The organism is Streptomyces sp. TLI_146 (genome assembly GCF_002846415.1).
Lineage (GTDB): Bacteria > Actinomycetota > Actinomycetes > Streptomycetales > Streptomycetaceae > Streptomyces.
On record NZ_PJMX01000001.1, the window covers coordinates 172,209 to 229,295 of the forward strand.

Below are 57,087 nucleotides of genomic sequence, written 5' to 3' on the forward strand. Positions count from 1 at the left end.
AAGGGCATGAGCCGTGCTCGACGGCAGGAGCATCGCGGACGTGCTGGCCGGTAACGCGGACGCCGTCGTCCAGGCAGCCGGGCGCAACCTGGTGACCGCGATCGACAGCCACGTCTGCGATTCCTGCCGTCCGGCCTAACGGCAGGACCGCCCTTCCTGCCCCGGGGCCACGACGCGGCTGAGAAGCGTCCGGGGCACCGGCCGCATGGTGGCTCTGCAGATCAACGCCGATTCCGAGAATTTCCCGAAAGCTACCTAATAGAGCGAATAGCCTGAAATGTTAGTCGGGAAATGGGCTTGTATCTGCGTAGCCTGGCGGTGGCGCAAGCCCGTCACCGGGCCGCAGCTCTGAGCCGCCGCATGCCAAAAGCCAAACCGGACCGCGTTCTACGGGGAGTCCACGTGACAGCTCCACAACACTCCTTATCCGCACACGCCGTCGCTGCTCGCACCCGAAGACAAGCCGCAGCAGTGGTCCTTGCCGGGAGCCTGCTGGTATTGGGCGGATGCACCGCCAGCAACTCCCCCGCATCGTCCAAGCCCAGCCATGCCCCCACGGCCCTTTCTCAGTCCCCCCGTTCCCCTACCGACGTCCGGGATGGCGCCGTCATCGCGGCATACACCAGTTCCTGGGACGCGCAGACCGAGGCCTACAGCAAGGCTTCCTCCGCGGGCACCAGCCTTCAGAAGAACACCACCTTCAAGGCGCTGGCCGACGTCGAGCGCGACCTGGCGGCCATGCGCAAGGCCGGGCAGGTGACCACCGGCAGGCCGGTGATCCGTCCGAGGGTCGTCACCGTGACCCACGGCAGTGTCCCCACGGCGACGGTCGTCGACTGTGTCGACACGACGAACTGGACGCTGGTCGACAAGGCCTCGAAGCGAAAGGTACCGCTGCCCACGACGCGGCTCATCACATACGTCAGCACGGCAACGCTGGAACAGTGGGGGACAATGTGGATGGTCACCAAGCTGACCGCTCAAGAGCAGGCCTGCTAGCCGGTCCTCTCGCCGCCGTCACCGGCGCGCTCGTCCTGGCTTCGGCTTCCGTCGCGCACGCCGACCACGATCCGGATGTGCAGGCCGGGACCTGCCAGTCCGTCAAGTTCTGTGTCGGTGTGGGCGTCGGTGGCGAGAGCGAGGGCGCTACGGGGCAGGCGGGTGGGTCGAGCGGCAGCAGTGCCAGCAGGCTGAAGTGCCAGTACACCAAGGTCGAGCCGGAGCCTCCTGCTGCGCATCCTGCCTGGGAGGGCAAGGACCCCGCGACGTTCGACATGTACTTCAGGTCGTGCTCGGACGGTGGCCTGGACAACCCCGACGGTTTCATCGTCGTGCCGCGAGGGCAGCCACCTGTACCGCAGGTCGATGCGCGGGAGCTGGCTCAGCGCGCGGTTGACTCTATGACGCTGCTGGGCCCGGACATTGCCAGCCCGAGGGCGGCCGGACGCTACACCGTGGGTGTCCCGATGTGGATGTGGGTCCAGCAGAGCGCCACCACTTACGGACCGAATTCGGCGTCGGCGTCGGCGGGCGGGGTCACCGTCACCGCGACCGCGAAGGTGTCGAAGATCGTGTGGGCGATGGGCGACGGCGCCATCGTGACCTGTACCGGGCCCGGCACCCCCTACACGTCCTCCGGTGCCATGGCGGTCTCTCCGACGTGCGGGCACCTCTACACCACCACGTCGGCTGATGCCCGCAGCGGCAGGTTCGCGGTGACCGCGACATCGACATGGGCGATCGCCTGGCAGGGCGGCGGACAGGCCGGCCAGCTCACGGCAGTGCGCCGCAGCGCCGTGCCCGTCGCGGTCGGGGAAGTCCAAGTCGTCCGATAACGCCGCCGGAAGGAGACAACGGTGAGCAAGACGCAACAACACCCCGGCACGGCCAGCGCGAACGGTACCCCCCAGCAGCAACACGTGGCCGGTCCGGTGGCTCCGCCCCGGGTCTCGGCACGCAGGCGGCGCCCCGGCGTCATCGCCCTGTCACTGGCGCTGATCGCCGCCGGAGGCGCCGGAGTTGCCGTCCTGCTGCTCCAGGCCGGCCACCGCACGCAGGTGGTGACCGTGGTCCGCGACGTCCAGGTCGGCCAGGTCCTGAGCGAGCACGACCTGGGCAGGGCGTCGCTCGCCCTGGACCCGGCCGTCAAGGCGGTGCGCGCCGACAACCTGGCGTCGGTGGTGGGCCAGCGGGCCGCCGTGGAGCTGAGGGCCGGCTCGCTGCTCGCCCCCACGCAGGTGACGAAGGACCTGCTGGTGAAACCCGGCGAGCAGCTGGTGCCAATCGGTTTGGAGCCCAAGCAGGTCCCCGCCACGGGGTTGGTGGCGGGCCAGAGGGTGCAGCTGGTGCACGTCCCGGCCCCGAGCACTGCCGATGCGGGCAAGGCGCCGGAGGCCTCGCCGAAGACCCTTGTGGGCCGGGTCGTGAAAGCCTCGCATCCGGCACCTGGCACGGGGATCGTGGTCGTGGACGTGGCCACCGCCGCGAGCGACGGCCCCACGGCCGCCGCGTGGGAGGCGGCCGGCACGCTGCGCCTGGTGTTGGCCGCTTCGGAGGGTCGGTGATGGCGGTGATCGCTCTCGCGGGCTGCAGCGGGGCGCCCGGCGTGACCACGACCGGCCTGGCCCTGCTGCTGGCGTGGCCGCTTACGGCGGGCCGGCGGATGATCCTGGCGGAGTGCGACCCGGACGGCGGCGCCGCGGCGCACGGCTTGCTGCAGGGCACGCTCGGCGACCGCTACGGGCTGCGCAACCTTTCGGTGGCCGCCCGCAAGGGAGAGTTCAGCGATGCCTTCTGGCGCCAGCTCATCGACCTGGGCCGGACAGAGGGCCAGCGGGAGTCGCCGCGCGAGAGGCTGCTGCTGCCCGGCATCACCGACCCCGCGCAGGCGGCGAGCCTGCAACCGGTGTGGGCGGTCCTGGCTGAGATGTTCCGCGGCATCGAGACCAACAGTGGCCACGACGTGCTCATCGACCTCGGCCGACGCGGCGCGTACGGGCCGAGCGGGGTGCTGGCTGAGCAGGCTGATGCCACGGTCGTGGTGGCCCGCAACACCCTGCGCGGTCTGCAGGCAGCCCAGGGCCGGGTGCGTGCGCTCCACGAACGCCTCGGTGATGTCAGCGTCTTGATGATCAACGAGGGGCCGTATCCGGTGGGTGAGGTGCGGCGCGTGCTGCAGGTGCCGGTGACCGCCACGCTGCCCTACGCGCCGGATACAGCCCGCGTGCTGTCCGAGGGCACCCAAGCGCCCCGCCGGTTCACCAGGACGGCGCTCATGAAGGCCGCCCGCACCACCAGCCAGGTACTCATCCAGCGGGCCGCCATGCGCCGGGAGCGCCTGCGTCCACGCGACCCGCGCGCAACGGACGGGGAGACACCCCATGCACGCTAGGCCCCTGCACCCCGACCCCACCGTGGCACCACTGCCCCACGAACACCCACACCAGACCAGCGGCACACCCAAGCTCACCGGCGCCGCCTCGATCCCCCGGCAGCCCGGAGCGGCGGCCGCTGTCACGGTCGACTACCGGGCGGTCCGGGACATCGGGTCCCAGGTGGCCAAGCAGCGCGAGGAACTCCTCAAGTCCCAGCCCGGCATGGACCGGGCCAGCGAGGAACAGCGCTGCCTGCAGTGGATCGCCGAGGCCGTCGCGCTGTGGTCGGACGCCCAGGCGATGACACCCCCGCAGGACGAAGCGCTGCGGCGCGCCGTGTATGACCTGCTCTTCCGCGCGGGGCGGCTGCAGCCGTATCTGGACGATGACCGGGTCGAGGACATCCTCATCCAGGGGCCCGGCGAGGTGTGGCTGGATTACGGCGACGGCGAGCGGCGCCGGGTGGGGCCGGTCGCGGACTCCGAGGAGGAACTGCTGGAGCTGTTGCGGGAGCTGGCCCGCAGCTGCGGGCACAGCGAGCGCACCATCTCCACCGCCAGCCCGACGCTGGCGCTGTCCCTCAAGGACGGCTCGCGTCTGCAGGCTATTACCGGGCTCGGGCCGATGACGTACGCGGTCATCCGCCGCCACCGCATCTCCCACGCGGATCTCGACGACCTGGTGCGCATGGGCACTATCGATGCGGTCCTGCGCACCTTCCTCGGCGCCGCCGTACGGGCCGGGAAAAATTTGATGATCGCGGGGAGGCAGAAGTCCGGGAAGACGACATTGCTGCGGGCTCTGCTCAAGGAGTTCGACCCGCACTGCCGCTTCGCCACCATCCAGAGCGAGGACGAGCTGTTCGCCCACGCCAACGGCTTCCATACGCAGGTGGTGTCCCTGGTGGGCCGCGAGTCCAACGGGGAGAAGGACGCCAGCGGGCGCGGCGCCGGTGAGGTCACGCTGCTGGACTTGATGCATCCCGCTTTGCGGATGTCGCTGGAGCGGATCGTGGTCGGCGAGGTCCGCGGGCCGGAGATCGTCGCGATGATGCAGGCGCTGACGAACGGGTCGGGCGGCAACTTGTGCACCATCCACGCCCGGCGGCCCGACGGGGTCTTCGACCGGATCGCCGAGCTGTACGCGCTCGCCCAGGGCGCTCTCTCGGAGCAGCTCGCCTACCGGCAGACCGCCAACGGGCTGGATTTCGTGGTGTTCATCGACATGACGGACGAGACGCAGATCGGCGGGCGCCGTCACCGCTACGTCTCCCACGTCCTGGAGGTGACCGGGATCGGTGAGAGCGGGCGCCCGGCCACCAATGAGGTCTTCTCCCCCGGCCGCGAGTGGGGCGAGCTGCGGGCTGTGCCGCGGATGGCGCCGGCGTGTATCGACGACCTGTGCCGCGCCGGCTTCGACTCCGCTCTGCTGCAGCAGCCGTACGGAGCCTGGGCACAGCCGTTGCCCCTGATGATGGGGGCGGGCCGATGACCTTGTTGTCCGCGCTCCTCAGCGGCATGGCCCTCGTTGGCGGGCTGATCGGTGTCGTGGCGGGCGCGTTGGGCACCGCGGCGCCGCGCCGGGCCTCGCTGCGCCGGCGCTGGCATGCGGCGCTGTGTGGTGGGCGCCCTCAGGGCGCGGGTGCCCGGCTGCGCCGGCGCAGCGTGAGGGCCGCAGGGGGTGTGATGGGCGTGGCCGTGTGGCTGATCAGCGGGAACTTTGTCGGCGGTGCGCTGCTGGGCGCGGCCGTGATCGGCGTGCCCTGGCTGATCACCCCGGCACGGATGGCCAAGGAGCACATCGGCCGCCTCGAAGCCCTGAGCGAGTGGACCCAGCGCCTGGCCGGTCTGCTGCGGCTGGGCATGGGCCTGGAACAGGCGATGATCACCAGCCGTCAGGGGGCACCGGCCGAACTCGCCCCGCAGATCGTCACCCTGTCCGACCGGCTGCGGCTGAGCTGGCGGCCACAGGGAGCGCTGCGCGCGTTCGCCGATGAACTCGACGATGTCACCGCGGACAAAGTGGCCGCTGCGCTCATCCTGTCGGCGGGCGACCGCGGCCCGGGCCTGGCGCAGGCCCTGGAGGACCTGTCGGGAACCGTACGCGAGGAAGTCGCGAAGAAACGTTCCATCGAGGCGGACCGGTCCAAACCCCGCACCACCGTGCGGTGGATGACCCTCATCACCATCGCCATCGTGGTGGCCGGATTCTTCGTGCCGTCCTACACCCGCCCGTACTCCACCCTGCTGGGGCAGCTCGTCCTCGCCCTCCTGACCTGCGGCCTCGTCGGCGTGCTCGCCCTGATGCGCCAACTCGGCTCCTTCAGGCGCGTCCCCCGCTTCCTGGTCACCGACCCGGCCAGTACCGTCCGCCTGCCGATGCCCCGACCAGAGCTGCCGGTGACCGCCCGCACGCCGCAAGGAGCCGCCTGGTGAACCTGCTCCCCGTCGTGGTGACCGGCGCCACGGCCGGCACCGGCCTAGCCCTCTTCATCCGCGAGCTCCTCACGCCCCAGCCCTCGCTGGCCGCAGCCCTGGAACGCAGTGCCCCGGCGGGCCTGGCGGCGCCCGAGCCGGATCTGGACCGCGAGGAGAGGTGGGGCCGGTGGCTCCTGGCCCGACTGGAGCGCTTGCCGGGCGTGCGGGTGCCCACCACGGACCTGGCCCTGCTCGGACAGGGGCGGGGACAGTTCATGCTCAAGAAGACCGCCCTCGCCGCCTTCGGCCTGCTGGGCCCGGCGATCGCCTCGATTCCCTGGTTCATGGCGGGCGTGGCCCTGCCGTTCTACCTACCCGCAGGCGCCGGGCTTCTCGCCGCAGGCCTGCTGTTCCTCATCCCCGATCTCGCCGTACGCGACCAGGCCAAGCGGGCGCGCCAGGAGTTCGCCCACGCCCTGTCCGCCTACCTGGACCTGGTCGCGCTCAAGCGGGCCGCCGACGCCGGCCCCGCCGAAGCACTGGAGAAGGCCGCCCAGGTCGGTGAGGGCTGGCCCTTCCTGTATCTCCAAGGCGCGCTGCACCGGGCCCGGCTGGAGAAGATCCCGCCCTACCAAGCACTCGCGCAGCTGTCCGCCCGCTACGGCCTGCCCGTCCTGGACGACGCCGCCGACATCATGCGCGGCAGCGCCACCGACGGCGCCGCCGTCTACAAGGCGCTACGGGCACGCACGGCCGCCCTGAACGCCGAACTGCTGGCCGATCAGGCCGCTGAGGCGAACGCGGCCAGCGAATCGATGTCCGCGCCCGGAGCCCTGCTGGCCGTCCTGGTGATGCTGCTGATGGCCTTCCCCGCGGTGATCCGCATGCTGACCGTCTAAAACCATTCCACCTCGTCCACCACTCCAGAAGGGTACGCACCATGACGCACCTCGCAGCCCGCACCCGCACCCGCACCCGCACCCGCACCCGCCGTGCTGTGCTCTACCTGACCGCGCGCATGCGGGAAAGCCTTCGGGAGGCTGCCCGTCGGCCAGACCAGGGCGACATCTCCATCACCACCGCCATCATCTGGGGTTCCGCCATCCTCGGTGCCCTCCTGATCTCCGGGTCCATGGCCATCGTGATCGCCAAGTACAACGGTCATCTCCTCGGCCTGTGATGACTCCCCAGACGCGGCTGACCGACTGGTGTCAGAAGCGACGCTGGCGCGATGACCGCGGCGATGCCAGCATCCAGATGGCGATCATCTTCCCGTTCGTGCTGCTCGCCACGGTCGCCGTCATCCAGGCCTCCCTGTGGTTCTACGCCCGCCAGATCGCCCTGACCGCTGCCCGTGAGGGCCTCACCGCCGCCCGCACCTACCAGTCGAACCCCGCCGATGGAGCAGCCCGCGCACGCAACGTGCTGGGGCGCAGCGCCGGGGACAGCCTGCGCGCCTACAGCGTCGTCGCCAGCAGCGACGGGCAGCGGGTGCGGGTGCGGGTATCGGGCACGGCCCTGTCGATCCTGCCGGGTGTGCCGGGTCTGCGGGTGACGCAGTCGGCGTCCGGGCCCCTGGAACGCTGGGTGGCCAGACCGTGAAGCAGGGGCGATGCGCGGCCCGTTGGGCCCGCACAACGCGCAGCGATGAGGGCAGCGCCGCGATCGAGGCGGCCATCATCCTCCCGTCGCTGATCATGTTCTTGTGCCTGGCGCTCGCTGGCGGCCGGATCGTCACCTCGGCCGCGAAGATCGACGCGGCGGCCCAGGACGCGGCGCGCGAGGCCTCGATCCACCGCACAGCCACAGCGGCCCTGAGCGCCGCGCGGTCAGCGGCTGATGAGTCCCTTCAGGACCAGGGCATCCGGTGCGCATCGACCAGCGTCAGTATCGACACCGGCGGTCTGCGCGTGCCAGTCGGGCAGGTCGGCACCGTCACGGCCACCGTGACCTGCACGGTCCCCCTGGCCGACCTCCTGCTGCCGGGCGTACCCGGAGCCAAAACCCTCACCGCGACAGCGACCTCGGTGGTCGACCAGTTCCGGCAACGAGCTCTTGGGCTCGCGCGTTCTGACGTGCCGTGGAGTACGAACCGAAGTGCGGGTGGTCAGCAGTGAGCTCTCGAGGGTACGTGGGTTCACGCTCCGCGCGCCGAGCGTGCTCGAGCTCTTGCCTGGCAGGCGGACCGTGCTGTGAGCCAGACGTCCTCAAACTCTCTGACGGTGAGTTCCTGCGGATCGTGGGGGTCCCACTCGTGGACAGGAACCTCCGCCGTGCCACCGAAGGTCGCCTCGTAATCTGCGAGGGTCCCGGCCTGCTGGGCGGCTTCCCACTCGGTCAACGAGGCTGCGGCGATGGGCTTTTCGAGCGGTCCTTGGAGTTCAATCTGCCGGGTGACGCAGCCGTCAGCGTCGGCCTCGACGTAGAACCAGGTGTCCTCTTCAGCCCAGTGGCTGCGGAACCAGCGTGTCATGGCGTCATTGTCCCTGATGGCGCTGGGCCACACCGGAGGGAAAACCTCACCGAAGCCAGCGGGTCGATTCCGCCAAGCGCCCTGGGCTTCCCTCCTCCCGAGGTCACGGCGGCCGCCGGCGAACCCACGGCTCTTTCGACACGGGGTGCCTGATGCACTTCCCTCAGAGGAACCTGTGCCGCGCACGACGGGACGACCGGGGCGGCGTCAGTGTATTCGTCGCCGTGTGTGTCACCGCGCTGATCGGCATCATCGGCGTCGCCGTCGACGGCGGCAGCACGATGCGTGCCATCGAGCGCACGGACTACCTCGCGGGCGAGGCCGCACGCGCCGGCGGGCAAGCCCTGAGCCCCGCCGCTGCGATCAGCGGCACAGCGGCCGTCGTGGATCCGCAGGCTGCGCAGGCGGCAGCCCAGGCGTACCTGCGCTCCGCCGGTGCCACCGGGACGGTCAGCGTCTCCGACGGCGGCAGGACGCTCACCGTCACGATCACCGCCTCCTGCCCCACGAAATTCCTCGCCGCAGTGGGCATCGGCTCTCTGCCGGTGACCGGCCACGCCACGGCCACCCTCCTGCATGGCGTCACAGCCCCAGAAGGGCAAGGCCACTGATGCACACCACCGTCTCCCCGCACGCCGCATCCCCGGGCCGCACGCTGGCACAGGTCCTCACCGCCGCGCTGGGTCTGCTGGCCCTGGTGGCCACGGTCATCGGGCTGCCGCTCCTCCTGGCGTGGGCCACCCCCGCCATCTGGGCCGCTACCCACGACGACGTCGCACACCTGCTGGACCGGCAGGACACCGGCGCAGTGTTCCTTCTGCTGCTCGTCACGGCCGGCTGGGCCGGGTGGGGGCAGTTCACGTTCTGCGCCCTGCGGGAGCTCATCGCGCAGATGCGGGGCCGTGCCTGGCATGCCCCGCGGGGGATGGGCGCCTCGCAGCGAGCCGCGGCCCTACTGATCGGCAGCATCGTGGTGCTCCTGCCCACCGGCTCCGCCCTCGCCTCCACCACACCCACCGGGCAGGTGGCCACGGCGGCCCGCCAGCCCGGGCAGACCCCGCCGCCGCAGGCCACCCAGAGCGAACACGGTAGGCCGCCCGCAGCGGCCACGGCGGCAGCCGGCACGACGTACACCGTGCGCCAGACGCGGCCCGCGCAGAGCCTGTGGGGCATCGCCGAGCAGCAGTTGGGCGACGGCGAGCGGTGGCGGGAGATCGCCGAGCTCAACGAGGGCCGCACCATGGCCGACGGCACACCCTTCCGGACGAACGGCTTCCTGCAGCCCGGCTGGCAGCTGCGCATGCCACAGACCGGCACAGCGGCGAAAGGCGCCCGTACCCAGCGGGGGACAGCACCCCTGCTCATGTGCAGGGCGAGCGCCCGGTCACGGTCCACCCGGGCCAGTCCCTGTCGGGGATCGCGGCAGTAGAACTCGGCGACGGGAACCAGTGGCCTCGCCTGTTCGAAGCGAGCCGGGGCATCCCACAGCCCGGCGGCCTGCCCGCCATCACCCACCCGGACGTCATCTACCCGGGGCAGCAGGTGACCGTGCCCGGCGCCCAGCAGGCCCGACATCCCCAGGGCCACCCCCAAGGTGAGGACACCGGCCACCGGCCGACCGCTCCCCCAGCCACCCACCATCCCGAGGACGCACGGAAGCCGAGCCAGAGCCCAAGCGACGGTCCCGGCCGCGCACCGAGCCAGACCAATGCGCCTGCTCCCCACGCCTCGTCCGCCAGCCCGCCGCCCCATCGCCCAGCGCAGCCCGGGCGGGAGCAGGCATCGCCGTCCACCAACCCCTCCACCACGCCCCGGGCCAAAACACCGTCCCCGACCGCTACGCCGCTGCCGTCGGCGAAGCCGTCCAGCACCCCTACCTCCCCGCCCACCGCTCCCGGCCAAGGCACCCCGCGACGGCTTCCGCCAGCAACCCGCTAAACCAACGCACCGTGCTCGGCGCCGGCGCCCTGCTCGCAGCTGCTGTCACCGGCGCGCTCGCCCTGCGCCGCACCCTGCAGCGCCGCCGCCGCAAACCCGGCGAGACGATCGCCATCGCCCCTCAGACATCCACGGCCGAGGCCCAGTTGGCGGCGGCCGCCGACACCGGTAGCGCATCCCGCCTGGACGCGGCCCTGCGCACCCTCGCCCACCACCTGACCCAGCAGGACGACGACACCGCGCTGCCGCCACCGCTGCGGGCCGCCCGGATCGGGACCCGGACCATCGAGGTACTGCCCGACAACCAAGGCCAGGAACCGGTAGCACCCTTCACCGCCGGGCAGGACGGCTGGTGGGTCGTGCCCGCTGACGCCACCCTCCTGGACGAGGAGGCCGTCCGGGAGATACCGCCGCCCTATCCCGCACTGGTCACCATCGGCAGCACCACAGCGGGCGACCTGCTGCTCCTCAACCTCGCACAGCTGCCCGCCCTGCTGCTGGACGGCGCCCCGCTCCACATCACCGAGGTCTGTACCTCCCTCGCCCTCGAACTCGCCATGAGCCCCTGGGCCGCCACCACCGAGATTGTCATCGTCGGGTTCGGTGAGGAGCTACCGCAGCTGCTGCCCACCGCGCGGATCACCCACCTGCGCCAAGCCGCCCACGCGCTGCGCGACCTGAGTGAACAGCTGCTGGAAACACATCAGATACCCGACACAGCACATCATCCCTACGTGCTGCTGTGCGCATCCGCGCTGGACCCGGACATTTCTTGGCAGTTCGCCGACCTGATCGGCAGAGCTAGCTCCCTGTCCGTCACATTGATCGCCCCGGCGAGTACGACGTGCGGCCACTTCCCCCAGGCGCAAACCCTCAACGCCTCCCTCAACGAACCCCAGGCCCTCGACTGCACCGGCACAACGATCACCGTGCAGCGCCTGGAACAGGCCGCCTACCAGCAGATCACCACCGCCCTCAAAGCCTCCGCACAGCCACCCCACCCAGCCGAAGGAGCCTGGAAGGACGTCCCGGACGAGCCCGGCACCATCCAGCAGAGCAACCCGGCACCATCCCAGGAACCCCCTGTGCGCAAAGCCGCCACGCCCCCCACTCCGAAGCCGACAGCGGCCACGCAGGCCAGCAACGAGGTGTTCCCGGCCCTGCTCGCCGCCACCACCGCCCCCTCCGTAATCCGCCTCCAGACCACCCCCAGACCATCACCGCCACACGAAACTGAAGCCGGCCCCGGCACCCCAGCAGCCAGTCCCCGCACCCCCGCCTCCCCACCGCCCGCTCCTTCCCCCACCAGCCCACAGGCCGCGCAAGCCAACACCCCCGCAGCCCCCAGCCTGCAAGGGGGCCCCACCACGGCGGCTGAACACGCCGCACCCGGCCTGCACACCCCCGAGATCCGCGTCCTGGGCCCACTGGAAGTGACAGGCGTGGACAACACCGGCCACGGCCCGAAAATGAAACAACTCGCCGCCCTGCTCTACTTCCGGCCCGGACACAACGCCGATGTCCTGTGCGCCGACATGGACCCCGCCCACCCCTGGTCCACGCGCACCCTTAACGCACGACTCCAAGGCCTGCGCCACTGCCTGGGCAGCGACCCCTGCGGCACCCTCTACGTCCCCCGGCGCAAGACCGGCGAAGACCCCTACCGGCTTGACCCGAGCGTGCGCTGCGACTGGAGCCACTTCCTGCACCTCGCCGAACGCGCCATGCCACTGGGATTGGCAGGCCTCACCGACCTGGAAACGGCCCTGGCACTGGTACGGGGCACACCGTTCGGCGGCCGGCCGCTGCCCTGGGCCGAGCCCCTGCAGCAGGAGATGCTCACCCGGATCATCGACGTCGCCCACACCATCGCCGTCCACCGCACCGCACCCGGCCCCCACCACGATCTGAGCGCCGCACGCCACGCCATCATGACCGGACTCGACGCCGACGAATCGGCCGAAGTGCTCTACCGGGACTGGATCCGGCTGGAAGCAGCATGCGGCAACCGCACCGGCCTCCATACCGCCATCAACCGCATCCAAGAAGTCAACCAGACACTCGACTGCTCCCTGGAGACCGAGACGGAACAACTGATCCACGAACTCCTCAACACCCGGAAGGCCTCAGTGCCGTCTGAGGACTGTCCTTTATAAGCGCGTGAGCTGGGGCTTTGTCTGAGGGTACGGTCGCTGGGTGGAGTCGAAGCGGTGGAACGAGTGCCCGTTGCACGGGGCCGGTGTGCGTCCGGATTACCTGGTCGGGCGACGCCTTGAAGGAGTGCTGGCATCGTGGCACCTGTACGGTGGGCAGCAGCGGTCCGGTCCGCTGGATGTGTGGCTGATTGACAGCGCGGAGGCCGCCACCCACGTGACGACGGGCTCGGACTGGTGCCTGATCGTGGAGACATCGCTTCCTTTCAGGGGATACGACATGGCGGAGCTGGGCCGCATCGAAGTGGCGCCAGCTCACGGCGAGACCCCGTTCGCGAGCCACCTCGGCGAAAGAGTCCTGGCGGTACGCGAAGAAACGGACCCGGACCTCGGACGGCTCGCGCTGGAGATCACTTTCGGCTCCGGACGTGTCCGGTGTGACACCTGGTCCGGGGATCTGCGCCTGTCCAGTGAGTGATCAGCACGCCGGTACCAGCGGGAACCGTGTGAGGATCTCGCCATGTCTGAGGTGATCACGGCGTTGCAGGCGTCCTGGACTGCCCGTTCACCGGGCTGAGCCCGCACTGTTGCGTCAGTGGGTGAGGTTGCTTCCGACGTGAGGGGGGCAGTCCGCCGAGGCCAGCCGCGGAAGCAGAGGCTCCAGGACCGGCACTGGAGGCCCAGGGGGGCGCGGCGTACTGGCGCACCCACATGCGGCTGTGCCAGCTCGCCCTGTTCTTCGGCGTCTCCACGTCCGCGGCCGGCCGCAACATCAGCCCTCTCGGGTTTGCTCGCGCTCCGGCCCCGCAGGCGGTTTCACCGGGACACCGTGCTCATCGTGGACCCTGGTTGCCGCCTTCGACCACACGGCGGCCGAGTCTAACTACCGGCACTCGGATCGTTCGCGGTGGCCGGCCATCCCCTGCCCGCAATCCGCAATGACTGCACAGCAGGGGAGATGTCCGGCGCCGCGTTGGAGTCGCCCCGCCCGGTGACTGTGGACGCCAGGTGGGCACCGTTCGGTGCCCCGGCGACGAGAGGGGCGCGCATGCTGGTACGAGCCGTGGTGCACACATGGCAACCGGGCTGCGGCACATGGTGCAGGGGCGGAAACAAAACGCCGGCTCTCGTGCACAGGCGACAGACCAACCACCCCCGATGGTGCACCGGGACAATACCTCAGGCACCAGCGGGGCGCTTAGCGTTGCCGGGCATGACAGGCCAGTTGACCTGGACCCACACCCCAACAGAATCCGCAGACACAGCCCCGCACCCCCCGGCCCGGGACAGCGGGTTGACCCCTTCGCCCGAAGCCGCGACAGCCGCCCCGACCCGTGAACACCAGCGCCTGCGGCCCCCGCCCAGCCGGCCGGGACCGCTCAGCGCTCACCGGCATACCCGGCCCGCGGATCTGCTCGATGCGCTGGGCGCGTTGTCCCCGCGCATGCACCAGCTCCTGACCGAAGGCGACCGGCACGGCGCCTACACCAGCCCAACCCGGCAGCGCGGCGGCCACAACAGTGCAGCCTCCGACCACGCCTGGGCGCTCACACGCGCTGTGGCCGCAGGGGCGGTGCAGGCGGGCTGGAGCCGGGCCGCGTTCGTCCAAGTCCTCCTGGACGGCCCCTACCCGGCCGGAAAGCCCGCCCGCGCCCTCCAGCACCGACGCGGCTACGACACCGCTGTCACCTGGCTGCACCGCGCCTTCGACGGCGCCCACCACTACCTCCAGAATGGCCGTGACCCGCTGTGCGGCCGGCAGGACTTCCACGCCGCCCTCGCCGCCTACCGCACCCGCATCGAACGCACACCCTGGCCCGGCACCGCCGCCAAAACCGACCTGCGTAATCTCCTCGCCCGGCTGGACATCTGCGCCCGGTCAGGCGGATGGGACCACACCGTCTCCGAACGCGACCTCGCCGAACGCATGGGCTGCGCCCGCACCACCACCCACCGCTCCAACCAACGCCTCCAGCACGCACGGCTGTTACGCCAGCTCGACCACGGCTCCCCCACCCAAGGCGCCCGCTGGATGCTCCTCGCCCCCACCGGCACCGGCCCCCTCAATCTGTCGCACGATGAGTCCACCCCCCAACGGCCGCAGGCTGGGGGGGCCATGAGTGGACCCGCCATGAGACACACCCACCACCCCACGGGCGAACATGGCCACGGCGACAGTGACGCCGACCTCGACACCCACACCGCCGCACGACTCATGCCCCTCGACGCCTTCGCCCACCGCGGACTCAGCAGCAGCGGACTCGCCATCCTCGCCGCACTCGCCGAACACGACGGACAGACCCTGGCCGAACTCCAAGGATCCGCGTCCATCTCCCGCGCCACCGCCTACCGCCAAACCAACACGCTCACCCACCTCGGCCTCATCCAACGCGAAGGCGAACTCCTGCACTTGACTCCCGACGCTCTCGCCGGAACAGGCCAGCGCGGCCCCTACTGCGAACAGCCGGCCGCGGACTGGACCGACGTGGCAAAGCGCCTGGGCGTGCACGGCACCGCCCATCGCCGCCGACGACACCACAACGCCGAACGCGCCCGATGGCACAACCAACAAGCCCGATTCACAGACCGGGCCAGACAGACAACGCCAGTACCACCACGTAAACCGCCGGGCGAAGCCATCCAGCCCCACCGTCAAGGCACCTACAAGACCGCCGGCTCCCCCACCGAACAGCCGGGCAGGGAGGGTTGGAACACAGCTGAGTCAACCCCCGGTTACTCACCGGCATCCGCCATTCCAGTTGCCCCATCGTGGCAGACGGTTCCCTGCGTACCAGTCGAATCTGGCTCTCCTAGGCAGGGACCAAGTGGCCACTCTCGGGTGATGGACGGCAGGTGAGTCCGGGCGAACGTCCACCAAGCATCGGCTGGTTGCTTGCGCGTCACGGTCACTTCTCCCAGGTTGCGCGTGACGGGGGTGCAGGATCGAGGAGACGATGAACGCCGTGGTCTACCCAGCGTGCCGGGCCCGCAACGCCCCCGCCTGCAACACCCCCTCGCGCACCGCGGCTAACTTCCCCTCGCTCCAGATGACTTCCTGGAATGGAATGGCCGAAGAGCCTGATGGGCATGAGGCGGGTGCAAAGCCCGCCGACCGCCAAGGGAGACGACGATGAGCACAACAGTGCCGAGTGGGCCAGGGTCCGGGTCCGGGATCACCACGTCGGCGGGAGGACCGCCCCCACAACCGCCTGGAGGCCAGGCAGCCAACTCGTCACGGCGGGGAACTCTCTCGCATCTCAAGCTCAGCTTGATACTCGTCGGTGTCTTCGCCCTACTTCTGATGGTGATGTGGCGGGCACCTTGGTTCTTGGACCATGCCGAACTGGGCCACCTCAAAGAGGCGGGCCCTCAAGCGACGGTAGTGTCCGGGTTCCGAACCGCGCTGGCTGCGCTGCTGGTCGCTGCAGCGGGAGCGGTCAGCCTGGTATTCACCTCACGAACTCTGCGGGTGGCGCAGGATGCTCTGGAGCATAACCGTCAGCATGACAGCCGCCAGGAAGCGCTGGCCAGGGAAGCTCATCTGACGGATTACTTGGTCAAGGCTGTCAGTCTGCTCGCCGAGGGCGATCTGAATCTGCGACTGGGCGGTCTCTATGCCCTGGAGCGCATCATGAGGGATTCGGTAAAGGACCATGACACCGTGGTCCAGCTGCTGTCGGCCTACATCCGCGCGTACTCTCGCCAGCGGCCCGATGATGACGAGTGGCGTCTTCGCGACGACGTGCAAACGGCCCTGACCATCCTCGCCAGACGTCCCCCAGATCCCAGCGAGCGGGCCGAGATCGATCTCAGTTACACCGACCTCCGCGGTGCCCGGCTCCGCAACGCCCATCTGCCCGGCGCACAGTTCATCAAGTCCAACCTGGACAGGGCGGACTTCGATCATGTCGATCTGGCCGGATGCGATTTCACTGATGCCACTCTCGTCAGGGCAGACCTGGTGAGCAGCAGCCTTCGTGACGTTCGTCTCCAAGAGGCAGACTTGCAGCTGGCCAATCTCAAAGAGGCGGACATCAACGGCGCTCTCCTTCACCGCGCAAAGCTGGCCTGTGACGACACGAACCTCGCTACCGTAACCGTCCAGCAGCTCCTCACCGCCAGCGTCACGCATCAGACCGTCCTTGGCTCAGCACACAGCCAAGCCGAGGGTATGCAGGCACACATCAACGAGTGCACTCAAGCATTCATCGACGGAACAACACATGTAGGTGAGTGAGCGGAAGCTGATGCCGTCCTTCTCCACGACACGTTCGGCCCCAGCCAGCATGAGATGGCGCAGCTGGTCGGCACCGATGCGCCACAGCGGCGCGATGTCCTCCTGCCACGCCTGGAGCGGGGTCGGCCCGCCGAGCATCCGATGACGGTGGGCAGTGTTGTACCAGCGGGCCCAGTCGGCAAACCGCTTCACGAACCGCTCGATCCGTAACGGGCCGTCGCCGTCGGAGGCCGTCTCGGCGGCGCGCTGAGCGGCGACGGAGTCCTTGATCGGCCCGTACAGTTTCCCGCCTGCATCCCAAGGACTGCCCCGCACGAACCCGAGCGACGCGCGGCGCCGGCGCCAGTCGTGACCGCTGAGGACGCGCTCCTGGACGACGCCGAGTTCGCCGGGGACGAGGTCGAGTTCCTTCTGCGCGGCCCAGGCGGCGGCCTTGGCTTCGATCGACTCGGCGGCGTCGAAGTGGTGGCGCTGGGCGGCGATATGGCAGTCGCACTCATCGCACAGCCACTGGGGGCTTGACCTGGGCCGCTGACTCGCCTGAAGGCGATCGGGCATCAAGGGGGGAGGCAGTGCTGTCTCGTCAACTCTCCTGCGTGGAAGTGTCCGGTTCTTGTCCAGGCTGCGCGATCCAGATCTTGCGCCTAACCTATTAGGAAGGCAATTCCTACCGGGAGAAGCCATGGCCGTGGCGAGAAAGCTATTTCGGGGACAGAAGCAATGGACGCCAGGTATGCCAATTCTGGCGATGACAATGCGCGAATCGCGAGATCCCGAAAAGTGCACAGAACATGAGCTGGAAGAAATTGCTTGGGCGTTGAGACAAGTCGAAATCGACAGACGATCCAAGACGGCGAAGGATCGGCTGTTCAATCTACTACTTTCTTATCAGGACACCCGAACCCTCAGCCCTTACGTCTCCTTCGCGTCGACGAAGAGCGTCGCTCTTAATTTTGCACTTGAAGATGACACGCCCGGATATGTGATCGAGATTAATGATTGCGGCCTGGGTGACACGCTCGACTTCAACAGCGTTCGAAGAAAGTATGACTTGTGGGCAGACCAAAAGCCGTGGCTCAATGAGATCGGGGTGCCCCGTGCGGTCACCCCGGAACTGATCCGAAGGGTCTCTCTAGTAAAATACGACGATCTCCACAGGGTGACCGAGGAGGTGATCTACGGTGGAAGCACAACTGGCCGTCCAGTCTGAAGAGTTGGGCTACTTCGCATGGGGTCTCGGTGCAGTTCCCCGTCTGGGCGACCTCACTGAGTGGGCCAACCCTACCGACGTCGCGAAGATCATCGACGATGCGTTCACCTACGAAACAGCGCCCTCGGCCCCCCTGCGCGAGGAGCCTGATATTCGGTATGTGGACCTCGTTACTGAGCGCCCCAACTACCCAAACCTTTCCCTTTCGATGCCTGCCGAGATGCAATACAAGGCGGATGTCGAGTTGCTGAATACGCCCGAGAACGATGTTGCGGCTTACCGCCTAATGAGGGTCAGCTTCCTTGCCGCCCTAAGTGGGGTGCAGGACTCCCTGGGATGGCTAACGTTGCTAATGCTGCGTGGCTCATTGAATAGGCAAGCCTCGATTGCCAAGTTTCTGAATCTCGCTACAGCGGGACAAATAAGGGACATCACGCCCCCTCCCTCACGGGATGCAGTCCTGGGAATTGTGGCGAGCATGGAAAAGCATAGCCATCTCTACAAGATGCGCATCCCGTTTTCCGAAGTCATGACGGCATACAAGCAATCGCATTAGCGGAGGTCAGGTCGGTCACTCGCGGGTAGCGCGTGCCCGGCTGAGCGGGAGCTGGGGGACACCGGCCGAGCTGTTCGTGGTGTACTCGCGGAGGGCGGCGTTCTCCGCGAGCAGGGGCATGATGACCGTCGCGGCTGACGGCGACTTGGTCCTGACCCGGTGGCACTCCTCCCGACTCTTGGGGACTGTTGTCCTCCAGCAAGGCCCGATCAACCTCGGCCACATACCCGACCTGCCACACGGCGCGGTGGTTCGCGAAGTGCAGCTGCACAACTTCTCCGAGGTCTGGCGCCAGCCGCTCCGCAGATGAGACCGGCCCGCTACGGCGAACCACAATGTCGCGGCCACAAGAGCCCGTCTCCGAGCTTGGGACGCCGCGTCGTAACGGACCGCCCAGACTCCAAGATCAAGCCGTGGTGGATTTCTGGCGTATCGGGGGCATGCCGATCACGCCAGCCGCCGTGATTTTCTCGCTGGCACTGAGTCGACTCCAGGGGTGCCAGTCACCAGGTACTGCGTCGGTTCCAACGCTCCCCTGGTCATCTGGGCGTGCCACCACGAGGGGAGGCCCCCCGGCGGGAGTCATAAACACGCAGAGGCCATGGAAATCAAGGACCAGGCGGATCTCACAGGAACTCACGGGATGTCGCACAAGTGGATGCGGCCGGTCTCGCGGTGCTTCAGAGCCTGCCTGTGAACCCCCGTCGTCCGCCCGGAGGGGGGCGCGGGGGGGAGAGCGCGTGCGTGCCGGCCGCCGGGGCGCAGGCGACGGGTCAACGACAGGCTCTCAGCATCCACGGCCCGGGACTGGCCGCCGCCGTGCTCGGCAGGGACAACACGTCCCTGCGCACCGAAGTGGACGGCTGGCCGCCATTCAACGGGCACCGCGTCACCCGGGAGATGTGCGCAGCGATCCAGGCCAGGAGGCCCGAGCAAGCGCACGGCTTCGTGTACGAGAACGTCGCGGCGGTATCCAAAGCGATGGGGCAGACGGAGTGCTCAGGGCCGCTGTTCGGCAGGCCCTGGTGAGGAGATGACCAGACACTCCGAGAGGACCTATCGGCCGTCTCCCCTTTGTGGGTTCCTACGAAGTTTCAGAAGTGGATGTAAGTCCGGAGCGGATTCTGGCTTAGGGAGGTGTGCGGCGCTCGGAACGCGCTGCGGAGAAGAGGGAGCGCTTCATGGATCCGGTCACCGTCACTGCGGGCGTTGGCGCGGTTGCGTCGGTGTCCAGGGTGGGATACGTCTGGCTGAGTGCGCGGATGCATCGGCGCCGTGTCGAGCTGGAGGTCCGTCGCGAGCAGGAGCAGTACGCGGCACTGATTGCGACCATCGGTCTGCTGCCGCCCGGCAGCGAGATCACTGAGCAGCACCCCGACGGTCGGTGCGTCACCGTCAAACTGCCGTTGAGTGAGGCGGTCTCATGAGCGAAGCCCCGGTGCAGGCCGGGCAGGAAGAGTCCTTCCCGCGCCAGCAGGAGGGACGCTCCCTGCGGGAGCAGACCGTACGGCGCGATGATTTCCCTGCCTTCTATCGTGCGCAGAAGAAGCATCTGACAGCGTTTTTGGCGTACCTGGGGGCGGACCTGCACGACGCGGACGACTTGGCGCATGACTGCCTGCTCAAGTTGCTACCTCACCTGTGGAGGTCCATCGAGTTCCCCCATGCCTATCTGCGGACGGTCGCCTTTCATGCCTATCTGAGGCAGGGGGAACGGACTCGTGAGGTGCCGATGGATCAACTGCCGGTGCTGCCCGGCGGCCTTGACCCCGTGAGGTGCGTGGAGCTGTCCGAGATGACCGCGAGGATCAGGGAGGCGGTCGCGCAGCTGCCATCAGGCGAGCGCACCGTGATGGCGTTCGTGCTCAGCGACGCCGACGCGGGCGAGATCGCTGTGGCGCTCAATGTGGAACTCGGCACTGTCTACACGAGAGTCTCCCGTGCACGCGCACGTCTGAAGGTCGCGCTCGGCTGGGCGGAAGGAGAAGAGGATGCGTGACTTCACGCTCGACGAAAGCGCCCGAACCAAGGACGACGGCCGCCTCGACCAGTTGCTGGCCGCCGCTCACACCGAGTTCGTCGATGCCATTGAGGCGGCACAGAAACCAGACAGTGTCCGCCGTGTCCGCGAGGCGCTGGTCTGCATGATGGAGTCTGGCGACGAGACGACTGAGGAGCGCCAGGTGCCGATGCTCTCCACCGTGCCGGAGCCGGATGCCCTTGTCGGGCCTGCTCTTGCGGGGGCATTGAAGGCTCTCGCGGAGCTGAAGAGGTTGCTGAAGGAGACTGAGCAGTCCATCGAGGTGACTCCGAGGTTGAGGAAATGGGCGCGGCGAGGTGTCCGGCGCACGGAGAACCTCGTCGACATGCTGTTGCTGCGCAGGGCGGTCCGGCAGGAAGCCGACGCATTCTTCACGAAGATGAAGGCGGGCCTCCTGATCTTGAGGGCTCGGTCCACACGCGCGAACGACGAGAGGCATGCCCGAAAGCTGACGGCACAGCTCTCGGTAGCCCGTGCTGCGGTTGCCTACCTCTTCGATGACTCGGACAACCTCGAAGAGGCCAGAACCCGTCTTTGAACCCCCGTCGTCCGCCCGGAGGTCGGGCGCCGCTGATAGAGCGTGCGTGTAGGCCGCCGGGGCGCAGGCGGGGGTTCAAAGACAGGCCGCCTCAGCGGCGCGCACGTGCAGTTGAGCGAGGCCCGCACCGATCAGTCGGTACGGGCCTCGAACCATGTCTGAACACCCTGTCAGGGAGATGAAACAGCTCTCACTGAGGGGCATCGGCTGGGCAGCGCTGGAGACAGGACTGCCCAGCAGGGCTGATGCCTATCAGAGATCTACGGGTTCACGACCTTGCCGTTGCGGGTGTGGAAGAGGATGTTGCCGCTGCTTAAGCTCTTCCCGCAGGAGAGATCGTCTTCTACGGCGACGCGGGACGGGGTGCCGCCCCACGGGCTGGGAATGACGTGCACGTATGTGTACTTGAAGTCGAGCACCAGCGTGTTGCCCTGACGTGCCGACCCCTGGACGATGCGCTTGCCGGTGAGGATCGTGGAGATCGTCGGGTTGGTGCCCATCCCGTCACTCCCTTCCTCACAGTTGACCCAGTACTGGAGGCCGGTCGTGCCGCCCGCTGCTGCGGCTCTGGCGACAGTTCCGTTCGGGGAGCGAGAGGGCGAGGCGGTGGCCGTCGCAGTTGAGGCGAGCGCGGCCAGGGCTGTCATACCGAGCACGGCCCCCGCGAGCCTCGTTCTCCTGCGGGCGATGGACATAGTGATCTCCTTGTATCCCAGTGCTGTTCCCGGTCGGACCCGGGAGTCGGACAGGGACCATTTAAAGGATCACGACTCAATACCGGATCAACAGCACCTAAATGCGGCGATCATGCCTTCCTCCGCGTATCCCAACGACATCAGCGAGCTGCGGCTGCCGATCGCCAGGCGGAGTGCATGCTGCACCAGTTCAGCGCCGTAGATCCGCTCAGCGGCCGCTCGTCCGTACACGTCGACCATGGAGGTGACTAGGGTCGCGCCACGCATGAAATCGCCCCAGGGCTCTGCCCACGTCGACCGTCGAGAGGGCCATCAACAAGCTGAAGAACTACCGCGCCGTCGCGACCCGTTACGACAAAGCGCGGATACGTCTTCCTCAGCACCCGCCCTGGTCATCTGTCGGCGACGCTCGAAAAGTCGCCGACAGCACATTTCTGGAGGCTGGAGAGAGGCCGAAGCAAATCAGGCCTCTGGCTGGGGAGTTGTCTGTCAGTCTGTCGGTGCAGATCACTCCGGACGGGGAATGGACATGCGATGGCCGCTAGGCGCCTCACCTCCACGCAGTATCGACGTGTGGAGTGGAAGGTCCTCGACCGGGCCTTGGCGCGTTTTTCGACCGAGTCACTCATCGTCCTGCTTCAGGCAGCGCTCGCCTCACCGGGCGCCATCCGCTTTCATGATCATCTCTTGTTGCTGTTTTCTCGCGTTCTGCGCTCCCCCGCCCGAGGCGGTGTTCCAGCTGGTGCTGGCGACCTGTCGTTGCTGATGGAAGCCGCTGGGCGCGCGGCGCCTGGACGCGGTGTGGTGACCGAGCGGGATCCCAGTGACGTTCGCGGCCGAGTACGGTTCTCGATGGGTGAGGATCGTCTGCTGGTGCACCCGGGGCAGCTTGCTCACCCGTTGCTGTTCCTGCGCTCGTTGAAGCTGACTGCGGGGGCTGTGGACGGGCCTTTGCGGAAGGTTGTCGGGTTCGGGGTGGAGGATGTCCTTGAGCTGGCTCTGCGGCTGAGCGATCGGAGCCTGAGGGCCCTGTCGGCAGCCTGGCCGGAGCCGAATAGTGCCGGGGATAGTGAGGAGGCAGGCCCGCTCGCCTGCGAGGTCACGGCCGCCGAGGTGTACGCGGCTGCCGAGGTTGCCCGTGCCGATCCGCAAGCACTGGTGTCCCTGTGCCGTTGCCCGGAGCGCGCTGGGCGGGCATTGCAGTGGCTGACGTGCCGCATCGAGGATCTGAAACTGCGCTACCACCCCGAAGCGCCCCTGCTCGGCCCGGTGCTCGCGCTGAGCGCGCATGGTCGGTGCCTTCCCGTTCCGGCCTGTGCGGCGACAGACGCGGTTGCCCCGGCCGTCGCCCGCCTCCTCTCCTTGCTGCCTCCCGATGCTCTCAAAGCGTCCGAGGCGCGCATGCAGGATCTGACCGTTGGCCGGCTGGCCCGCCTGCTGGGGCTGGACACCGTCCCCGCCCGGCCGGGTCCGGTGTGTGTGCTGTCCTCACCCAGCCATCGCTACGACATCGCCATCGTCAGCGCTGTCGCGGAGAGCAGCTTGGCCACTCGTCTGGAAGAAGGCCGCGCAGCGCTCGCCGACACCGCGCAAGACCGCGGACGGCTCGTGGTCTATGGCGGCCCACGGTTCCTGGGGCCCGAGCTGGTCTACGACACCCTCTACCTGCACGTGGAGGAGGTGGCCGAAATCCTGCACGACGCCGAGGGCAACCTCGCGCTGTTGGCCCTGTTCGTCCTGGAGCTGACGCAACACCCAGGCATCCACGGCATCGGCTACCGGGACGCCCTCACGGCATGGTCGGCCTGGCACCGTACGGGCGCGCTGCTGGTCCCGGGCCCCGATGGCGACAACGTCGCGGGCGTGGCCACCGAATCCGTGCGCGATGAGGTCTGGGACCGGGCCGCTGCCTGGTCGGGCGTCGACGAGGTCCTGGCCGCCGTCCAGCTGCCGCCTGCCGAAGACTTCCTGCACACGCGGCTCAGCCCAGCGCAGGGCGGCGCGGCCGGCACGTACGCCGACCTTGATCACGCCACGCCGGAAGGGCTCGTGATGGTGCGGGCGGCCACCCTCCCACCGCTGGTGATCGTCGCCGTTCCGGACAGGGGGCCAGGCGCGATCCTGGACGTGGTGGCGATGAGCGGACTGGCCGAGTCACTGCGCACCACGTTCACCACCCTGGGACCGGTAGTTACACATGCCACCCTCCCTCACGGTGCACCGCTCCTGGTGCAGATGAGCGTCGCTCGCCAGGCCCACGCGCACCCGGCCAGCCCCCAATCGCCCACCCCGCCTTGCGGAATGAGGAGTGACGGCGAGCGAGGCTCTGAGGAGTGGCTGCTGCTTCGATCCAGCGTGGATGCGGACACCGGGCGGATCGGCATCGAGATCGACCCGCCGCTGCTCGCCGCGTTCTCGGGAGACGGCCGCGAAGGTCACGCCATCGTGGGCAGGCTCCTGCACCACCTCATCGAGCAGGTCCGCCTCGGCCGCGGCGCCAAGCCGGGCACCGGTGCCGAGGCCTTCAGCGCGGCCTGGAACAGCACCCACCCGGTCCTTCGCCTCACGGCCGCCACCCACGCGTGGCCCGCCACCGCCCCTGCCTTCACCCTGCCGAACTCCCCTCACGTGCATGCCCGGGCCTTGCGCGCCGCGGCCGCCGCAGTACGGTCTGCCGAGGTGCCGGCGGGCAGCTGGCGCGGCCCGGACGCATATCGCCGGGGCGGGCCCGGCGAGCAGCTGCTGCACGCCCTGGAAGGTGAACTGGACCAGCAGATCCGTGCCTTTCAGCCCTCTCTCATGCCAGAGCTGGCGCGGCAGTTGAACGCTGCCTGGGCCGACAGGACCCGCTCGGCCCAGCAGAGCGCCGTCAACCTCGCCACCCCCTGGGCGGAAAACTGGACTTACGAGGCCCACCGGCGCCAGGCCGACGGGGCACGCAGCACCACTGCCCTGCAGCTGCTCCTGCAACACGCGCTCACGAGCCCTCCCTCCGGAGAAAGGGCCGTGGACGTCCTGGCCATCGCCGACCTCGCGGCGCTGGCCGAACTCGTGCTGCGCAGCGGGCTCACCGCGGTCGCCGCCTCCCGGCGCCTGCACGACCTCCGCCTGGACATCGCCCCCAGCGGCGTCTTCACCCTCACCACCGGCCCCGACACCGACGACACGGACGCCGACAGCAGCCCCGAGCAGCACGAACACCTGGGCTTCGATGCCGATGCCTACCACCAAGCCCGGCAACAGCTCCTGACTGCCCGGCTGATGGCCGCCGAGCCTGCACTCACCGATGGCGCCGCCGTACTCGCCGCCCCGCCTCCCCGCACCGAAGTCGCCTTCACCCCGCCCGAGCTACCAGCGGGCAGCCAGCTCGCACGGGCCGACCGGCTGCTCCACGAAGAATGGGGCTGCGGCTTCTCTGCACTCGGTGCCGTCCTTGCCACCGCAGCCGACTGGCCCACCGACCCCGATGGCATCGCCGCCGTCACCACCGAGGACTTGGCGGCCGAAGCCGCCTCGTGGTCCGACCTTCCCGCCAGCGAGATCCGCGCGGCCGTTGCCCGCCTCCGGCTGCACACGGGCAACGCCGCCGGCAGTGGCTCCCACCCCTACACCGAAGTCGAGCGCCGCTCCCGCCCCCTGATCCAGCCCCTCATCACCGTCGGCGACACACTGCTCGTCCTGCCCTGGCTCGCCTGCGCCGCGCGCGATGCCTACGCGGCCTACCTCGACGGAGGCCGGCTCCCGCACCCTGACCTTCCCGACAAGATCACCCAGGCACTGTTGCGCCACCGCCAGCAGCTCGACAAGCACTTGGAGCGGGAGATCGCCGAAGCAGTCCGTGCCGCGGGGTACGCCCACCGGTCTCCACTCCTGGAGAAGACCGCCCGCGCCCACGGCATTCATGAACTGGCCGGAGAGATCGACCTCCTCGTCGCCGATCCGACGACCGGGCGACTGTGGGTGATCGAAGCGAAGAACCCCACACCAGCCATCGCAGCACCCGCACTCCTCCAGCACATCAAGAAATTCACACGGGATTACTGCGACAAACTCCTGGCCAAGACCGCCACCCTCGCAGCCCACCCCCACCAGGCAGCCAGCCTCTGCGGCATCACCCCTGCGCAGAACTGGCGCGTCCTACCTCTCATCGTCACCCGCACCGTGGAACCCTCCGCCTTCCTCGCAGACCCCCGCCTCCCCTACACCACAGCCGAGCGCCTCACCGCGGTCCTGGCCAACCCCACCGACCCCGAACCCGGCTGGATCCCAGCCTGAGAAAAAGGGCACCGGCACGGGCCTGCCGGGGACATGCGTGCAGCTTTCCAACGGGATCTCCACCGGGAACACCCACGGCAGCCAGGGACTGGAACCCCCCAGGTGTGCGGTATCCCTCCGATCCGACACGGTGTGCGGCCGCGAGACACCCAAGGTCAGGCAGAAGCGCAGGCAACGAGCGGTGAGAACCTGCAAAAATAGACGGGATCTGTCCCGCCCTCCCCACCAGGCGGGCGCCCGCCACCAGTGGACGGCGGCCCCCAATCCTGCCGAACTCGCCCACCGAGACGCCCGCGACCTGCACGCCCTGTGGCCCCCTCTCCGCTGACCACTGCAAGTTCAGGATACGCCGCAGGCGTCCTCGTTCGGGCCTGATCCCAGCCATCGCCACCCGCACGCCCGCTCCGCGCGCCTACGCCCGGCCTTGTGACGGTGAGAGGCGCACGGGCCAAGGTAGGCACGGTGCAGGCGGCGTGGGACCAGGCAACAATCCTTCGTACGGCAGACGACCAGAGGTCATGGCCCGTGCTGAGTAAGCGCATCACCGCGGCCACAGCCCTGTACGGCACGGGCGAACTCCTCCGCGGAACTGTGTTTCTGATAGCCGGGGCCCTCGACCAGATCGGCGCCGGCCAACCGGGCCGTGAAGACTTCGTCGAACGCTTCACCGATAAGCTGATGGACAGGATCGCCCAGAGGCACGAGGTGGTCGACCCAGCCGACTTGCCCATGGTCCTCCAGATCGTGCGCGTCGCCTTTGATGGCAACGACCCGGTGGCCTGGCGGGAGCAGGCAGGCCCCGTCCCCGACAGCGAACCCCGCACTATGACCTGCGCCCTCGCGCTGATCGCCAACTTCGTCGACCATGTGGATGGGCCCGGAGCGTGCGAGCGAGCATTACTCAGCACACTCGGCGACGCCTCGCCTGACTGGTGTTCCGGCCCTGGCTATCGCGGGCGGCGACTTCGGCACAGAGGCTGCGAAGTGCTCGCGGTTGGATCCCTGAACCGAGAGATCATGGGCTCACCGCCGCATTCCCCCGGGGCAGACGCGCGCCCTCCGGTCATGCGGCCCTGACCTGCCGGGGCCTGGTGGACATCATCCGAGCACCCGCACGGGCCATGGTCCTGACTGAACTCCAGGCTCCGGCACACCCGCGCAGTGGGCCAGCGCCACGAAGCAGTTCGGCTGGTGCGTCCTGCACGTCGGGAAGATCGGCTTCGCCGACATCCACACTACCGACCAGCAAGGAACACCCGCGCCCTGTGCACAGCCTCAGCATCCGGCCGCTTCGTTGGTGCCCGCATCCCCACCACGTACGCGCCACCAACCACGCAGACTGAGGACTCCTTGAGACAGGGCCTGTCTCCCACCCTGGCGGGGGGGGCGGATCCTCTCGGGGGCTGGCTGAGCTGCGAAGACGCGATTTGCGTGTGGTTGTGCCGTCGTACTTCTACTGTGGCGGAGGTGGGGCGCCATAGTGTCTTTGCCGGAAGAACTTCAGGCACGGGAGGCTGCTGCTCGACAGCGAGTGGAGGAACTTCAAGCTGAGGCCGAAGAGTTGGCGTTCCGGCTGGAGAAGGCACGAGAGGATCTCTCGCGGTTGGCTGCCGGATGTGTACCGGAACATCGTGGGTGCGCCGTGAAGAGCAGTGGTTCGAGTGGAGGTGAAAGACCTTCACCGCTGATCCCGACGGACCCAACAGCAGTGGGCGACGTGCGGCTTCATCCCATCTGGCGCATTCCCGGTGAGGCGGGGGTGCGGGACACCATCCACAGCGGTGGTGCAGGCTGCTGGTCCAGACGTGTTCCTGGAGGCACAGCACACTCTCTGGAGCGGCGCCTTATCCGGACCTGCCCTCCCACATCGGCCGCAGGGGCCGGAAGCTCCGCTGCGGCCGTGACCACCGGGTCAGCGAGAATTCCTCTGGACGAAGTCGAAGAGGTACAGCCCTGCCTGCCCTGCGGCGGCCAGCCGGTGGCCTTCTGGGGACCATGCGCAGCCGCCGACTGGCAGGGCGACCCTGGTCCCCGCGACAGGTTTGGTGTCGTCGTCTAGGTCCCACACGGTGATCGTTCCGTCGTGTCCGGCGGTTGCCAGCAGTCCGCTGACGGGGTTGAAGGCGCACGAAGGTAAGCCAGTGGGGTAACGGATCACCTTGCGGCCGCGCTTGCCGGATGTCGCACGCCAGAAGCGAACGGAACGATCTTCGCCCGCGACGGCAAGGAGCATGCCGTCGGGTGAGAAAGCACAGGTGGGAATAGCTCTGAGAGTGCCAAAATGCGTGCGGAGCTGGCTTCGAGTAGCCCAGTCCCACACGTTCACGCCTCCCACATGGGCGGTGGCGAAGAGCGTGCCGTTTGGGCTGAAGCAGCAGGCCGTGATGAACGAGGTACCGGCGGAGAACTGGCCGACGGCCTGACCGTCTGCGACGCGCCAGAGCGTGATCGTTCCACGGCTCCCGCCGGTGACAAGATATCCGCCGTCACAGGTGAACGTGCAAGCCCCGATGTCGTAAGCAGGATCCGCCAGCCGATGCAAGCGGGCTCCAGTTGTCCTTTCGTAGATTCCCGCAGTTCCGTCGTCGTCGACCACGCCGAGATGGCGCCCGTCTGGGCTGACGGCACAGGGCGTGCCTGGTCTGGCATGTGTGTCTAGTTCAGTCAGCAGCCCTCCCTCGCTCGCGTTCCAGATCGAGGTGGAGCCGCCTACGTTGGTTGTCACCAGCGCAGTACCGTCTGGGGTGAACACAACGGCGTCCATGGCGCGGCGGCGCCCGAGTATGTCATGCGCGATTGCGCTGGCATATGGATTCCACAGCCGTACTGAGCCGTCTTGGTCTCCTGTCGCGAGCTGTGACCCGTCCGGGCTGTAGGCGCAGGCCCAAGACTGTGAACCCTTTCCCGTGCCGTGCGCTATGCGCGTCTCCTGACGAGTCATCCGGTTCCACAACCAGGCTGATTGGCCGCCGGTGCCGACGGCAGCCAGGAGTGGGTCCGCGGGTGAGAAGTCGCAGGCAGTGACGGCCTCGTGGCCGGACATGGCGCCGTTCACCTGGCGGCCGCTCGCCCAGTCCCACAGACGTACTGCACCGTCAGCGTCGCCGCTGGCCAGGAGGTGGCCGTCGGCACTAAAGGCGCATGCTGTCAAGCGCGCCGGGTCGTCGGGCCGCAACTCGTCGTACGGTTCGCCAGAACTTAGGTGCCATAGCCGCACGCTTCGGTCGCCGCCCACGGTGGCAAGGACGTTCCCATCAGGGCTGATCGCGCAGTCGAGGACCGCGCCCGGATGCCCGCGCAGGACGTGCGCCCGCTCCTTCGAGGGCAAGCGCCAGATTCTGACCGTGCGGTCCGCACCCCCGGTTACGGCCAAGGTGCCGTCCGGGGAGAAGGCGGCGGTGTGCACGATGCCGTGGTGGCCGATCAGTTCACCTGCGGGTTCGGCCGAAGCCACGTGCCACAGCCGTGCCGTGCCGCCATGACCGACGGTCAATAGCAGGGTCCCATCGGGATGGAACGCGCATGCCCGCAACGGGACCTGACCACCGGGGTCCAGGACATGCAGTTGCCTGCCGTCTCGTATATCCCACAACAGGCCGAGACCGTCCTCGCCACTGGTGGCCAAGATCGTCCCACCAGGATGAAAGGCGCAGCCGCGCACGGCGCCTCGGTGCCCGCTGAGAGTACGCAGGACGGCATGGGAGACGTGGTCAGGCAGTAGCCAGTGAGGCCGCAGATAGGGGTGGCCAAGGCCAGCCCATCCGGGCGTGGTGTCGATGGATGGCACCGCCTCCAACCTGGCGAGCAGAGTGCAGGAGAGCGCATGCGATGGTTGGCATGGTGCTAGCAGGTGGGCGTTCTGTGCGATGAGGTGCCGCAACCGCGGCCCGAGCAGGCTAGTCGAGTGCGTGAGGTCCGACTCGACGGCGGCCGGGCCGTAGGCGTGCAGTCGGGCCAGCATCCAGCGTGGCTCCGTCACCAGCGCCTCCAGTGGCTGCGGCTGCTGCGCCTGTGCCATGTGGTGGACGAGGTGCTGCCACCAGTACTCGGCCCGTACGGGAATCTTCCACCAGGCGGTGTTGTCATCTTCGCTCGGCAGAGTGTTGGCCGCGGCTTCCAGGAGCACCTCGTGAATATCGGCCTGACGAACGCCGAGCTCGGCCCGAGCGTAGTCGCGGATGACGTCGTGCAATCGGATGAGCGGCGGTTTCTCACGCGCATCAGCCACCAGCGACAGAGCGGCGAATTCCGCGCACGCGGCTGCCGTCTGCGCTGAACTCAGCCCAGCCGTACGGCCCCACAGCAGGGCAAGCACGTCTCGGTGGATGTCGGTGTCCTCGGGGAAGATACCCAGTTCGAGGAATCGGTCACTCAGGTCGGAGCCAAGCAGGCGCAGCCCCGCCTCAATCGTCAGGCGGACGGCCCTCGCCCGTGCCTGGTGCTCGTCGATCCCTGGCGGGTCCTGTTCGTCGATCCCGGACGGTCCGTGCTCGCGCAAGACAGACAGGACGGCCTCGGCCGCCTCATGCGGCGCGGCCCCTCGATCGGTACGTATCCGCAGCTGGGCATTGACGAGAGAGGCAAGCAGCGGCCATCGCCCGACCGTCCTGACGAGGTGTTCGGTCTCCGCGGCGTCGAGGGCCAGATGCACACCGTGGGTGATGAGGCGCCCGGTCTCCTCGCTGCTCATTTCGTCGACCCTCATTGGCCAGACGTCTCCCCGCAGGGCATCCCTCACCCTTGTGGTCACCAGCCGGGTGCATCGATCACCGCCAGACAGGAACGGCGACAGTTGCCCGGCATGCCAGACGTCATCGATGACGAGAAGCGTGGGCAGACACCGGTCGAGCATGTCGCCCAGCTCAAGGCCTGCTTGCTCCGGGTCGGTTACAAGGGCCCGCCTGCCGCTGATTCGCGCGTAGATGTCGTTGACTTTGGCCGCCAGCGCTGGGCCCGTCGCGTTCTGGCCCAGCCGCGTCCACCAAGCCCCGCCGGGAAACCGCTCCAGTATCTCTGGCGCGTTGAGAGCCTGGATCGCGAGCGTGGTCTTGCCGAACCCACCGGCTCCGATAAGAGCGACAGTAGAAGGTTTAGCCGTGTTCGGGAGGCCACCGGTGAGCCGTGCGAGCAGCTCTGCCAGGATTTTCGGCCGGTCCACCATGGGAAACGGCAGCCGAGGCGCTCCAGAGGAGACACGCGGGCCAGTCGGCCAGGTGCTTGAGACGCCAAAAGGAGAGGCTTGGCGGGCCCCGGATCCGGTCAGCCTTGGGCCGGGTCCGGCTTGGTAGGGGGGACAACGAGCACGGTGTTGGCGGGGTCGATGCCGGGGCCGTGGGCCAGGATCGGTAGATCGGCGTAGGCTGCCGTACAGTTAGCGCCAGCCAACTGGACTCTGGCGAGCTGGTAGGCGCCGCGCACAGACTGCCCGTCGGCCAGCGCCGCGTAAAACCGTGCTGCGAAAGCGATCGCGGCCGGATCACCAATACTGCCAGTCATTCCCACGGCTATCGGCACCACTCGCACCAGCTCATCCAATTGCGCCTGGGACTTGCAGGCGTTGAGCACGACAAGGCGCGGCGGCGTGTCGACTGCACCCACCGCCTGCGCGAACACCCCCGCCGGGATCCGGTGGCCCGAGTTGTGAACATCCGAGCCAGTGTCGAACTCTAAAAGGTCCCGGCTGGCGTGCCCGGAAAAACTCACCACATGCGGCCTCTCCCGGCTCAGCCCGTTCAGCAGGTCAGTCAAGGTCGCCGCCGGCAGATGCTCGATATGCAGCCCATCACGGTGCACCGCTGCCCGCACCGCCGCCTTGACCTCACGGATCTCCTCGTCAACCCGAAGATCCCCACGCGAAGACGCTGTCACGTACAACACCCGCAGGACCTCAGGCTGAGGGAAACCCCATCCGGCCGCCATCGCCTGCTCCCATCGCCTCACTGGTCTCGGCACCGATGACCCACATCATCGACCCACCCAAACCGAGGCGACAGCAGATCAAGCAAATAGATCGGGCCAACCCCGGCCATCACCTTCAGCGTAAGACCCCCACAGCACTCCCCGGGGCGGTTTCCGTGGCCCCGCTTCCTCAAGGACCCCTCGGTCGGTTCAAGGGCTTCAGGCCTCCCAATGGAACGGCTCTGGACGGCCGGGCACGGTCCCTGCCTCTCACCGGCCGAGATGGAGGGCCAGCCGGGGTAGACCGAAACCCATGATCTTGCCGCCCTCTCCGCCGACGAGCCCCGGAGCATGCTGATCCCGTTCGTGGAGCTCCCCATCCGACCGGGCAGGACCAGCTGGCGGCTGAGGGCTGTACATCGGGCCACGCCGCGCCCCGTACCGGTCAGGGCGCATGGGAGGCGGTGCTGTGCGCCGGGCCGGGCCGGGCCGGGGCCAGGCTTTGGTTCGTCCGACTGCCTGGAGACGCAGCTCCCCAAGGCTGGGCTTCGCCTTCGCCCCCTTCCAAGTCGCGGCTTTCGGCGTGACGCCTGCCCGCGGCGGCGGGTGGTCTGGTCGAGGCCTGGCGGACGCAGTCGGGGGCGGTCGGGGTCCTCGAGCCAGACGACGTTGTCTCCGTGGGCCAGTTCGCTGTCGCGATCACCTGCGGGTAGGAGCGGATTCCCGCCGGGCTTCAGGACAGGGCTCTTCTCCTTAAGGTCTTCCGCTTCATCGGGGGATGATCAGATCGGTGAGCTGCCCCGCGGTTGGTATCCGCCCGCGGTTGACGACGACCGCGACGAAGATGGCCACGACCGGCAGCAGAGGGATGAGAGCCGCGTCGGGCAAGCCGAGGAACGCTGCGCCAGCCATCACCAGGACGACCGTGAGCCCCACCACGATCCCCCGCAGACGCTCTCTCGGTGCAGCCGGAGTCACGCCTGTGAGGTGGTCTGCGTCGAGAAGGTTGTCAATACGGCCCTCAGCGTAGCGTTCGGCGATGGTCAGAAGCATCACGGTCAAGTCCTCCAGAGCGGGGCCGGGCTTGGAGTCCTGTTGCGCTTCGGCTTGTCGCAGCGCACCTACCACCAGGGCGGCATGTGCCTTGAACTGCCGTTCGTTGTGGCGTCTGGCTCTGGCGCGGCGGGTGCGGTGGGCTCTCCAGATGGCGCGCTCGACCGGCTGCACGGAGACGCGCGGAATCTGGCAGTCTGGCTGGGTTTCCTCCCAGCGCCGCAGAACTGAGGCGCACTGGGCAGCGACCGTCAGCAGGGCCACGACCGGCCAGCAGCGTCGGTCCTCCATGCGGGCGCTGTCCCCGTCTGCGTACCCGGTAAGGCCCTCCAGATCGTAGGCGGCCAGTGTCGTGCCTCTGCCGGAACTGGTCAGGTTCACGCGCTTGATGAACCGCACCTCAGCGATCAGGATCAGGGCCCAGATGAGAATCTCCGTCCCCCTGCTGATCGTGGAAAAGTCCCAGCGGCGCACCGACATCGGCACAGCCACGATGTTGCTGAGCAGTGCCTGCACTACGCCAGGCTGTGGTCCGGGATCCGCGCTCAACCGCAGATGTTCCCAGTCGGCGATGTCATCGATGTGCCCCACGATGTACAGCAGCAGCACAAACCAGATGATCTTGAGCGGCCCGGCCAGGGGCCGAGCGCGCCACCACCGCACGACGTATCCAGGGGCCAATCCGTGGCCGCCCACCCGGTCTCGTATTCGCGGTGGCAGCAGTAGCATCTGCGTCAGAAGCGGAGCAGCTCGAAGCACCCCCGAGTCGGCACGCCATCGCTGCAAGCGCTCCAAGGACGCCGTTCCCCAACGCTGAACTGGTCCAGGAATGAGGAACAGAGCCATTGTGACCAAGACCAACCACGGAGTGACCGCGAGCAGGAAACCGTTCAGCACCTTGACAGTCTCACGCATCCCACCGTCAACATTCCTTGGAATGTAAGAAAGCGACGAAAGCACCTCGTCAGGGCCCGGACTCCCGGTCGGTGCCCTTGCGGTCGTCAGTCGCCAGCTTCATTTCCCGGGGGACCGTCTGCAGACTGCGCGTCAGCACGCTCGGCAGGGGGCATGGGAACGAGCCTGTCCGTGTCGGAAAGCTCCAGTGACCAGTGAATGCCCTCGATCGGGGGGGAGTCGTTGTCGGTGACGATGATCTGCAAGCGGTCGACGTGTTCGGTGGCAGTGCGAAGGAGGCTGGCGTACATCTTGCGAAGGCGTTCAAGGTCAACGCCTTCATGACCGACGTTGCTGCTGATGCCGTCGATGATCAGGATGTTGGGCAGCGGGATATCGTCGTCGCGCAGTGCTACGTGCTGGTGTGCAAGGACGTGAGCGACGTTGACCAGTACCTCAACGCCTTGCGATTGCAGGTCGGCGAAGGGGCGGCCGTCTACGACAGGCATGTATGTCTTCTTGTTGAGGTAGGAGCCTGGCTGGTCGTCGAAGCGGGGCGCGTCGAAGCTGCGGAGGGCGGCTTCGAAAGCTTCGTCGAGTTTCCTCAGGCGTTCGCTGACGGCTTGGTTGCTGTGGCGGGTGGCGTCGATTTTGCTGTTGAGGTCTTCCTGTTCGCGTTCCAGTTCCGCCACCCGTTCGGCCTGACCTGCTAGCCGGTCGTGCAGGGCCAGGCCGTCGTCCAGACGGGCGAGATGCTCTTCAAGTCGGGCCTGCTGGGCCGCGACGCTTCGGATGCGCTCTGCCTGGTCGGTGATGTAGGTGGAGGTCGCTCGGTCCAGTTGGGTACCGAGGTCTGTCCGGTGCTGGGTCTGGGCGGCCAGAGCTGCCTGGAGCTGAGTGAGGCGGCGGGTGCTCCGGGCGATGAGTTCTTCGGTCTCGGTTACTTGCTCGATGACCCTGTCTTGTTCCGCGGCGAGGGAGGACGGCGCTGGCAGGTCGGGGGGAGTCTGCAGGCAGAGGCGGCAGGTGTGCTCGTCTCCCCTGTCCCGCACCCCGGCCCCACAGCGGGGGCAGGTGTGGAACTCGAAGTCGTTGAGGAGCCGCTCGGCCACCAGAGCGCGCGTGAGCCGACGGCTCTGCGCGATGAGCTGTCCGTGCAGTTCCCGGAGGTTGTTGACGGAAACGGCTTCGGCCTCGGTCGCGCCGGCGATCCGGGCGATCTCTCCTTCTGTCTCGGCGATCCGCTCGCGGAGCATGAGGGTGGTCGGCCCGGTGAGGCTGATGTCGCCGGTGAGATGGATGTCTGCTTGACGAACGCTGGCGAGCTCTCGCTCGGTCTCGTGCCGCTCGACTTCCAGCTCGGCGCGGGAGGCGAAGGCGGTGTTCAGGAGGATCCGTTCGAGGGTGTCCGCGTCTGCGGTGAGGGCTGCCAGCTCTGTGGTGACTTCGCGCAGGCGGTCTCGTAGTCCGGCTGCCTCCGGGTCGTAGAGGCCGTAGAGGATCTCGAAAACGTACTTGCGCTTGATGTTCTTGGAGTAGTTGTCCGGGGTTCCGAAGACGGAGGAGTCGATCTCCTTCTGCCTGAGAACGCAGTACATGAGGTAGTCGCTGATGGTGACAGGAACCAGGGGGCTCCTGTCGTCGTTGGGAGCACGTGGGACGCTGAGGCGGGGCAGTTTCAGTGCATCGCGCCACCAGTCACGGAAGGTCGCGTCGTACCCGGCTTGGAGCTGGCTGGCGGGCAGCCTCCAGACTTCCCGGAGGCCTTCGACTTCGGCGATCTCCACCATGGCATTCGGGGTGGTGACCAGGGTGCGGACGATGCGGAATCGACGGTCTCCGACCAGCACAGTGCCGGCAATGGTCCGGCCTCGAAGTTCGGGGACGACGCTCACGTCCGCGCCGAGCAGGGCCCGGAGGCAACTGACAGTGGCGGTCTTGCCGCCGCTCATGGAACCGACGATCGCATTCATGCCGGGTTCGAAGCGGATCGTGCGGCTGGTACCGACCAGGGTGATCTCTTCGATGCGCAGTCTCATATGTGAGTCCCCCAGTCCGCCTCGACGATGTCGGGGAACGTCTCGTAGATCAGGTTCTTCAAGGTAGTGCCGGTCAGGTTGAAGTACCGGCGCAACAACACTGCTCGCTCGCGCACCGGGCGCCAGCTCTCGCTCTCAGCGAGAGCCCACGCGACGTCATGCCCGGCGGCGGTAGTCCGGTAGGTCGCGATAGCGTCCTCGTGTTTGGGCTCGATGAGGCCTTTGCCAGTGAGGGCGCCAAGCAGCGCGTAGTAGGCGGGGTCCCATGGCCCGTACCTGTAGCGGATCATGCTCTGCTCGATCGTTCCGGTGAGCCACGGGTTCTCTCCGGCGTCGACGTTGGGCCGTCGAACGGCCATCAGCTTATTGAAGTGGTCCGGGTAGCGCAGCAGGAAGTCGAGCTTGGCTAGCTTCATACGTCCTTCGATGCCCTTGCTCGCCTTAGTTTCGGAGAAGACGTCGATGAGGAGCAGCAGGCGGGCTTGGGCGTCGGCGGAGGGTGGTCTTGCGGGCGGCACGGCGGTGGTGGGCGCGGTGGCGTTAGGAGGCATCTCGGTCGCTCCCCCAGTCGAACCTGCACTCGTCTGAGATCGCGCATGTCCTGCCCATCAGGAGCACACCGTCTTGGGCATAGAGTGGATGGCGGTCGTACGTGCTGGGATTGGCATCGAACAGGCGCTGCAGCTCGTCGAAGATGGCATCAGCGGGCTGCGGCTGCCCTTTGTGGGATCTGCGGGTACGGCGAGCCAGCAGCAGAAGGCGCTCGTCGAGGTCTGTCTCGATGGCCTGGTCGCCCGGCCAGGCTCCTAGGGCCAGCTCTTTGAAACGGTGACGCTCAGCCTGAGCACGGAGCATCTGCGCCTCCTCGATGACTTCCCTGGACGCAGCGCCCGCTCGGAGCTTGCGGACAAGCGCGGTCTCGGGACCATGCAGTTGCTGGGAAAGATCTTCCAGCAGCACATGATCGGGACGGGTCAGTCGCTGGCGCACGTCGGCAACAGCCGTTGCGCTGATGCGTTTGTTCAGCACAGCCGGGGGCGGACTGTCGAGGACCAAGAGCTCTGTCCACCGGGCTACCGGCAGACCTTGAGTCGCATCGCGAGTGCGCCGGAGCAACTCGATGTAGAGGGCGTTGATCATCGCCATGGTGAGGCCGGGTCCGAGATCGGCTAGCACACGCGTGTTGCGCAGCTCGATGTCACCGCGCCGTGGCAGCGGCCTGATGCGGACCAAGGGAAGGAAGTCGGTGAGTGCGTCCTCTTCAACTTTCAGGTGCGTCGCGACTCGCTCGCGGCACGTCGCGTTGTCTCCACCTTGCCCCTTAAAGGACATTTCATTTGGGGAGCCTGCGGTGGCAGATGAGGGTGGCGGCGAGGGCGGTGAAGGCGAGGAAGTGTTCGGGCTTGCGCTCGTATCGGCGGTGGAGTCGTCGGCATCCGCCAAACCAGGCGATGCTCCGCTCCACCACCCACCGGTGCCGGCCCAGGCGTTCAGAACTCTCCACACCCCGGCGTGCGATGCGAGGCGTGATGCCTCGCGAGCGTAACCATCGTCGCAGGTGGGGATAGTCGTATCCCTTGTCGCCGTGGAGCTTGTCCGGCCGTCGCCGACGGGGTCCACGACGAGATCGGATGGGTGGGATGCCACGGACCAAGGCCTCGAAGGCCTGGCTGTCGTGCAGGTTGGCCGCGGAGATGCCGATCGAGATCGGCAGTCCGTTCCGGTCGACGATCATGTGGATCTTCGAGCCGTTCTTGCCGCGATCGGTCGGATTCGGTCCCGTCAGCTGCCCCCTTTTGTCGCCCGGACACTGACCGAGTCGATCGCGCACCGCGACCAGTCCAGCTCGCCCTGAGCACCGAGTTCGTCAAGGACGAGGCGGTGGAGCCTGGCCCACACGCGGGCCTCGGACCACTCGGTGAACCGCCGGAACGCGGTCACGCCCGACGGCCCGAAGCCGGGCGGCAACTGGTTCCATGTGCATCCTGACGTGGCCACGAAGACGATCGCGGCCAGGACCTCACGGTCGCCGTGCTGGCGTCGGCGCCCGCCGCCCTGCGGGCGAACCGGCGCCGGCGGCACCACCCGCTGGAACAATTCCCACAAACCGTCCGGCACCATCCGCTCAACAATCTGGCTTGCCACTCAGCCAGCATCCCGCAAGATCACACCAAACGAAATAGCTTGTTAGACAGGGCCTGGACCGCCTCGTCGGCTGGGTCGAGATGGCCCTCAAGACCGGCAGTCAGCTGATAGGTCAGGCCGGTGCCCGTTACTGTTTCGTGCGTGCGCCACAAGCTCTTGAGAGGTCCACTCCTGAACACGTCCGTGAGCGTCCAGGGTTCGACGGCATCCCTCGTTTTGATCTGCTGGAAATCCCAGAACACACCGTCAACGCACTGGGAGTCGCCTGTGCGGGCGACGGTTACATCCTCGATGTGCTCACAGGTCACGTGGATGACCGTTCCGCCCGCGAGCATCTCCAGGACTGCTTGCACGGAGATGTGTACCTGATATTCGAACCGCCGCACCGTGACCGACCCTGAGTCATCTGGTGCTTCGGTCTCAATTGGATCAGCCATCGCCCCCCATTTCGTTACTCCACGGGCACGCAGCGTAGGGGATCTGCGATCTCGAGTCGACAGCCAAGGGATCCAGTCCACTTTGTTCGCGGAGCCGGAGGACGGGAGCAAGCCGCCGACCTCCTTCCCTAACTGGCCCTAACAAAGCCTCTGGACGTGCCGGTGGGTGATCAGGCAGACAGCGAGGCCGAGGAAGGCCTCGTGGATGTCGTCGCGTCGTTCCCGCCGGATCCGCAGGCGGCGGAACCCATGCAGCCAGGAGATCGTCCGCTCGACGACCCAGCGGAACGTGCCCAGGCCGGTGCCGTGCGGCTGGCCCCGCTCGGCGATCACCGGCCGGATCCCACGCTGCCACAGAAGCCGCCGGTACTTGTCGTGGTCGTAGCCGCGGTCCGCGAAGAGCTTGTCGGGGCGCTTGCGCGGCCGGCCGACGACTCCCGCGACTGATGGGATCTTGTCCAGCAGCGGCAGCATCTGGGTGACGTCGTTGCGGTTGCCGCCGGTCAGCGACACCGCGAGCGGGATGCCCTGGCCGTCGGTGAGGATGTGGTGTTTGCTGCCCGGGCGTGCGCGGTCGACCAGGCTGGGGCCGCTTTTGGGCCCCTGCGTGCGGCCCGGACGTGGGAGGAGTCGATCACCGCCCGGGACCAGTCGAGCTGGTTCTTCGACCGCAGCTTGTTCAGCAGCAGCTGGTGGAGCTGATCCCAGACGCCGGCCTCGTTCCAGGCCGCAAGGCGACGCCAGCAGGTCATGCCCGAGCCAAAGCCGAGCTCCTGCGGCAGATACTCCCACTGGATGCCGGTGTGCAGGACGAACAGAATGCCGCACAGAGCCTGACGGTCGGGCACTCGCGGCCGCCCTTCCACTTGCTTCGGCGGCGGCTCGGGCAGCAACGGCTTGATCAGCGACCACAGTTCGTCCGACACGATCCACGGCCGCGACTGACGCTTCCCCATGCTCACAACAACGAGCGATCAAGCCGACAGTCACATCATCAAACCGCTTTTGTTAGAGCCAGTAAGCCACCACTGTGCAAGTGGCCCCCTCTGATGGGGCCAGATGATGAGGAGGTTGCCGCAGTGGTGTTTGGGGGATCTCCAGTTCCTCTCGCGGTGCGGGGATGAGGGCGAAGCGGGGGGTGTGATACTTCGCGGCGGTCTTCCCTCCCCAGGCATGGGGATCACCAGCCCTCGGCGTCGTCGCTGATGCCGAGCCCGGGCTCCCCCTGCATGCGCGGGCACCAGGACTCAACGACGCCCACTTCTTCTCCCTCCGGCTTTCGCGAGGCCCAATCTGAAGCCAGACCTGAAAGGGAAGGCACTCCGCGCGCACCCGGGGCCGCCGGATTCGGAACGCGTGGAGACGGGAATGAAATTTCAGTGTGCCGACAAGAAATTTCATGGCCCGCGGCCCCGTCAGCACTCAGAGAGCAGGGTTATCGAGCACGGGTTCGCTCGATCGGACAGCGTCACTCAGTACACGATGCGGAATTGACCGGGGCTGGGCATTAGTGCTCGACTTCGGTCAACTTGACACACGCGCCGCAGAGTTGGGCCGCTCGATAGGAACGTCAGTTCCTTCTCGGGTTTCGGCCCTTGCTGATGGGGTTTTCATCTTCTGGGCCGTTTTCGTGGAGGGGCTGCTGGGCGAGGCGCTAGGTTCGTCGCGCAACACGGAGACCCCCGGTTTCGCGGGCTGACAAACCACTCGCCGGGGGCCTTCCGCCTCACTGCTCTGTTCAGCAAGAAAGGGACTTCTCTATGAATGGCAGCGTTTCCGGCGGCCGCGAGAGGCCGACGGGTTGTCACCGTAGCAATGTGCGTAGGTCTGGGCAGGCAGTGCGTGCCTGGGTTGGCACGTGGCTGCTCTCGGCCTTCGTCGCGCTGGTGGTCGTGCCCCTCGTCTTGATCACTCCCGCGTGGCAGAACCCCGCCGGTGCCTCGGTTGCCGTGGCAGCGCTGAGCGGGGTGCTGGCGGCACCCGCCTGCCTGGCGCGGCACGGCCGCCGCTAGCAGCGGTTGCTGCTGTGCGGCCGGGCGCGCTGCCTGGCCGCACAGCACTACCGAGGGCTGCTTTCTCCTGGTGTTTGTGCCAGCGGGCGATGGGGTTTCGGGCAGAGGGGTGGTCGAAAAGGATGCGAGAAGCACACAAGGGCGAGGAGCCCGGCCGGGGAACATGCGAGAGCTGCGGGAAGGCGTTCGTGCGGGCGCGGGCGGGACGTAAACGCCGTTACTGCAGCCGTAGTTGCCGCCGCAGGGCGCAGCGGCGCCAGGCCTCTATGCCGGCTGCGGCGGAGTATGCGTTCCCCACCGGTCTGAGTGTGGCCCAGGGGCTGCAGGAGGCAGTGACCGCGGTGTTGGAGGGCGAGCACGCCCAGGTGGACTTGGCGGAGCTGATGGCGCGCGTGCGCCGGGTCACCGAGGAGGTGGAGTGCTATCAGGCCGCGGCGATCAGCGATGCGCGGGCCCGCGGGATGGGATGGGAGGAGGTGGGGCAGGCGGCGTTCATCGCTGCGGTCACGGCGCGGGCGCGGTGGCGTACGCCCGAAGTCGCGCGCCTGTTCCAGCGGCGCCGCGTACAGCAGGCAAGCCTGGGCGCGGAGTCGACCCCTGTGGTGCCGGCGGCGCGGCAGAGCGTCGATGAGGTGGCATCGGCCAAGGCCCGCGGCACGCGGAGTCTGACGGGGGCGCTGACCTTCCTGCTGCGTCACTCGGGACTGACGATCAAGGAGGCCGCGGGGCGCAGCGAGCTCTCCGCGTCGTATGTCTCGCGGATCATGGCCGGCGAGCGGGTGCCGACCTGGCCGGCGGTGCAGGCCCTGGTGCAGGTGCTGGGAGGGGTGCCCTTGGACCTGTACGCGCTGTGGGAGGCGGCCCAGGGAGTGACACGGCCTTCACGGCCGCCGCTGGATGAGGCCGTGGAGAATCTGGGGGCCGCGTTGCGCGGCGCCTACCTGGCGGCGGGATGCCCCCCCTACGAGCACGTCAGCGCGCTGACCGACGGGGTCGTGGACGCGAGCATCGTCGAGGGGGCGCTGCTGGGGCGTGTGGTGCCGTGCTGGGAGACCACCAGTGCGCTGCTGAGTGCGCTGCAGGCACCTCCGGGTGATGTGCGGGGGCTGTGGGACGACGCCAACTACGCCTTCCTGGTCTGTCTGCAGATGCCGCTGCAGGACGGTCCTGGCCCGTTCAGTGACCTGCCCTCGCGTCCTCCCTTCAGCCCGGGCCCCTTTCGTGCGTGACCGTCACCAGGAAGATCCCATGCCGATCTATCGCCCCCACACCGACACCTGGACGGCTCCCCCGGGATGCGCCGGCTCGCCGGGCAGCGGGGCACCTCCTTCGGTGGTGATCCATCTGCCGGTGGCCTACACGGCGTTCTGTCTCCAGCACCACCCCCTCTACCTGCGCTATGCCATCCACCACCTGGGTGATCGCGAGGCGGCGTGCCGCTGCGTGGAAGGCGCCTTGGGGGAACTGGTCATGATGTGGCCACGCGTCATGGGCAGCGCCCGTCCCTGCGCCGTGGCCTGGCAGGTGCTGCGCACGCGGGTCGCCGCCGCACAGAGGTCCGCGGGTGCGCTGGCGCCGTCCACGGTGTTGCCGGCTCTCCAGGCGGACACGGTCGTCCTGCGCCACGGCCTCGGACTGCCGGTGACGGTGATCGCTGCGGTGATGGGGCTCGACGAGGGGACGGTGACCAGCCACTTGCGCTGTGCGGCGCGCGCTGGCCGCCGGGCCCACGCCGGGGGGCGTGCGCCTGGCACGGTGGCCGAAACCGCCCGCGGTGCCTCCGGCTCACCCTCACGGGGCCTTCCGCCCCCCTCGATAACCTCCCTACGATGACCTCTCTCAGCAGTCTGCGGGCTGGCTGACCGGGACGAGGGGACGCGCATGGGCGGCGAACAGCGGTGGCCTGTCGGAACCGACCCCGAAGTGCCCAGCGTGGCGCGCATGTACGACTTCCTGCTGGACGGCCGCGACAACTACCAGGCCGACCGCGATGCGTGCACCGCCCTGTTGGACGTGGTTCCCAGCATGAAGGACCTCGCCCTCAACAACCGGCAGTTCCTGCGCCGCGTCGTGCACTACCTCGCCGCCGAGCAGGGCATCACCCAGTTCATCGACCACGGATCGGGCCTGCCCACCCTCGATAACGTCCACCAGGTCGCCCAGCGCATCGACCCGGCGGCCAGCGTGGTCTACGTCGACAACGACCCGATCGTGCTGGCCCACGGCCGGGCCCTGCTCGGCACCAATGCGCACACGGCCGTCCTGCAGGCCGACATGCGGGACACCAAGGCAATCTTCGAACACGAGGAGACCCGCCGGCTCATCGACTTCGAGCAGCCGGTGGCCGCGCTGTTCGTGTCCGTCCTGCACTGCATCCCCGACCAGGACGACCCCGCCGCCCTCATCCGCGAGGTGACCCAACGGCTCACCCCGGGCAGCTTCCTGGTCATCTGCCAGCTCACCAGCCCCAATCCCGAGGTGCGGCAGTACGTCACCGACTTCATGGACCACGCCACCCAGCACCACTGGGGCCGGGTACGCGAACAGCACGAGGTACGGGCCTACTTCGACGGCCTGGACATCCTCGACCCACCCGGACTGGTAGAGGTCTCCACCTGGATGCCCGACAACGAACTCGTCCGGCGCCAGCGCACCTTCGAATGGGAAGAGTGGGGCGGCGTCGCCCGCGTCCCCCAGCGAGGCCACGACAGCTGAAGACGTCGCCACGCCACGCACCTCTGCCTATTGAAGCTGGATCACAGGCGGTCGCGCTGCTGCTTGAGCCAGGCAACGGACTCGTCCGGCGTCCTGATCTGCGTCGCCAGCCGGTCCAGCCGCACCAGATACTCCTCGACCTGCTCGGGGTCCTGGTGGAAATCCGCACTGGCCAGCTGCTCGACATAGACGGCATCCGGCAGGTCAGCGAGCCCGAACCGCAGGTAGGTGACGTTGCTGGCGAGCGGCGCTTTCACCATCATCTGTGGCGCAGCTACCTGGATCGCCACCTCACCGCGCTCCGCACGCTCGATCACCCGCTCGATCTGGGCACGCAGCACCTCGCGGTCTTCCACCGAGTGCGCAAAGACGCCCTCGTGCACCGCCATCCACAGATCGGGCGCGTCACCCAGTTCACGCTGTGCTGCGAACTGGGCCTGGCGGGCCATGCGCAGCTCGACAGTCTTCTGTACCTCGCCTTCGGGCCGGTCCGGCCATTCGGCGCGGATCACCGCAGCGGCGTAGTCCGCTGTCTGCAACAGACCGGGTACGTAGAAGGGCTCGTAGATACGGATGCGCTGAGCGGCCCCTTCCAGAGCCAGCAGCGGAGCGAAGAAGTCCTTCACCGTGGTGCGCCACGGCTTCCAGTATTCGGGCCGCTGCGACTGCTCCAGCAGCTCCAGGAACTGCTCCACATGCCGCGGCTCGTGCACCCGGTACAGCGCCAAAAACGCCCGGGCGTCGTCCGGATTGCAGCCCAGGTTGCCGTGCTCAATCTTGTTGATCTTCGGGATGGAGAAGCCCAGCCGCCCGGCCACCTGCTTGGGGGTGAGTGCGCAGGCCTCGCGCAGCTGACGCAGCTTTCCTCCCGCGATGATCTTCAGGGCCGACGGGTGCCCCAGCGCCCGCCCCATCCCCGCCAGCGGAAAGATGTTCTGTGGCACGGGGGCGCAGTACGGGGGTATGGGCGAGGGGAAGTTCACTCCGGGCGCGGACATGCACAACTCCTGGGGAAGAAAGGGAACCCCAGTATCCCCGCGCCCCCCGAGCCCGGAGCGAAACCCTTATCCCGGCAGGCAGATTCAGCCAGTCACGAAATCGAACTCCCCTTCCCGAGCCCCCGCAACGAACGCTTCAGCCTCCCGCGCCGTGAACACCAACGCCGGCCCCTCGGGGAAACGGGAATTACGCACAGCCATGCCGCCGCCCGCCAGGACCGCCACCTCCACACAGGAGCCGTCACCATTGCTGTGGCTGCTCTTCACCCACGCCGCCCCCTCGATACTGCTCGCACAGACCCCGTTCTCGATGCCGTCCACCCGTCGCACCCCTTCACTCGATTCGCACACGCGTCCATATTCACGGGAAGCCCGCCTGAAATTCCGTCTGAAATTTCATGCCGCCCCGCACGCGTGACCGTAGTCTCAAAACAACAGCACACCAGCAGCGTTCGAAGAGAAATCCTCAACGGGAGTGCCCCAGCCCATGGCACACACGCCCCACCACTCCAACCCCACCGCCCCGCCCACCCCGCCGCACACCGCCCCCCAGGTTGGCTCGGACCTGCCCCCCTGCCTCAGCCGAACGAGTGAGACAGGATCCCATGGCCTCGAACTGGGCCTGAGCCCCGCCGTGTTCGCCGCACACCAATTCGACGCCATCCCGATCAGCGTCCCCCACTCCCGCACCTTCCTCATGCGCTGCCTCACCCGCTGGCGCCTGGCCACCCTGAACCACACCTTCACCGACAACGCCCTCCTCATCGTCAGCGAACTCACCACCAACGCCGTCCTCCACACCCAGCCACCCCCACCCCCAACCGACCACCGCCAGTTCTGGCTCGCCCTGCACATGCAACCCACCGCAGTCATCTGCGCCGTCACCGACCCCAGCCCCACCCCACCCCACACCCCCGCCCCCGACCTGTGGGCAGAGACCGGACGAGGACTCCACCTCGTCACCACCCTCGCCACCACCTGGGGCTGGACCCCCACCCCGCCCCCCGGCAAAACCATCTGGGCCCGCCTCGCCCTCACCGGCTAACCCGCCAACACCGCCTGCCCAGGCTCGTGCGGACATGAACGTGGGCGCGGTGCTGGACGGCGGCCTGGCGAACCGGTCCGCCGCACAGAGCAAGCCGTGACGTCAGCCGTGACGCGTCGACCCGCTCTCGATATAGCCGGAACTTCACGGCCAACGTCACACTGCCGCCTAAAGCACATCGGACCACGCGGATCGAGGACGGGGACCGTTTGGTCCTCCCCGCACACACCGCAGCGTCGCAGGCACCGTCGCCCTGCCCCGCGAAGTCGACGCGGCGCTCCCCACGGACACCGCGTGACCGTCTCCACCGACAAGACCTTCACGCGGAAGGCTGGTCTGTCGCCTTCCGCCACCTAGCCCGTGTCGCCAGCTCCGGTGCCGTCACACGGCTCCTGGGCTAAAGCTCGTGATCCCGACTGTCGAGCCGTCAGTCCGTGCGGGCGGCGGACGCGCACGGACGCTGGGGCGTACACACCCCGGCCCGCCGCACTCGCCTCGGGCTGACCCCACTCGCGGCCTCCACTGCGGAGCAGGAGGGAAGAAAGTGGGCAACGTCGAGTCGGGCCACAACGGCAGGCGCCGACGCCCACTCCAATGAGTAGCGTGCGCGCAGATGCCCCGGGACGGATCGTTTTTGCGGTGAACCTTGCCGTCCACTCGGCGGAGCCGGGCTCGAGCCTGAGCACACTGGTGCCGACGTCCGTGCGAAACGCGGCCGGTGCCGCAAGAGGCGAACGTTCGAGAGGGGCCTGTATGTCACGGTGGACACTACGTGCGGCCAGCAACAGCGCCCGGCGGAAGAGCACTCCGCCCGGCTTGGGGAGCGAGGAGCCTTCGAAGAGAAGGTGGTGGAAGTCCCGGTCGGAGTGGGGGCCGTGGGAGCAGAAGGAGGGGCTTCGCGCGCGCATCGCGGAGCTTGAGGTCGTGGTCACCACGTTGGGGAAGCGGGCGCAGTCAGATCCCGAGAGAAGGGACTGGGCGCGGCCTTTCGTGACAAAGGCGCAGGAGGAGCTGGACAAGGCCAACAGGGCGCTCGCGCACAACAATCATCCGGTGATGCGGCGGTCGGCGCACCTCGGTGTTGCGCAGGCACACGTCGACAGTGCCCTGAACATGATGGTGTGTGCGGCGTCCGCAGCGGACATCAGAGCGCTGCTTCCCCAGATGGTCGCGCTGGTGGACGAGCACCTCGGACTCGGCGATCCGCAGCGGATCCGCGTCGCGGAGATCGCACGCGAGTTCCGGGACGATCCGGATCGGGTACTCAACTCGAGCGAGCGCGCTTTCCTCGCTGAGACTGTCAGTCTCGCCAGGCGGCTGCTGCGCAAGGAGACACTCCGTGTGCGGAGCTTCGTGCGGATCGTCCGTGCCGTGACGCTTGGTGTGGCGATCGCCGTGGTCGCGATCGCGGTACTCACCAATATTTGGGAGGACGCAGTCCCGCTCTGCTTCGTCCCGGAATCCAAAGCGCAGTATCGGATCGTCTGCCCGACCATGAGTGGAGACCTCACGTCGGTGGAGCCGACCAACGCCCAGATCGCGCATATCGCGAGGGCCCAGGACTATCTCCTCATCGAAATCGCCGGTATGGCGTCCGCAGTGATCGCCTCTGCGGCAGCCCTGAGACGCATGCGTGGCACCGCGCTGCCATACGATGTGCCGGTCGTCCTCGCCTGTCTCAAGATCCCCACCGGTGCCCTGACCGCCGTACTCGGCCTCCTGCTCATGCGTGGCGGGTTCGTTCCCGGGCTCAGCGCACTGGACTCCACCCCGCAGATCATCGCCTGGGCCCTCGTTTTCGGGTACTCCCAGCAGTTGTTCACCAAGTGGGTCGATACCCAGGGACAAGCCCTGCTGGACGCTGTCCACGGCCCGAACAGTCTCACCTCGCCACCACCATCATTGCCACAGGCCGGGGTCGCGAGCTTGTGACGCCGACGCCAGCGCAACGCGACAGCATCCCCTCGCGCCGTAGCACTCGTTCCGACTGTGGAAGGTGCCGACGTCCGCATACCCCTAGGCGATGACGGTGGCGAGCTGGCGAGCTGGCGAGCCAGACTGGCATCGAGAGAGGATGACTTCGCCGGGCAGCATGCCAGCAAACGCCGGGGCTGCGGCCGGCCCGTCCCGCCCAGGCCTACCCAGCCCCGACCGCAGGAGGCCACAGCCCTGCGCAGCCCCACAAGGTGTTGAAAGCAGGCCAGCGCAGCGCGATACGGACCGACTCCCCTGAACAACCCGGTGGCGACGGATCCTTGGCCATCAAGCACACGTGTCACAGAGCCAGCCAGGGACCGCGCGTACGGGCGTCAGCGGGCGCGGGTGACGCTGATCTGCTCCTCTGGACAACGCGTCAGCGTCTCACTCAGAGCGGCTTGTTCGCTGGGGTCGACGGTCAGTCCCCAGCGGACCTTGTCGGCCACCCAGTCACTGGCGTACTGGCAGCGGTAGCCCGCGAACGGCGGCAGCCACGTGGAAGGATCCTGGTCTGCTTTGCTGCGGTTCGACTTGGCCGACACCGCGATCAGAGCACGGTCGTCGCCGAGGTCGTTGGCGTAGGCCTCGCGCTCCTGCGCACTCCAGGCGGAGGCGCCCGAATCCCAGGCCTCGGCCAGCGGGACCAGGTGGTCGATGTCGAGCTGGCGGGCATCGGTGAAGTAGACGTCGTCGTAGGGCGAGTACCAGGATCCCCCGCTCAGAGCACATTGGGGGCCCTGCACGGGAGCTTCGAGGGCTTCGGCTTTGAGGACTTCCTGGCGGGTGTTGCAGCCGTCCTTGTCCGCATCCACCCAGTGCCGGAACTTCGTACGCACGTAACCGGCCCGGTCCTCGTCCTGGACCGGCAGCGAGGCCAGAGCATCCCGCACGGCGAGGGTGACCGTGTCACCGGGCGCAGCGGCCCGGCCAGGGGCAGCGTCAGCGGCGGCGGCCGGGCTGAGCAGAGCGGCGAGCGCGGTCAGGGTGGTGACGGCAAGGCAGGTCCTGGTGAAACGCATACCGGTGGCCTTTCGGAGATCACAAATGCAGTCGTGATCTTCGTACCGGTCACCGACACCCCACGTCGATGCCCCGGACGACCCGTTCACCCGGGCGAGCGGTAAGTCGTCCCATCACACAACACACCCACGTAACCCCACATACCAGACGGGAGTTACTCCCGGGTATGGACACGAGCCGGGACGACCACATCCGCATTTCCCACGACGAGGCGCAGGACATCGTCGACGTGCTGCGCCACTTCGCCGAGCACTGCGACGGCAGCGACGAGTGGGCCTGGCAGGCTGAAAACCTGGCCCAGAACCTCGCCCGCCGCCTGCCCACCCGTCAACCAGCAGGCGATTAAAGCCTGTCGTTGGCCGGGATCACGAAGCGGGGTGGAGACTGCTTGCCCGGAGCGGGAAAGAAAGGGTTCCAGATGAGCAGTACGGTGGTTCCGCTGGTGATCGCGTTCCTGGGTATCGTCGGCACGCTCGCCTCAGGGCTCATGACGCAGCGGCTCGCCGAGAAGACCAAGTCCAAGGAGTGGGACCACTCCGAGCGGCAGCGTGCTGAGGAGCGGCAGCTCGAGACGAAGCGGGCGACGGCGGAGGCTGTTCGGGCCTGCTGCGTCATGCTGAACACCGCTTCCCTGGAGTACCACTCCGAGCTGAACACCTTCTGGTACGCGCTGCGGGCCAGCCACGTCACCGACGCCCTCCGGTCGCGTCTGGACGACGCGCGGCGCGAGCACCGGGCACGCTACTCCGAAGCACAGATGCAGATCCCGGACGACGTGCTCGCCGCTGCCGACACTGTCCACCGAAGGCTCAATCGGATCTACGGAGTCCTCAAGCGCCTCGACGGCGGAATCCCACCGCACCAGGAAGGCGAGTCCCTCGAGCAGGTCCACCCCCAGATCGTGGGGCTCTGGGACCAGCTCAGCGACATGCGCCGCATCATGCGACGCAGCCTCGGCCTCCCACCCCACAGCCCAGACGGGACGGAGGCTGCGGGTCCAGAGGATCACCCCATGTAAGTGCCAGTCCGACGAGGCAGCTCGAAGGTGCCTGCCGTAGCGAGTGGCCAGTCGTCGTCCGTCCAGCAGCCGTACGGTCGTCAAGCACAGACAGCAGCGCCTGAGAGTCAAGAGAACGACAGCGGACGACGAGGCCCAGGGTGCGTACGGTGCCCACAGCAGCCACGAACAGGTGTGATCGCAAGGTACGTTCGCTGAAGCCCCGAGCGGGACAGCGGGCCGTCGGGATGCACGGGGCCTGCATGACAGAGAAGATGCGGCTCGGTGTTCCTAGGAATCTCCCGGGGAGGGGCGCCGACCCAGCCGCTGGGCGCGTTGGTCTCCGACCGCGTTCGCCATGGCGGTCAGCAGGTGCCAGTCGCGCCCCCTCCTCCCGCAACTGCCTGGCCGTACGCCGGAAGCCGGGGTCCGTGGCCAGCGAGGGAGGGGCGTGACGCACGGGTCTGGTGCACGATCGGGTGACATCTGAACTGGCTTGCCCTGTGGGGCGGGTGGGAAGGATGTCGCTGTGCCCAAGCCTTATCCGCAGGAGTTCCGCGAGGACATCGTGCGGGTCGCGAGGAACCGTGGCCCGGGCGTAACGGTCGAGCAGGTGGCCGCCGACTTCGGAGTGCATGCGATGACGCTGTGGAAATGGATGCGTCGCGCGGACATCGACGACGGGACCAAGCCCGGAACGACTAGCCAGGACAACGCGGAACTACGGGAAGCACATCGGCGGATCAAGCTGCTGGAGCAGGAGAACGAGGTCCTGCGCCGGGCTGCGGCCTACCTGTCACAGGCACACCTGCCGGGAAAAGGATCTACCCGCTCGTGAAAGAGCTGGCCACGGGCGGAATTCCCATCACGGTCACGTGCAGGGTTCTGAGACTTGCCCGCCAGCCCTACTACCGCTGGCTGGAGCGGCCGGTGACCGATGCCGAGTTCGAGCAGGCCACACGCGCGAACGCGTTGTTCGACGCTCACCGCGAGGACCCGGAGTTCGGCTACCGATTCCTGGCCGACGAAGCCCGCAGCGTGGGATCCGGCATGGCCGACCGGACCGCATGGCGGATCTGCCGGGACAACAACTGGTGGAGCGTGTTCGGCAAGAAGCGCGGCAGAAACAAGAAGGCCGGCCCGCCGGTGCACGACGACCGCGTCCGCCGAGACTTCACCGCGACCGGACCGAACCGGTTGTGGCTCGCCGATATCACCGAACACGCCACCCGCGAAGGGAAGTTGTATCTCTGCGCGGTCAAGGACGTCTTCAGTAAGAGGATCGTGGGCTACTCCCTCGATGAGCGGATGAGGTCCCGCCTGGCCGTCACAGCCCTCAACAACGCTGTCGCCCGGCGTGGACACGTCGACGGGTGCATTCTGCACAGCGATCGCGGGTCGCAGTTCCGGTCACGGAAGTTCGTCCGGGCCCTCGACCGGCACGGGATCGTCGGCTCGATAGGAAGGGTCGGGGCGGCAGGCGACAACGCGGCCATGGAGTCCTTCTTCAGCCTGCTGCAGAAGAACGTCCTCGACCGCCGATCGTGGGCCACCCGCGAGGAACTGCGGATCGCAATCGTGACCTGGATCGAGAGGACCTACCACCGGCGCCGCAGACAAGCCTCGCTCGGTCGGCTGACCCCCGTCGAGTTCGAGACCGTCATGACCCCACCGGCCCTCCAGGCCGCGTGACCGAACCTGTCACCCAAACCTGCACCAGACCCACCCTCTAGGTGTATTGCCGCGTAGCGTTGTTGATGCGGGTGATGGGTGGTTGGCCGTTGAGTGCGGTGTGGCATCGGTGGTGGTTGTAGGTGTGGAGGAAGTCTGCCAGGGCTTGGGTGCGTTCGGTGTTGCTGGTGTAGGGCTTGAGGTAGGCCCATTCATCGAGCAGGGTGCGGTTGAAGCGTTCGACCTTCCCGTTGGTCTGCGGGCGGTAGGGGCGGATGCGCTTGTGGGTGATGCCCGCCGTGGCCAGGCTCTGGGCGAAGAGCTTGGACTTGTAGCAGGAGCCGTTGTCGGTCAGGACCCGTTCGACGGTGATGCCGTGACGGGTGAAGAACGTGTGGGCCCGCTGCCAGAAGGCAACGGCGGTTTCTTGGCGTTCGTCCGTCAGGACTTCGCTGTAGGCGAGGCGGGAGTGGTCGTCGACCGCGGAGTGGATGTAGCTGTAGCCGATCACCGGCTTGCAGTTCTTTCGCCGGCCGGTGGTGGCGAGTTTGTTGTCCATCGCCTCACGTCGGTCCATGATCCGGTGGCCGCCGCCGTCGGGGATGTTGCCGAGTTTCTTGATGTCGACGTGGACGACTTCGCCCGGCCGGTCGCGTTCGTAGCGCCGGATCGGCTCGCCGGTCGGCCGGTCCAGCCAGGCCAGGCGGTTCAGGCCGTGCCGGACCAGCACCCGGTGGACGGTCGAGGCGGGAAGGCCGAGGATCGGCCCGATCCGTGCCGGGCCGAGTTTGCGGTCCTGCCGCAGTCGGCACACCTCGTCCTCGAGGGCGGGCGGAGTGCGGCGGGGGGTGGTCCAGGGCCGGCTGGACCGGTCGTGCAGCCCTTCCTCGCCCTCCGCCCGCCGTTGGTTCACCCACTTGTGGGCGGTGGCCCGCGAGATGCCCATTTCGGCGGCCAAGTGCGCGACGGGACGGCCCGAATCGACACGTTGAACCAGCAGTCGTCTGCCGTGAAGGGTCAGCCGGGCGTTACGGTGGGACACGAAGGCCTCCGTGCGGTGTGTTCCTAGACAGCTCCCACCACACCGGAGGTCTTCGCCATGTTCAAGACCCCACACGTGTCAACAACGCTCGTGATCAATACACCTAGAAGACGGCACACATCCCACGGTCACTGCACTCGCCGGGGCGGGTGGGGCAGGGCCACCCGGCTGGCAGTGCCGGCGCATCGCTGGCGGGCATGGACAAGAACCACCGGCTGAGTAAGCTCCTGCGGGCTTGACGCGCGCTGGTGCACCCCGAGGACCACGGGATGCCCGCGGGAAAGCGCCGCACCCCTGGTCTGCGCCGGGAGGAGGTCGCCGTCCTCGCCTGGGTGAGCACCGACTACTACGTGCGGTTGGAACAGGGAGTCGAACGCAATCCCTCACTTCAGGTCCAAAGGGCCCTGGCGGCCGCGCCCAATCCCCCACCAGGCGGGCGCCCCTGGGCCGGTGCCCGGGAGTACGCCGACGCACACCATTGCCGTACCTGGAAACGGCACCCTTCCTCAGCAGCCGTCCACGGCCCGGCCAACTTCTCTACCAACAACCTCAGATGCATCGTAGAGACACCCGTAAACAACGGATTTGCCAACACCGGCCGTTCAAGCATGCCCCTCATGACCAGGGCATGCCCGCCCGCTACCACGCGCCCACTCATCAGGGGTTCGGCCCCATGCTGTCGTCGGTGCCGTGGGCGCGTTTAAGGACGGCGCGCAGTACAGGACGGCGTCGAGTCTGCGCGGTTCCCGAGACGGTGTCATGATCCCGTTCTGCGGCCTCCGCCTCCGCTACGTAGTTCGGGTCGGTTGTGGGGATGCGCGCGCCCGGGCGAGCGGTGACTTTGTACCGGGATTCCGCTGCGCGGGATGCAGGCCAGGCCTGGATGAGATGCCGCTCCTGCAGCGCCGGATCTTCGCAGGAGGCAGTATCGCGGCCGACGGCGTGGAATCTGAATCGCCACCACCGGAAATGCTCTGGTCCACCCAGCAGTGGGACACTCACCACGTCGTCGGTGATCGCATCACCGGCCATCGGGCCCAGGCCGGGGAAGAACAGACTCACCTCGACAACATCATCCCAGCCGTCAACATCGAGTGGTGGCTCGGAGAGGGATACAGCGAAGACGACCTCTACCTCACCGTAGGGAGCGCCCGTAATCACCGCGGCGTAGGTTCCCTCGGCGTTGACGGAGACCAGCCCGTTGCCCGTGAGACGCTCGGCGATCTGCCGCGACGGAGGCTCGGCGTCGGTGTTGAACAGCGCATATTGGTGATGCGAGACACTGACCTGCACGGTTCGGTCCGCCTTCACCCTAAACTCCCTGCGATCATTCACCGGGTTACGCGAAGGCCCTGCGACAGAAGCGTCCGCAGGGCCCGCGACCATGCTGACGTCCAGAGTCAGACTTGCACCCAGAAGGCGTCATTGTCCAAAAGACGCTGCTGCTTCTGGAACGCGTTGATGCGGCCGCCCTGAGCGTCCTGTTCATCGGCGGGCACCCAGGCGATCCCCCGACTGCTGGCCGGCAGAGCTGTGCCGCCTTCCTTGGTGGTGGCGAAGGGATACTCGTCGCATGACAGGTTCGGGGCCGGCGGGGCCTGACCGCCGCAGACCGCTCGCCGGTTGGCGTCGGCCTTCGTGCGGTCGGCCTCCCGATGCAGCGGAAGGCCGGAACCTTGCCTCCCGTAACCTCCCCTGGCCTGGACGGTACGGATGTTCGTCGCGATCCACTTCAGGCTCTTCATCGTCATCAGCGTCGGTGTGTACGCAGGGAAGACGCAGCCGGCTCGCTGGGTCCGGCGGGTGTTGTCCCGGCTCCAGAACGTATCGTCACAGCGGAAGGACTCCGATGCGTAGGTGCTCTGGTCTATGGAGTATCCACCGGGCTTGGTGAAGGTCAGAGTGTAGCTCGCGTTCGTTGTGTCCCGCTGGTGCTTGGCCACCGTCTCCGTGTAGTAGACCTTGCCGGAGATGTCCCGGGCTCCCAGGACACGCTGCTGCGGGAATCTGTTGACGGTTGTGCATGTCCCGCCACAGGTCGCCGCGAGTCCCACACGGATGCCGTTTGCATCCCTGTACAGGTGGACGTCAGTGATCTTGATGGTCTCCGACCACTTGAGTGACTTGGTGTTCAACTTCATCTGATGCGTCACGTTGAAGGAGAACAGGCCTACTAGACGTGCGCCGTTGAACACGTACCCGATCGCTTCCTGCACGATGCAGGATTCGTTCCGGCTGAAGTTGGACCTGCCCGCCGCACACGCCACGTTGGCCTGCTGCACAGCGGTGACTTCACTGACACTGCTTCGGATCGACAAGGCCGTGGCGGGCGCTGCCTGGGCCGGGGCGATCACTGACCCGGCCAGGGCGAACGCCGCTACTAGGGCGATCACGATGGGGCGTAACTCAAGGCGTCTCACGTCGCTTCCCCCTTAGCGACCGCCGCCTGGGTCTTTATACTCATCGCCGTTGCAGCGAGTGCAGTGGCTCCCAGGGCCATTCTGCGTTTCATCGTCTTGGTCCTCCCTCTCAGAGACAACCGCCGGGGCCGCGTGCCTGTTTCGGTTCTGCGCAGCCTTGAGTGCCTACGCTGGTGAGGCTGCCGGGCGGGCCTGAGTCCCGCGTGCGGCTGGCCTGCGCCCAGAATGGCGAGGGTGATGGCACCCGTACTTGGCATTGCGTGCACAGTGGTTGTCGATTCGTGCACGCCGTCGGCAACGGGTTTCTGCAGTTCGTCGCGGTGGCCCTCTCCCAGTGACCTGAGTTGCTGATGCGTCGGCAGTAGCTGGCGAGGCTGCCGAGGATCTAATCGGCGGTCTTGTGCCAGACGTATGGGCGGGGGTTGGTGTTCCAGTCCTTGATCCAGCACGGATGTCGCGCCCCAGTGCGGGGACGGAACGGTGCACGCTGCGGTAGAGCTTCTTGCAGGTGAGCTCGGCGAACCACCGCTCGACCAGGTTCAGCCAGGATCCGGCCGGGGTGGAGTGCAGGTGGAAGCGGGGCGATCAGATGGCGGATCTCGGTGAGCTTGGCGTGCACCACCCGCACCTCGTACTCCTGCAACTCATCCGGATCCGACGTGAACTGGTACCCATCGGCCCGGGAGAACCGCAGAGGAGCCCACCCCATCCGCGCGGCCTCATCGCGCAGCATCGCCAGGCCCGAGCGGAGCTGGCTGCGCGTACCCTCCGTCGCACGCATGAGCTGCGGCAGCTCCAAGCCCGCGGGCCTGGCTTCCATGAGCGTCCTGCGGATCGCCTCGGCATGCCCCCGCGCCGCATCCCCCCGGTGCCGGGAGCGGCCTGGCATGGCTACTCGCCCCGCAGCAGCCGGGCCAGTTCCTCGTCCGGCGCCCACCTCGTCGCCCCCGTCCGCTCCGGCGCCAGGGTCGAGAACGGCGTCCTGGTCGAACGCGAGGAGGCCGCCGCGGCCTGATCAGGTGACAGCCCCGGGGGGAAAGCAGTTGCCGCGCGCCGGGCGCCCTGCTCGAATCGCCCCCGTGGACACCTACTTGGAAACAGGTCGCATGACGCTTCGCCGCTTCAGCGAGGCAGACGTCGACGACTTGGCCGCCTTGCACGGTCACCCCGACGTCATGCGGCACATCGACAACGGCCGTCCCTTGCCCAGGGCAGTCGTCGTGCAGCAGCAGCTCCCGCGCATCCTGCGCGAGTACGACGATCTCCCGAGCGGACAGGGCTGCTTCGTTGCGGCGGAGAAGTCGTCCGGGAAATTCCTCGGGTGGCTCTCACTGCGACCCGCGGCGAGCGTCGGCCTGAACGGCGGAACGGAGCTGGGCTACCGCATGCTTCCCTCCGTCTGGGGCCTGGGCTATGCCACCGAAGGCGCGCGGGCACTGGTGCATCACGCGTTCGCCGAGCTGGAGGCGGACCTGATCGTGGCCACCACGATGACGGTCAACGCCGCCTCCCGGCGCGTCATGGAAAAGGCGGGGTTGTCCTTGATCCGCACATTCTTCGAGGAATGGCCGGAATACATCGACGGGGCTGAGCACGGTGATGTGGAGTACGCGATCACCCGCGAGACCTGGGCTCAGCAGCGCGACCAGCAGTCATCACCAGAGCCGATCCACAGGTCTTGACAATAGCTCCCGCCGAACCACTACGGCACGTTTCCAGCCAGCGGCCGTCCTCGATGGGGAGCAGTGTTGCCCCCTGGCCCGGGCTGCGCGAGCGAGGGTGGGGCTGGATGCTGACAAGGGGAGAACGCTTCGGTGCCAGGCGGCGCCTGGAAGACCCTGGTGGCATGGACCATCCCGGAGTCGACGCTCTCCTCATGGACGTCGGGCAGTCCGAGGTTCGTGAGGGGGCGGTGCACCAGGTGTCCGTACCCGATGGTTGTTCGGTGTCGTCGAGGAACCAGCGGATCGCACTGTCGGGCATGTGGACGCCGGTGCAGTCGGTGGCGGTGGCGGTGGCCCACAGCCGCACGGGGCTGCCGGCGGGGACGGAGAGGTCGGCGCGCGGCCACAGTACGGCGGCGTCGGGTGGGCGGCGGGGTATCTCGACGGGTACCGCCGGGGAGTGCGCGGTGTGGAAGCCGTACCACCCCGTGCCCCTCGCCACCGTCTCGCAACTGGCAGGTGCCCGCCCTGGCGGGTACGGCGGCGGCCGTACTGCACACCCGTCACAAGACCGGGGCCGCCTCCCGCACGCTCCCTACCGGCGCAGGCCGGCAGGGAACTTAAGCAGCCGGGGAATGAGTAGCTGAACCCATGCGGCGCAGCCGGGCACGGCATGACGATGGGCACATGACCAATGTCAACGCCGTGACACGAACCCGCGCTCCCCTGGGCACCCTGGCCGCCGCAGTCGTTCTGGTCGCCGCCGTGCCCGTCGCCACGTGGTGGCTGACCGGGCAGCAGAACGCGCAAGGATTCGCGCCGTCCGAGCTGGACTACGCCGTTCGTCCCCTCGCCCTCGGGCCGGGGCTCGAAACGGCATTGGGCGCAGTCGCACTGGCGTTGGCCGGCGTTTCGGCGGGGGCCCTGTTGCGCGCCTCCTGGCAGGAGCGGTTCGACCCACGCTGGTGGCAGGTCGTCCTGCCGCTACTCGCCGCTGGAATGCTGCTCGGCGTGGGCTGGCGGATCCTCACGGCTGGGGTTATCGGCGCCAACATCGGCGCGGGCTTCGTCGTCCTGCTCGGGGACCCCGCCGTCGCCGCGCTGGTGCTCTGGGCAGTGGGCTGCGGGCTGGGGCTGCGCTTCTCAAAGGCGG

General features: G+C 67.7%; 56 protein-coding genes and 3 pseudogenes (1 of these 59 cut by a window edge). 39 read left to right on the top strand and 20 right to left on the bottom strand.

Annotated elements, in window-relative coordinates; all coding sequences use genetic code 11:
* Positions 1-13 precede the first annotated feature (13 nt).
* From BX283_RS41190 to BX283_RS00795, 11 genes are all read left to right on the top strand, one after another.
* Entirely contained in the window at positions 14-139 is a 126-nt protein-coding gene (locus BX283_RS41190; RefSeq protein WP_257581622.1) for a hypothetical protein, read from the top strand.
* 359 nt (positions 140-498) lie between these two features.
* Positions 499-999 carry a hypothetical protein gene (locus tag BX283_RS00750; protein ID WP_101385757.1) on the top strand — a complete coding sequence of 167 codons (501 nt, stop codon included), beginning with the start codon at positions 499-501 and terminating at the stop codon, positions 997-999.
* Positions 945-1,835: an ATP/GTP-binding protein gene (locus BX283_RS41195; protein WP_257581624.1), complete on the top strand. Its 891-nt coding sequence runs from the start codon at positions 945-947 to the stop codon at positions 1,833-1,835. Before BX283_RS00750 ends, BX283_RS41195 begins: the two co-directional genes overlap by 55 nt.
* A gap of 21 nt (positions 1,836-1,856) precedes the next feature.
* Positions 1,857-2,564 carry an SAF domain-containing protein gene (locus BX283_RS00760; protein WP_101385758.1) on the top strand — a complete coding sequence of 236 codons (708 nt, stop codon included), beginning with the start codon at positions 1,857-1,859 and terminating at the stop codon, positions 2,562-2,564.
* Positions 2,564-3,391, top strand: a complete 828-nt coding sequence (locus BX283_RS00765; RefSeq protein WP_101385759.1) for a hypothetical protein — start codon at positions 2,564-2,566, stop codon at positions 3,389-3,391. Before BX283_RS00760 ends, BX283_RS00765 begins: the two co-directional genes overlap by 1 nt.
* Positions 3,381-4,865 (top strand): CpaF family protein, encoded by a 1,485-nt coding sequence (locus BX283_RS00770; protein WP_101385760.1) that lies wholly within the window; start codon positions 3,381-3,383, stop codon positions 4,863-4,865. The genes BX283_RS00765 and BX283_RS00770 overlap by 11 nt, the downstream gene beginning before the upstream one ends.
* On the top strand, positions 4,862-5,809 hold the full coding sequence (locus BX283_RS00775; protein ID WP_101385761.1) for a type II secretion system F family protein: 948 nt from the start codon (positions 4,862-4,864) through the stop codon (positions 5,807-5,809). The genes BX283_RS00770 and BX283_RS00775 overlap by 4 nt, the downstream gene beginning before the upstream one ends.
* Entirely contained in the window at positions 5,806-6,690 is an 885-nt protein-coding gene (locus BX283_RS00780) for a type II secretion system F family protein (RefSeq protein ID WP_101385762.1), read from the top strand. The genes BX283_RS00775 and BX283_RS00780 overlap by 4 nt, the downstream gene beginning before the upstream one ends.
* Positions 6,691-6,731: 41 nt before the next feature.
* Positions 6,732-6,971, top strand: coding sequence for a hypothetical protein (locus tag BX283_RS00785; RefSeq protein WP_101385763.1), 240 nt, complete (start codon positions 6,732-6,734; stop codon positions 6,969-6,971).
* Entirely contained in the window at positions 6,971-7,393 is a 423-nt protein-coding gene (locus BX283_RS00790; RefSeq protein ID WP_257581627.1) for a TadE/TadG family type IV pilus assembly protein, read from the top strand. Before BX283_RS00785 ends, BX283_RS00790 begins: the two co-directional genes overlap by 1 nt.
* Positions 7,390-7,908 carry a TadE/TadG family type IV pilus assembly protein gene (locus BX283_RS00795; RefSeq protein ID WP_101385764.1) on the top strand — a complete coding sequence of 173 codons (519 nt, stop codon included), beginning with the start codon at positions 7,390-7,392 and terminating at the stop codon, positions 7,906-7,908. Before BX283_RS00790 ends, BX283_RS00795 begins: the two co-directional genes overlap by 4 nt.
* Positions 7,909-7,928: 20 nt before the next feature.
* Here BX283_RS00795 and BX283_RS00800 read toward each other — a convergent pair whose 3' ends face one another.
* Complete coding sequence (locus BX283_RS00800; protein ID WP_101392063.1) at positions 7,929-8,264, bottom strand: hypothetical protein; 336 nt, start codon at positions 8,262-8,264, stop codon at positions 7,929-7,931.
* A 152-nt stretch (positions 8,265-8,416) separates the two neighbouring features.
* Between BX283_RS00800 and BX283_RS00805 the strand changes: the two genes are divergently transcribed.
* The 6 genes from BX283_RS00805 (at position 8,417) to BX283_RS00825 (ending at position 16,592) form a co-directional block, all read left to right on the top strand.
* On the top strand, positions 8,417-8,875 hold the full coding sequence (locus BX283_RS00805) for a TadE/TadG family type IV pilus assembly protein (protein WP_101385765.1): 459 nt from the start codon (positions 8,417-8,419) through the stop codon (positions 8,873-8,875).
* Complete coding sequence (locus BX283_RS41200; RefSeq protein WP_257581634.1) at positions 8,875-9,693, top strand: LysM peptidoglycan-binding domain-containing protein; 819 nt, start codon at positions 8,875-8,877, stop codon at positions 9,691-9,693. Before BX283_RS00805 ends, BX283_RS41200 begins: the two co-directional genes overlap by 1 nt.
* 520 nt (positions 9,694-10,213) lie before the next feature.
* Positions 10,214-12,358: a bacterial transcriptional activator domain-containing protein gene (locus BX283_RS41205; RefSeq protein ID WP_257581636.1), complete on the top strand. Its 2,145-nt coding sequence runs from the start codon at positions 10,214-10,216 to the stop codon at positions 12,356-12,358.
* 40 nt (positions 12,359-12,398) lie between these two features.
* Positions 12,399-12,833, top strand: coding sequence for a hypothetical protein (locus BX283_RS00815; RefSeq protein WP_101385766.1), 435 nt, complete (start codon positions 12,399-12,401; stop codon positions 12,831-12,833).
* 966 nt (positions 12,834-13,799) lie between these two features.
* Entirely contained in the window at positions 13,800-15,212 is a 1,413-nt protein-coding gene (locus BX283_RS00820) for a helix-turn-helix domain-containing protein (protein ID WP_101385767.1), read from the top strand.
* 411 nt (positions 15,213-15,623) lie between these two features.
* Positions 15,624-16,592 carry a pentapeptide repeat-containing protein gene (locus tag BX283_RS00825; protein ID WP_180356981.1) on the top strand — a complete coding sequence of 323 codons (969 nt, stop codon included), beginning with the start codon at positions 15,624-15,626 and terminating at the stop codon, positions 16,590-16,592.
* On the opposite strand, the gene BX283_RS40290 is transcribed toward BX283_RS00825, so the two are convergent.
* A complete protein-coding gene (locus tag BX283_RS40290; protein ID WP_180356982.1) occupies positions 16,503-17,150 on the bottom strand; it encodes a hypothetical protein in 648 nt (215 codons plus the stop codon). The two genes, BX283_RS00825 and BX283_RS40290, sit on opposite strands and share 90 nt — an antisense overlap.
* Positions 17,151-17,274: 124 nt before the next feature.
* Here BX283_RS40290 and BX283_RS39895 point away from each other — a divergent pair, with 124 nt between their 5' ends.
* From BX283_RS39895 to BX283_RS00860, 6 genes are all read left to right on the top strand, one after another.
* A complete protein-coding gene (locus BX283_RS39895; RefSeq protein ID WP_143676318.1) occupies positions 17,275-17,802 on the top strand; it encodes a hypothetical protein in 528 nt (175 codons plus the stop codon).
* Positions 17,774-18,358, top strand: a complete 585-nt coding sequence (locus BX283_RS00835; RefSeq protein ID WP_101385769.1) for a hypothetical protein — start codon at positions 17,774-17,776, stop codon at positions 18,356-18,358. Before BX283_RS39895 ends, BX283_RS00835 begins: the two co-directional genes overlap by 29 nt.
* Positions 18,359-19,102: 744 nt before the next feature.
* Positions 19,103-19,387 (top strand): hypothetical protein, encoded by a 285-nt coding sequence (locus tag BX283_RS00845; protein ID WP_101385771.1) that lies wholly within the window; start codon positions 19,103-19,105, stop codon positions 19,385-19,387.
* 152 nt (positions 19,388-19,539) lie between these two features.
* Complete coding sequence (locus BX283_RS00850) at positions 19,540-19,785, top strand: hypothetical protein (protein WP_143676319.1); 246 nt, start codon at positions 19,540-19,542, stop codon at positions 19,783-19,785.
* A complete protein-coding gene (locus BX283_RS00855) occupies positions 19,782-20,357 on the top strand; it encodes an RNA polymerase sigma factor (RefSeq protein WP_101385773.1) in 576 nt (191 codons plus the stop codon). The genes BX283_RS00850 and BX283_RS00855 overlap by 4 nt, the downstream gene beginning before the upstream one ends.
* Positions 20,350-20,937: a hypothetical protein gene (locus tag BX283_RS00860; protein ID WP_101385774.1), complete on the top strand. Its 588-nt coding sequence runs from the start codon at positions 20,350-20,352 to the stop codon at positions 20,935-20,937. Before BX283_RS00855 ends, BX283_RS00860 begins: the two co-directional genes overlap by 8 nt.
* 260 nt (positions 20,938-21,197) lie before the next feature.
* Here the strand turns inward: BX283_RS00860 and BX283_RS39900 are convergent, their stop codons facing one another.
* Together BX283_RS39900 and BX283_RS40295 are read right to left on the bottom strand one after the other, a co-directional pair.
* Positions 21,198-21,632, bottom strand: a complete 435-nt coding sequence (locus BX283_RS39900) for a hypothetical protein (RefSeq protein ID WP_143676320.1) — start codon at positions 21,630-21,632, stop codon at positions 21,198-21,200.
* 87 nt (positions 21,633-21,719) lie between these two features.
* Positions 21,720-21,872, bottom strand: coding sequence for a hypothetical protein (locus tag BX283_RS40295; RefSeq protein ID WP_180356983.1), 153 nt, complete (start codon positions 21,870-21,872; stop codon positions 21,720-21,722).
* Positions 21,873-21,931: 59 nt separating this feature from the next.
* Here BX283_RS40295 and BX283_RS42335 point away from each other — a divergent pair.
* From BX283_RS42335 to BX283_RS00880, 3 genes and pseudogenes are all read left to right on the top strand, one after another.
* A pseudogene (locus tag BX283_RS42335) lies at positions 21,932-22,016 on the top strand (IS5/IS1182 family transposase); the annotation flags it as partial.
* A 189-nt stretch (positions 22,017-22,205) separates the two neighbouring features.
* Positions 22,206-25,907: a hypothetical protein gene (locus BX283_RS00875; protein WP_257581640.1), complete on the top strand. Its 3,702-nt coding sequence runs from the start codon at positions 22,206-22,208 to the stop codon at positions 25,905-25,907.
* 525 nt (positions 25,908-26,432) lie between these two features.
* A complete protein-coding gene (locus BX283_RS00880) occupies positions 26,433-26,984 on the top strand; it encodes a hypothetical protein (protein ID WP_143676321.1) in 552 nt (183 codons plus the stop codon).
* A gap of 835 nt (positions 26,985-27,819) precedes the next feature.
* Here the strand turns inward: BX283_RS00880 and BX283_RS00885 are convergent.
* The 9 genes from BX283_RS00885 to BX283_RS00925 all read right to left on the bottom strand — a co-directional run bounded on the left by BX283_RS00885 (position 27,820) and on the right by BX283_RS00925 (position 39,329).
* Positions 27,820-31,068 carry an NB-ARC domain-containing protein gene (locus tag BX283_RS00885; protein WP_101385779.1) on the bottom strand — a complete coding sequence of 1,083 codons (3,249 nt, stop codon included), beginning with the start codon at positions 31,066-31,068 and terminating at the stop codon, positions 27,820-27,822.
* Positions 31,069-31,166: 98 nt separating this feature from the next.
* On the bottom strand, positions 31,167-31,826 hold the full coding sequence (locus BX283_RS00890; protein ID WP_143676322.1) for a CHAT domain-containing protein: 660 nt from the start codon (positions 31,824-31,826) through the stop codon (positions 31,167-31,169).
* 747 nt (positions 31,827-32,573) lie between these two features.
* On the bottom strand, positions 32,574-33,467 hold the full coding sequence (locus BX283_RS41215) for a hypothetical protein (RefSeq protein WP_257581641.1): 894 nt from the start codon (positions 33,465-33,467) through the stop codon (positions 32,574-32,576).
* Positions 33,468-33,859: 392 nt separating this feature from the next.
* Entirely contained in the window at positions 33,860-35,791 is a 1,932-nt protein-coding gene (locus BX283_RS00900) for a hypothetical protein (protein ID WP_101385781.1), read from the bottom strand.
* Positions 35,788-36,342, bottom strand: a complete 555-nt coding sequence (locus tag BX283_RS00905; protein WP_143676323.1) for a hypothetical protein — start codon at positions 36,340-36,342, stop codon at positions 35,788-35,790. The genes BX283_RS00900 and BX283_RS00905 overlap by 4 nt, the downstream gene beginning before the upstream one ends.
* Positions 36,332-37,123 carry a hypothetical protein gene (locus BX283_RS00910; RefSeq protein ID WP_101385783.1) on the bottom strand — a complete coding sequence of 264 codons (792 nt, stop codon included), beginning with the start codon at positions 37,121-37,123 and terminating at the stop codon, positions 36,332-36,334. Before BX283_RS00910 ends, BX283_RS00905 begins: the two co-directional genes overlap by 11 nt.
* Position 37,124: 1 nt before the next feature.
* Positions 37,125-37,912 (bottom strand): IS5 family transposase gene (locus tag BX283_RS00915; RefSeq protein WP_373979516.1). Its coding sequence is split into 2 segments (ribosomal slippage): positions 37,125-37,579 and positions 37,579-37,912, totalling 789 coding nucleotides; the frame shifts between segments, so codons are not numbered across the junction.
* Between the two features lie 44 nt (positions 37,913-37,956).
* Positions 37,957-38,373 (bottom strand): dsDNA nuclease domain-containing protein, encoded by a 417-nt coding sequence (locus BX283_RS00920; protein WP_101385785.1) that lies wholly within the window; start codon positions 38,371-38,373, stop codon positions 37,957-37,959.
* Between the two features lie 138 nt (positions 38,374-38,511).
* A protein-coding gene (locus BX283_RS00925) for an IS5 family transposase (protein WP_257581644.1) occupies positions 38,512-39,329 on the bottom strand; the annotation gives its coding sequence in 2 pieces (ribosomal slippage) (positions 38,512-38,978 and positions 38,978-39,329; 819 coding nt in all).
* 882 nt (positions 39,330-40,211) lie between these two features.
* Here BX283_RS00925 and BX283_RS40300 point away from each other — a divergent pair.
* The 4 genes from BX283_RS40300 (at position 40,212) to BX283_RS00940 (ending at position 43,100) form a co-directional block, all read left to right on the top strand.
* Positions 40,212-40,385 carry a hypothetical protein gene (locus BX283_RS40300; protein WP_180356984.1) on the top strand — a complete coding sequence of 58 codons (174 nt, stop codon included), beginning with the start codon at positions 40,212-40,214 and terminating at the stop codon, positions 40,383-40,385.
* Positions 40,386-40,717: 332 nt separating this feature from the next.
* Entirely contained in the window at positions 40,718-41,614 is an 897-nt protein-coding gene (locus BX283_RS00930) for a helix-turn-helix domain-containing protein (RefSeq protein WP_180356985.1), read from the top strand.
* 19 nt (positions 41,615-41,633) lie between these two features.
* Positions 41,634-42,218, top strand: a complete 585-nt coding sequence (locus BX283_RS00935) for a hypothetical protein (RefSeq protein WP_101385787.1) — start codon at positions 41,634-41,636, stop codon at positions 42,216-42,218.
* Positions 42,219-42,266: 48 nt separating this feature from the next.
* Entirely contained in the window at positions 42,267-43,100 is an 834-nt protein-coding gene (locus tag BX283_RS00940; protein WP_101385788.1) for an SAM-dependent methyltransferase, read from the top strand.
* A 41-nt stretch (positions 43,101-43,141) separates the two neighbouring features.
* Here the strand turns inward: BX283_RS00940 and BX283_RS00945 are convergent, their stop codons facing one another.
* Entirely contained in the window at positions 43,142-44,044 is a 903-nt protein-coding gene (locus BX283_RS00945; protein WP_180356986.1) for a helix-turn-helix transcriptional regulator, read from the bottom strand.
* A gap of 138 nt (positions 44,045-44,182) precedes the next feature.
* A complete protein-coding gene (locus BX283_RS00950) occupies positions 44,183-44,419 on the bottom strand; it encodes a DUF397 domain-containing protein (protein WP_101385790.1) in 237 nt (78 codons plus the stop codon).
* 166 nt (positions 44,420-44,585) lie between these two features.
* Between BX283_RS00950 and BX283_RS00955 the strand changes: the two genes are divergently transcribed.
* Entirely contained in the window at positions 44,586-45,143 is a 558-nt protein-coding gene (locus BX283_RS00955; RefSeq protein ID WP_107503660.1) for an ATP-binding protein, read from the top strand.
* A 924-nt stretch (positions 45,144-46,067) separates the two neighbouring features.
* Entirely contained in the window at positions 46,068-47,075 is a 1,008-nt protein-coding gene (locus BX283_RS00960) for a hypothetical protein (protein ID WP_143676324.1), read from the top strand.
* Positions 47,076-47,452: 377 nt separating this feature from the next.
* Here the strand turns inward: BX283_RS00960 and BX283_RS00965 are convergent, their stop codons facing one another.
* On the bottom strand, positions 47,453-48,139 hold the full coding sequence (locus BX283_RS00965) for an HNH endonuclease family protein (protein WP_101385793.1): 687 nt from the start codon (positions 48,137-48,139) through the stop codon (positions 47,453-47,455).
* Positions 48,140-48,306: 167 nt separating this feature from the next.
* Here BX283_RS00965 and BX283_RS00970 point away from each other — a divergent pair, with 167 nt between their 5' ends.
* The 3 genes from BX283_RS00970 (at position 48,307) to BX283_RS00980 (ending at position 50,829) form a co-directional block, all read left to right on the top strand.
* Complete coding sequence (locus BX283_RS00970) at positions 48,307-48,486, top strand: hypothetical protein (protein WP_101385794.1); 180 nt, start codon at positions 48,307-48,309, stop codon at positions 48,484-48,486.
* A 72-nt stretch (positions 48,487-48,558) separates the two neighbouring features.
* A complete protein-coding gene (locus BX283_RS00975; protein ID WP_101385795.1) occupies positions 48,559-49,158 on the top strand; it encodes a hypothetical protein in 600 nt (199 codons plus the stop codon).
* A 508-nt stretch (positions 49,159-49,666) separates the two neighbouring features.
* Positions 49,667-50,829 (top strand): IS3 family transposase gene (locus tag BX283_RS00980; RefSeq protein ID WP_101385796.1). Its coding sequence is split into 2 segments (ribosomal slippage): positions 49,667-49,951 and positions 49,954-50,829, totalling 1,161 coding nucleotides; the frame shifts between segments, so codons are not numbered across the junction.
* A gap of 37 nt (positions 50,830-50,866) precedes the next feature.
* Here BX283_RS00980 and BX283_RS00985 read toward each other — a convergent pair.
* The gene (locus BX283_RS00985; RefSeq protein ID WP_101385797.1) at positions 50,867-51,850 is read right to left on the bottom strand and encodes an IS481 family transposase; all 984 of its coding nucleotides are present in this window, start codon (positions 51,848-51,850) and stop codon (positions 50,867-50,869) included.
* A 269-nt stretch (positions 51,851-52,119) separates the two neighbouring features.
* On the opposite strand from BX283_RS00985, the pseudogene BX283_RS00990 reads away from it, so the two are divergent.
* Positions 52,120-52,266 (top strand): annotated as a pseudogene (locus BX283_RS00990) (helix-turn-helix domain-containing protein); the annotation flags it as partial.
* Between the two features lie 241 nt (positions 52,267-52,507).
* Here the strand turns inward: BX283_RS00990 and BX283_RS00995 are convergent.
* From BX283_RS00995 to BX283_RS01005, 3 genes and pseudogenes are all read right to left on the bottom strand, one after another.
* Positions 52,508-53,161 (bottom strand): hypothetical protein, encoded by a 654-nt coding sequence (locus BX283_RS00995; RefSeq protein WP_101385798.1) that lies wholly within the window; start codon positions 53,159-53,161, stop codon positions 52,508-52,510.
* A gap of 89 nt (positions 53,162-53,250) precedes the next feature.
* The gene (locus tag BX283_RS01000; protein WP_143676325.1) at positions 53,251-54,270 is read right to left on the bottom strand and encodes a NucA/NucB deoxyribonuclease domain-containing protein; all 1,020 of its coding nucleotides are present in this window, start codon (positions 54,268-54,270) and stop codon (positions 53,251-53,253) included.
* Between the two features lie 385 nt (positions 54,271-54,655).
* Positions 54,656-54,852, bottom strand: a pseudogene (locus tag BX283_RS01005) (IS630 family transposase); the annotation flags it as partial.
* A gap of 262 nt (positions 54,853-55,114) precedes the next feature.
* Between BX283_RS01005 and BX283_RS40305 the strand changes: the two are divergent.
* From BX283_RS40305 to BX283_RS01020, 3 genes are all read left to right on the top strand, one after another.
* Positions 55,115-55,285, top strand: a complete 171-nt coding sequence (locus tag BX283_RS40305; protein ID WP_180356987.1) for a hypothetical protein — start codon at positions 55,115-55,117, stop codon at positions 55,283-55,285.
* A 64-nt stretch (positions 55,286-55,349) separates the two neighbouring features.
* A complete protein-coding gene (locus BX283_RS01015; RefSeq protein WP_101385800.1) occupies positions 55,350-55,952 on the top strand; it encodes a GNAT family N-acetyltransferase in 603 nt (200 codons plus the stop codon).
* Between the two features lie 669 nt (positions 55,953-56,621).
* Positions 56,622-57,087 carry the 5' portion of a hypothetical protein gene (locus BX283_RS01020; RefSeq protein WP_143676326.1) on the top strand. The gene runs 35 nt beyond the window's last position, so the window shows 466 of its 501 coding nt (coding positions 1-466); the start codon lies at positions 56,622-56,624; its stop codon lies beyond the right edge, outside the window.

Excerpts from the sequence above, each read along its gene's own strand:
- BX283_RS00770 (WP_101385760.1), top strand. The coding sequence starts at position 3,381 with ATGCACGCTAGGCCCCTGCACCCCGACCCCACCGTGGCACCACTGCCC.
- BX283_RS00775 (WP_101385761.1), top strand. The coding sequence starts at position 4,862 with ATGACCTTGTTGTCCGCGCTCCTCAGCGGCATGGCCCTCGTTGGCGGG.
- BX283_RS00885 (WP_101385779.1), bottom strand. The coding sequence starts at position 31,068 with ATGGTGGACCGGCCGAAAATCCTGGCAGAGCTGCTCGCACGGCTCACC.
- BX283_RS41200 (WP_257581634.1), top strand. The coding sequence starts at position 8,875 with ATGCACACCACCGTCTCCCCGCACGCCGCATCCCCGGGCCGCACGCTG.
- BX283_RS00970 (WP_101385794.1), top strand. The coding sequence starts at position 48,307 with ATGGACACGAGCCGGGACGACCACATCCGCATTTCCCACGACGAGGCG.
- BX283_RS39900 (WP_143676320.1), bottom strand. The coding sequence starts at position 21,632 with ATGTCCATCGCCCGCAGGAGAACGAGGCTCGCGGGGGCCGTGCTCGGT.
- BX283_RS40295 (WP_180356983.1), bottom strand. The coding sequence starts at position 21,872 with ATGGTCGACGTGTACGGACGAGCGGCCGCTGAGCGGATCTACGGCGCT.
- BX283_RS00955 (WP_107503660.1), top strand. The coding sequence starts at position 44,586 with ATGGCACACACGCCCCACCACTCCAACCCCACCGCCCCGCCCACCCCG.
- BX283_RS00855 (WP_101385773.1), top strand. The coding sequence starts at position 19,782 with ATGAGCGAAGCCCCGGTGCAGGCCGGGCAGGAAGAGTCCTTCCCGCGC.
- BX283_RS00905 (WP_143676323.1), bottom strand. The coding sequence starts at position 36,342 with ATGCCTCCTAACGCCACCGCGCCCACCACCGCCGTGCCGCCCGCAAGA.
- BX283_RS00890 (WP_143676322.1), bottom strand. The coding sequence starts at position 31,826 with ATGGCGGCCGGATGGGGTTTCCCTCAGCCTGAGGTCCTGCGGGTGTTG.
- BX283_RS00920 (WP_101385785.1), bottom strand. The coding sequence starts at position 38,373 with ATGGCTGATCCAATTGAGACCGAAGCACCAGATGACTCAGGGTCGGTC.
- BX283_RS00935 (WP_101385787.1), top strand. The coding sequence starts at position 41,634 with ATGCCGATCTATCGCCCCCACACCGACACCTGGACGGCTCCCCCGGGA.
- BX283_RS00900 (WP_101385781.1), bottom strand. The coding sequence starts at position 35,791 with ATGAGACTGCGCATCGAAGAGATCACCCTGGTCGGTACCAGCCGCACG.
- BX283_RS00800 (WP_101392063.1), bottom strand. The coding sequence starts at position 8,264 with ATGACACGCTGGTTCCGCAGCCACTGGGCTGAAGAGGACACCTGGTTC.
- BX283_RS00860 (WP_101385774.1), top strand. The coding sequence starts at position 20,350 with ATGCGTGACTTCACGCTCGACGAAAGCGCCCGAACCAAGGACGACGGC.
- BX283_RS40305 (WP_180356987.1), top strand. The coding sequence starts at position 55,115 with ATGCCCCCGCGCCGCATCCCCCCGGTGCCGGGAGCGGCCTGGCATGGC.
- BX283_RS00975 (WP_101385795.1), top strand. The coding sequence starts at position 48,559 with ATGAGCAGTACGGTGGTTCCGCTGGTGATCGCGTTCCTGGGTATCGTC.
- BX283_RS00765 (WP_101385759.1), top strand. The coding sequence starts at position 2,564 with ATGGCGGTGATCGCTCTCGCGGGCTGCAGCGGGGCGCCCGGCGTGACC.
- BX283_RS00820 (WP_101385767.1), top strand. The coding sequence starts at position 13,800 with ATGCACCAGCTCCTGACCGAAGGCGACCGGCACGGCGCCTACACCAGC.
- BX283_RS40290 (WP_180356982.1), bottom strand. The coding sequence starts at position 17,150 with ATGCCCGATCGCCTTCAGGCGAGTCAGCGGCCCAGGTCAAGCCCCCAG.
- BX283_RS00785 (WP_101385763.1), top strand. The coding sequence starts at position 6,732 with ATGACGCACCTCGCAGCCCGCACCCGCACCCGCACCCGCACCCGCACC.
- BX283_RS00940 (WP_101385788.1), top strand. The coding sequence starts at position 42,267 with ATGGGCGGCGAACAGCGGTGGCCTGTCGGAACCGACCCCGAAGTGCCC.
- BX283_RS39895 (WP_143676318.1), top strand. The coding sequence starts at position 17,275 with ATGGCCGTGGCGAGAAAGCTATTTCGGGGACAGAAGCAATGGACGCCA.
- BX283_RS00790 (WP_257581627.1), top strand. The coding sequence starts at position 6,971 with ATGACTCCCCAGACGCGGCTGACCGACTGGTGTCAGAAGCGACGCTGG.
- BX283_RS00805 (WP_101385765.1), top strand. The coding sequence starts at position 8,417 with ATGCACTTCCCTCAGAGGAACCTGTGCCGCGCACGACGGGACGACCGG.
- BX283_RS00850 (WP_143676319.1), top strand. The coding sequence starts at position 19,540 with ATGGATCCGGTCACCGTCACTGCGGGCGTTGGCGCGGTTGCGTCGGTG.
- BX283_RS00910 (WP_101385783.1), bottom strand. The coding sequence starts at position 37,123 with ATGTCCTTTAAGGGGCAAGGTGGAGACAACGCGACGTGCCGCGAGCGA.
- BX283_RS00965 (WP_101385793.1), bottom strand. The coding sequence starts at position 48,139 with ATGCGTTTCACCAGGACCTGCCTTGCCGTCACCACCCTGACCGCGCTC.